This is a genomic window from Mucilaginibacter lappiensis (assembly GCF_900155965.1).
In the GTDB taxonomy this organism is placed as follows: domain Bacteria; phylum Bacteroidota; class Bacteroidia; order Sphingobacteriales; family Sphingobacteriaceae; genus Mucilaginibacter; species Mucilaginibacter lappiensis.
This window is the reverse complement of the sequence record NZ_FTMG01000004.1, coordinates 1-57671: the sequence shown is the minus strand read 5'-3', so window position 1 is coordinate 57671 and position 57671 is coordinate 1. Positions and strand designations below refer to the sequence as shown.

Below are 57671 nucleotides of genomic sequence, written 5' to 3'. Positions count from 1 at the left end.
CAGGTAAGGTATTATTTTTACTGAAGTTTCAAATCCACTTTTGGCACCTTCAATAAAAGCATCAAACACATTAACCTTTTTAATCAAACCGCCCAAAATAAACATTACGGGTATGCTAAACAGCAAAAAGTTACTGCCAATGTTTGATACAGCACTGATTTGCCCCTTGGTTAAGTAATGGGTAAAGCACCAAACCAACAGCGTTATGAAAGCCGTTAAGCCCCCCAGCCAGGTAATAATTACCCTATCGAGCAGGTTTATTTTCTGCTTAACAGCCACCACCAGCAAACCCACAACCGTGGCTACATAAGTGGCAATAATACAAGGGATAAATACATCGGTAGGATTGGCCGCATTTAATATGGCCCGCTGGGCTATAATGGTAACCGGTAATAATTGTAATCCGGAGGTATGTAACACCAGAAACATGATCTGGGCGTTGGAGGCTGATTCTTTATCCGGGTTTAACTCCTGTAGGCTACCCATGGCTTTTAAACCCAATGGGGTGGCCGCATTATCGAGCCCCAATAAATTGGCCGAAAAGTTCATGAGCATTTGCCCCGTTGCCGGATGATCACGTGGCACCTCGGGGAAAAGCCGGCTAAAGAAAGGTCCAACAATACGCGAAAGAAAATTAATAGCACCGGCCTTTTCGCCAATATTCAATATGCCCAGCCAGAAAGCCATGGCGCCAACCAAAGGCAAAGCGATATCCATTACCGATGATTTGGATGAGCTGAATATACCATCAACCAATAACTTAAATGCTTCTGCATCACCAAAAAATATCAGTTTGATAAAGGCAACTACAAAGGCGATCAAGAAAAAGGCTATCCAGATATAATTAAGAACCATCGGCTATGTTTAAGGCTTTGAAGTTAATGGTTTTGTTATTTAATATGAAATAACAATCTTTAAATACTATTTGATTAAGACAAAATGAACCACGTTGTACAAGAATTAAGCGATACTATTAATGAGTTTCAGGATATCCGGTCGCGGGCAATTGATTGGGAAACACGACCGGCACCCGATAAATGGTCAAAAAAAGAGATTCTAGGTCATTTGATCGATAGCGCGCAAATCAACTTGCAGCGGTTTATACGCTGTACTTATGAAGAAAACTTCAGGCTCACTTATGAACAGAACGCATGGGTAACGGTACAGCGTTATCAGGAAGCTGATATTAAAGACCTGATTAACCTTTGGACATTATTGAATAAACAAATTATCAGTGTACTAAAAAACTACCCTTTAGACAGGGTAGATGCCCGCTGCGACAATAGCAAACTAGAACCCAACCTGCAAACGGTGGCATGGCTGGCCAATGACTATCTGGAGCATTTAAAACATCACCAGGGGCAAATTTTATCATAACTGGATATTTATAAATTCAGGCAAATTTTTCGTATCTTTATATCCATAAAGCAGCCCGGTTTTTCTGATCAAAAGGAAAAACCGGGCTGTTTAGTTAAGAGAAAATAAGGCTCAAAAACCGAACGTTTGATATGTTATTATTTGATTATCAAATATTTAATACTTCTTAAATTTTTAAAAACACATCAAAACCATGTTAAAATTTGTTAAAAAGTGTTAAAATCGATGTTTTTTAAGTGATTTTCGATCAATTTTCATCCATTTTTGAGCATAAAAGTGTTAAAATTATAGGTTTAAAAAGTTTTTCACCGTAACAAAATTTAAAAGCATCACCTAAATCAGACCATACCATGAGCGGATATTCAGGAACACCACTGGCAAAAAAGCTGGGCATTAAACCGGGGTTCAGGATCAAGCTGATCAATGCACCAGATCATTACATGGAATTGTTTACCGACCTCCCAGTAGAGCTCTATTTTGATGATACACTGAGTCTGCAAAAGGATTTTATACATTTTTTTACCCTGAATAAGGATGAGCTATTGATCAGGTTACCGTTATTGAAAGGGCAAATTAAACCAGATGGTATGATATGGGTTTCATGGCCAAAAAAAGCATCCAAAGTGGTAACGGATGTAACCGAAGACCTGGTGAGGGGTACCGCCCTTAAAAGCGGGCTGGTTGATATTAAAATTTGCGCGGTAGATGAAACATGGTCGGGTTTAAAACTAGTGATACCTGTAAAAGACAGGCAACCATCAGTTTAAGATCATTTTTATAAAAAAACCATATAAAGCATCCCCAGCGTACTTTATTAAGCGGGTGTAAATACCTAACTTAGCCTTACAATATATTCAATATGCCTAATAAAATAGAACTTAAACGTGTACATGGTGATTTTGGGTTTGAAGCGGTTGACGCCTACGGCCATACCGTAAAAATGGATAGCAGCCCTGAGAGCGGTGGTGATAATTTTGGTGTTCGCCCCATGCAGATACTTTTAATGGGCCTTGCAGGCTGTTCGGCCATTGACGTGATCAGTATCCTGAAAAAACAACGCCAGGATGTAAAGGATTATAAAATGGTTGTTAACGGCGACCGGGAAGCAGGTAAAGAGCCTTCATTATGGAAGGATGTTGAAATTGAATTTCATTTATACGGTGATATTGACGAGGATAAAGCTGCCCGCGCGGTTGAACTGTCATTAACTAAATATTGCTCTGTGGCAGCCACCTTGGGTAAGGCAGGCGCAGATATTAAATCAAAAGTTTTTGTACATCCTGCTATATAAGTATAGCAGGATCAATTAATTTTTATGATAAGCAGGGATGTACCCATACAAACAATACATCTTTTTCCTATTCTGGATCAATTGCTTATCGAACTACTTAAATCTTTGTCGCCCGATGACTGGAACAAGCCTACTGTAGCCAAGCATTGGACGGTAAAGGATATCGCGGCTCATCTTTTGCATGGCAACGTGCGTACTATCTCCTCCAAACAATCATTCACTGGAGATACACCGCCGGTGATCAATAGTTACCGGGATCTGGTTAATTTTCTTAATGAGCAAAATGCGATCTGGGTAAAAGCCATGAAACAGGTAAGTCCCGATCTGCTTATAGAGTTACTTGAAACAACAGGCCCACAGTTCACAGGCGAATTAGCGGAGTTAGACCCTTTTGGCGTGGCTAAATATGCAGTGGCCTGGGCAGGAGAGGAACAGTCGGCCAATTGGTTTCATATGGCCAGGGAGTACACCGAAAAATGGCATCACCAGCAACAGATACGCGATGCAGTAAACAGGCCGGGTATTATGCACCGCGAACTCTTTTATCCTTGTATAGCTACTTTTATGTATGCTTTGCCGCATACTTATCACTTTGTACAGGCACCGGATAATACTTTAATTGAAGTAATCATAGAAAGCGAAGCTGGTGGCACCTGGCATCTTCAAAAAGGTGCGGATAAATGGGGCTTTGTAAATGAAAATAATAAATCTGCTGATAGTAAAGTAATCATCAAGCCAGATATTGCCTGGAAGCTTTTCACAAAGGCCATCACTCCGGAAATTGGGATTCAAAATTCCGTATTAGAAGGTAATCACGAATTCGGAGAAAAAGTATTTGACACCATTGCCGTGATGGCCTGATCATATCATATTTATTATTATATCACAATAAGTATTATATACATTCGTTATTCGTTTTAATAATAAATTAAAAAATACCCATACTAACGAAATTTCATCCAAATTTCATCTTCAACATTTTCTCCTTTTATAAACAATACATTGATAATTAGCTATTGTATAGATTAATATATACAAAAATAAGTTTTTTAATACAGACTGTACTGTTTTTAACTCATTAACTATATGGTACAAAAAATCAGTAACTCACAATTATAACCCGTTAAAACACGGGTTTCTCTTTTGTCCATTTACAACTCTTAAAACGGGTTCTATCAGTCATTTATACTTAAATTTTAGCCCTAAAATTTAAAAGATTAGTATAATTTTATCCTGCATGACTTCTCCCAAAAAAACCTGCTGGCATTAATGTTGCCTAAGGGGGGGTATGGTTTATTGAACAGTAAACCACTAATTAAACACAACGATATGAAATCAAATTTAAAAAAAACCACGCTGCTGCTAACAGGACTTATGGTAGGTGGTAAACTATTTGCCCAATCACCTGACACAACAGCTTCAAGTTACGATTATGTAAAGCCTTTTTCAGGTGGTGATAAATTACGCACCTGGTCTGTAGGTGTGCATGGTGGTTTATTAACTCCCTACACCATTTTTGGCACCAACGGCAGACAGGATTTTAAAAATCCAAAAGAACAAGTTGGATATGGTGCTTACATTAAAGACCAAATACTACCATCATTAGGTATCCAAGCCGATTTCCTAAGAGGTAAAGTAAAAGGTGATAACAGTCAGACAAGTGCTAATGGCACGGTTTACAGCCAGTACTCTACCAACATTAACTGGTCGGCAGCCCTGAGTGCTAACATTACATTGGCGAACATTAACTGGCGCCATGACAAACCATTTATTCAGCCTTATTTAACCGTAGGTGCTGGTACCATGAATTACACACCTAAAATCACTACCCCTGGTGGTCAGGAAACTAACTTCAAAACCGACGGAAAGGGTTCAATTAATGAAATCTTTATCCCGATAGGTCTTGGTTTGAAATTTGATATTGCACCAGGTGTAAATCTTGATTTAGGTTACCAGGTTAACTTTGTACAATCTGATAACTTTGATGGTTATAACTACGGATCAACCAATGACAGGTTCTCCTACGCACACATAGGTTTGGAATTTGCTTTAGGTAGTCCTAAAAAACCTCAGATGGCAACACACAACCCTGTATCATCAATGCGTAAGGAATACTTATGGGAAAATCAACAAACCAAAACCGCATTACAACAAGAAATTGATGCAGAAAAAGCTAAAAACGACCAGTTAAGAAATGATTTGAACACTACTAATGCTAACCTTGCCAAATTAACAACTGATAGTGATGGCGATGGAGTACTGGATATTAATGATAAATGTCCAAACACACCTTCTGGTACTCAGGTAGATGGTTCAGGTTGTCCATTAGCTAAACCGGTTATTGTTGTAACAGAAGAAGACAGAAAAGTGGTTAGGGATGCGATTAAAAACCTGGAATTCGATTTGGGTAAATCAACAATCCGTGAGCACTCATTGCCAAGCTTAGACAGAGTTGCTAACTTGCTGATCAACAGAAACTTCAGCTTAAAATTAGCTGGTCACACTGATAACACAGGTTCTAAAGATTTGAACATGAGATTATCAAAAGACCGTGCAGAATCAATCAAATCTTACTTAGTAAGCAAAGGTGCTAATGCATCACGTATTGAGGCTACAGGTTATGGTCAAACACAACCAATTGCATCTAACAAAACAGCTGCTGGCCGTCAGGCAAACCGCAGGGTTGAATTCACACTATATTAATAGTTGGATTTCAGTTTAGATATAATCTCTAAAACAGCAAAGCCGCTCAAATGAGCGGCTTTGCTGTTTTAGCTTTATATTTTGTTATACTCTCCTTTGGCTTAAGTTTTATTCTCCTTCAAAAAAATCTATCAGACCACCAAAATAACTGTTGTTCCAGCCATCAACCATATCATCAAAGTCGTTATCCGGAATGTTAGTATGCCGTAGTTCAACCGATGATCCTCCTTTATCAGGATGTAGTTTAATGGTTACTATGGAATTATCAGATTCGCCCTCAAAATACCATTGTTGTACTATTTTTTTCCCAGGCTCAAATTCCAGGTTTTTCCCGGTAATGCTACCATCCCACATAGAAAATTCGGAATCCGGTTCGGTCGACATCTCGGCCGTTTCACCTGTCCACAATTCTAAGGTAATAGGATTGGTTAAGGCCATATAAATCTCTTCGGGAGTGGCCGGTATGCTGTAATATTTTTTAAAATCTTTCACCTGCGCAATTTAGCAGAATTAATTTTAGCTTTTTAAATTAAACATTAACAGGGCCAATGGGCAATACAACCCTGCCATAAACCTCATTCAATACATTGGCTATACCGGTATATATAGCCGATGCACCGCAAATGATACCCTCGTACCCGGCCAAATGTTTTATACTGCTGTTACCAGTAGCATCGCCGGCAACAAGTAAAAAGAACAGTATGGTTAAGGATGCAAATACAAACTGTAGCGCACGGTTTAATTTCAACGTTCCAAAAAACAACAACAAAGTAAATACTCCCCAAACGCTTAAATAGGCACACATGGCACCTTCTGATGGTGCTGCGCCCCAACCTAGTTTAGGCATCACTATTAAACCAACTAACGACAGCCAGAAAAAACCATAAGAAGTAAAAGCCGTTAAACCAAAAGTGTTATTCTTTTTGGCTTCAATTACACCCGCAATTATCTGTGCTAATCCGCCATAAAATATACCCATGGCCAGTATCATGGTGTTCATTTCAAAAAAACCGGCATTGTGAATGTTTAATAATACGGTGGTCATGCCGAAGGCACAAAGACCAAGAGGAGCGGGGTTGGCAATGCCATCTTTAACAGTTACGGGTGTTGTAGGAATCATAATAGGTTAGATTTTTTAATTGGTTCACCGCAATCTAACAGATTTATAAATATTAAGCAAATTTTTGCAACTCAACGGGTACTTTTGTGTTAAGTATTTACCTATGCAAAAATTAGTATTGATACGCCATGGCGAAAGTGCCTGGAACCTGGAGAATCGCTTTACCGGCTGGGAAGACGTTGATTTATCTGAAAATGGTTATGAGCAGGCCAAAAATGCTGGCCGCATACTTAAAAAGAACGATTATAACTTTGATGTCGGCTTTACATCATACCTCAAACGATCTATTAAAACACTGCATTTGGTATTGGAAGAGTTAGACCACCTTTGGATACCCGTTGAAAAATCATGGCGACTAAACGAACGTTTTTATGGCGCGCTACAGGGCATGAATAAAGATGATGCCATAGCTAAATATGGATCGGAGCAGGTGCTAAAATGGCGGCGCGATCCTAATGAACATCCGCCGGCTGTTACACGTGATGATCCACGTTATCCAGGGCATGATCTTCGGTATAATGGCCTAACGGAACGTGAATTGCCGCTAACAGAAAACCTGGGAGAAACTATGGACCGTGTTTTACCCTTTTGGAACGAACGTATTGTAAAAGCAATGCGCCGTAATCAAAAGGTAGTGGTGGTTGCACATGGAAACAGCCTGCGCTCCCTAATTAAATATATTGACCATTTGAGCGATGAAGAGGTAAGCAACCTTGAAATACCTACCGCTACTCCCTGGGTATATGAACTTGATGAGGGTTTGAATCAGATAAGGCATTATTACCTGGATTAACATACTATATCTTTTGTATGTGAGGTATTTGTTTATATTCGTTGCACTATAAATAAACCTTATCCCACTTAAAAGATGAAAAAGTCTGATGTATATGAAATTACCATAAAAATTCTTGGTATTTATCTTTTTGTGGCAGATATCTCCAAATTACCCAGCTTACTAACTTTTTTGAGTGCACATGGTGGCAATATAAATGCAGAGCAACCTACAGAACAGATTAACGCCTTATGGATAGAAGGTCTGAGCTTTGTCTTATTACTCATACTGGCAATTTTTCTCATAGCTAAAACAAAATTCATTACACGCATAGTCACCAATTCGGCAGATTACCAGGAAAATGCAAAATTATTTGCCGACAGGAAGGTGATTTATGAAATGGCGCTCCTGATCATCGGTGGTTTACTGATTGTTAATACCCTGCCCGATCTGATCTACAGAATATATAATCTTACTAATGCTGCTGATCAGCAAAGTGTAATATCCTCCTGTTCAAGATTGTTTATAGGAATTATCACAGTTGCTTTCGGTAAACGCATAGCGGCTTACTTTGCTAAAGTCTAAATAAAAAGGCCCCGTTTCCGGAGCCTTTAATACTATTGTAGCAGATCAACTTATACAGCCTCGGCTGCCAGCTTTCTTTCTGCCGCCAAACTCACACCTGTAAGCTGATCAGCAAAAGCAATAAAAGCCTTGCTCTCAGAAATAAGATCCTGATTATCTATCAGATTTTGAAGATTCACTTTTCCGATAACAAATTTATAACTACCCGAGTAATAACGTTCTTGTATGTGTTCAAAATTCAAAGCTTCCACCAGGCTTTCGTCATCATACCTCAGGTAAACGTTCAGTTCAATATTGTTGGTAAAGTTAAGGTCGGTCTTTTCTTTAGCCTTTTTATACTCGTACTGATAGTTATAACGTAAGGCAGCAATGTCAGACAATACAGCCGATCCGGTAGGGTGGCCACCTGCGCCTTTACCAAAAAAGAATTGCTGATCGGCGAATGCCGCTTGCACGGTTACACCGTTGTATTCGTACTCTACGTTGTATAAAAACTCCGTTTCGTTTACAAATTTAGGCAGTACAAATAAGGCTACATGACGTTCATCCAGTTCTTTAGCTACAGGAACCAACTTTATTTTCAGATTTTTCTCGCGGGCATATTGCAAATCTTGAGCGCCGAGATTTTGTATACCGAAGTTAAACACCTCATCAGGTTGTACAATTACACCATAGGCATGAGCTGCGGCTATTACGAGCTTATATTTGGCATCAAACCCACCCACATCACTGGTAGGGTCGGTTTCTGCAAAACCAAGATCCTGCGCTTGCTTTAAGGCGCTATCATAATCAAGCCCCTCGATAAAACCTTTTGAAAGTATATAATTTGATGAACCATTAAAAATACCACTGATGGAATGCAGCAATTCATTATCATAATACTCTTCCAGATTACGGATGATCGGGATACTACCGCAAACTGCACCCTCATATAATAAAGATGTACCATGTTTATGCTGTAATTCGATCAATTCTTCCAGATGAAGGGCGATCATTTTCTTGCTGGCCGAAACCACATTTTTACCTGAACTTAATGCCCTTGATACAATTTCAAAGGCAGCTTCAGTGTCATTGATTAGCTCTACGATGGTATTAATCTCCGGGTTATTCAACAGTTCGTCTCGATCGGTAGTAAATAAATGTGCAGGCAAGGAACGTTCCTTATGCGGATCCTTGATGGCAAATTTTACAATTTCAATGTTTAAATTTTTAGTTTTAACGATATCATAAAGTCCTTGTCCAACAACTCCAAATCCAAATAATCCGATATTTAACTTTTTACTCATTATGCTGTACGTTGTAGTTCTATAATTTTTCCTTTTACATCAGTTTTGAAAAACGATGTGATAATATTTGTTAATGCTTCTGTTTCAATTAAAAATCCATCATGTCCATAAAACGAGTCTAACTTAGCAAAAGCTGATTTAGGAATATGCTGGAACAGGTATTGCTGTTCTTCGATCGGGAACAATACATCTGAGTGGATACCGATCACCAGCGTACGGGCTTTGATCTGGCTCAATGCTTTTTCAACTCCGTGACGTCCGCGCCCTACGTTATGCGAATCCATTGTTTTGGTTAAATACCAGTAACTGTAGGCATTAAACCGGTTCACCAGCTTTTGCCCCTGGTAACTTTGATAAGTCGAGGCGCGATAATCATCCGTTTTATCGTCACTCTCTTCTTGTTGGGTTATGGAATAAGTTTTATATCCTCGATAGGAGAGCAGGGCAATGCTTCTTGCGGCTTTAAGTCCTTTTTGACCACCGTCTGGCGTATTGGCATAAAAAGTGCGATCGGTAGTAATAGCCAAACGTTGCGACTCATTAAACGCGATCCCCCAGGGCGAATGACGCGCATTGGTAGCAATCAGTATCAGGTTTTTGATCCGTTCCGGCTCTATAATAGCCCACTCAACCGCTTGTTGCCCACCAAGTGAACCGCCTATAAGGATGTGGATATTATCTATCTGTAAATGATCAGCAAGCAATTGGTGAGCCTTTATGATATCCCTGATAGTAAATTGTGGAAACGCCTGGTAATAAGGCTGTCCGCTTACCGGGTTAATACTTAAAGGATTACTTGTACCATAAGGCGAACCCAAAATATTCGCGCACACAATAAAATGTTCTTCGGGATTAAAAAGGAAGCCGGTACCTACCAGACCTTTCCACCAGTCAAATACATCGGCATTGGCGGTAAGGGCATGACAGATCCATATCACGTTGTCTTTTGCCTTATTCAGCCTGCCATAGGTATGAAAACCAATTTCCAGATCCTGTATTTCCTGACCCGATTCGAATTCAAATGCTTCTGTGTACTTAAATATTTCTGTATTCATTATTTTATAAAAAATATTTACCCCCCTCTAAATCTCTCCCGGAAGGGGAGACTTTTTTTAAGCCCTCCCTTCCGGGGAGGGTTTGGGTGGAGCCTGTTATACTAACTCTGCAGCAAGCTGCTCTACTTTGGCAAATGCCTGTTCAAAATCGGCCTTGATATCATCAATATGCTCAATACCTACCGATACTCTTAATGACGTTGGTGTAACACCTGCTGATAATTGTTCTTCATCAGAAAGCTGCTGATGCGTTGTGGCTGATGGCTGAATAATTAATGTTTTGGCATCACCCAGGTTAGCCAGATGGCTTACCAGTTGCAAACTGTCAATAAAATGACTTGCCTGTTGTTTGTCGCCTTTAATCTCGAATGATAAGACTGCCCCAAAACCATTTTTTAAATATTTTTTTGCCAGCGCATGATATGGTGACGATTGCAAGCCAGGATAGCTAACTTTAGCTACCTGCGGATGCTGCTCCAGCCATTTGGCCAGTTCCAGTGCGTTATCTACATGGCGTTGTACCCGTAATGACAAAGTTTCCAAACCCTGAATGTTCAACCAGGAGTTAAATGGCGACTGTGAAGGGCCAAAATCACGCAGGCCTTCAACGCGAGCCCGTATAATAAACTGGATGTTGCCAAACGGACCATCAATACCAAATACATCTGCAAATACCAATCCGTGGTAACCTTCAGATGGTTCCGTAAACTGTGGAAATTTCCCGTTACCCCAGTTATAATTACCACCGTCAACAATAACACCTCCAATACTGGTACCATGGCCGCCTATCCATTTGGTGGTTGATTCTACCACGATATGGGCTCCATGTTCCAACGGACGGAACAAATATCCTGCAGCACCAAAAGTATTATCTACAATAAGTGGCAAATCATGCTTTTTAGCCAAAGCAGCTACTTTTTCAAAATCAGCAATCGCGAAACCTGGGTTACCAACGGTTTCCAGGTAAATGGCCTTAGTTTTATTATCTATTAAAGATTCAATATTTTCGGCACTATCATCTTTTGCAAAGCGAACATCTATGCCTAATCGCTTAAAGGCTACTTTGAATTGATTGTATGTACCCCCGTACAGGAAAGGGGAGGTAACAAAGTTATCGCCCGCCTGCAAGATATTGTTTAAGGCTATAAATTGTGCCGCCTGACCAGATGCTGTGGCCAAAGCCGCAACACCGCCCTCTAAAGCCGCTAAACGTTTTTCAAACACATCTGTAGTAGGATTCATTAAACGGGTGTAGATATTACCAAATTCCTTCAGCGCGAAGAGGTTGGCCCCGTGCTCCGCGTTTTTAAATACGTAGGATGTGGTTTGATAAAGTGGTACAGCCCGTGAACCTGTGGTTGGGTCAGCTTCCTGACCTGCATGTAATTGTAGAGTTTCGAATTTTAAATTGTTGGCAGACATAGTTGTAAGATTGAAATGTGTTTAATTAATTTTTTAACGATTTGATGGATTTTTAACTGGCTGGTAAATGCTCTTTACCAGTTGTTGCAACACGTGTATTTTTCGGGATCGGAAAAAGAGGACGTGTTAAGTCGATCAGCAGCAGCAACACATACAAATACTGCTAATATTTAAGCTAATATGTTGTATATTACCGTTTAAGGTGCTAAAAATGTTGTACTGATTAAATTTAATTAAACTTTTCATGGTTATAAATTTATATTCCCCGGGGTTATTTTCCGGGACAGGAATTGGCACCTTCTCCAATTTTGGAGGGTTGCCAGCGGGTCATTGAGCCTGATCTCTCGCCGCTTCTTTATAAATCAAAACCCGAACTATCGCGGAGAATTGATCAATGGTATCGCTACCAAATATTGTTGCAAATATAGGATGATATATATTGAAATTCCAAATTAAATTTTATTAAACAAGCTAAAGGCTAAAAGCGGAAAGCAAAAAGCCTGCTTATTTGATAAGCGGGTTATCGCTTTCAGTCTTAAGCTTTGTGTTTCTTGCTTAGGCCAGGGCTTGCTTTAAATCCGCTATCAGATCATCAATATGTTCTAATCCAACAGACACTCTCAATAGGTTACGTGGCGTTTTAGTATCCGGCCCTTCTACCGTTGCACGGTGCTCTATCAGGCTCTCAACACCTCCCAGGCTGGTGGCACGGGTAAATAAATTGAGTTTGTTAATGATGTTGTGGGTATCGTTTTCATCGCCCTTAACGATAAAGGATAACATACCACCAAAAGCCAGCATTTGTTCTTTAGCTATGGCATATTGCGGATGCGATGGCAAACCCGGGTATAGCACACGTTCTACCATAGGGTGTTGTTCTAAAAACTCTGCCAGCAATTGTGCGTTTTGAACATGACCTTTAACACGATAAGGTAGTGTTTTAATGCTGCGGGCCAGATAATAGCAGTCGGTTGGAGAGGGGATAGCACCGCCCATTTCCTGTACCTGGCGTATTTTTTGCCACCATTCGCTTTTTTCGGCAGTGATTAGCGCGCCCCCCATCAGATCACTATGGCCACCAAAATATTTTGTTGCGGAGTGCATCACCAGATCGGCACCCAAAGCAAGCGGTTGCTGACATATCGGAGTAGCAAAGGTATTATCGCAAACTACTTTAATCCCTCTGGTTTTTGCAACAGCTACAATCTTCTTAATATCAGTTATTTTAAGCAGTGGATTTGACGGTGTTTCTATCCAGATCAGTCCGGTTTCGGGCTTAATATATTGTTGCAATACATCAGTATTGTTTACATCAATAAAGTCAAAGGTTAAAATACCCACAAACAGGTTTTTAAGCTGGTTACGCAAACCATGATACATATCATCAGGCGCTATGATATGTGTACCGGTAGGCAGTGATTGGAATACAGACATACCAGCAGCGTTACCCGATGAAAAAGAAGCCGCATCAGCACCGCACTCTAATTGAGCTAATACATTTTCTAGTGACGCTCTATTGGGATTTGATGACCGGCTATAGATATGCCCGCCAGGGAAATCACCATCGATACCGCGTTCAAAAGTGGTAGATAATATAATAGGCTGTATAACAGCTTTTGATGACTCATCTTTTTTATTCCCGGCGTGGATAGCTATAGTTTCAATCTTCATTTGGCCAAATTAAATAAGATTATTTTTATAAGATGTAACGGAGGGAATAATTGTTCCGTAATATTTTAAAACCTGCATCATGAAAACGCTATTCTTATCTATTATCATTATTTTAATTGCAATAACCAGCTGCAAAAAAGATGGCATCGCCAATGAAAACGACTTTAACAAAAGCTATAACGCCTGGATAAGCTTTAAGAATAGATCGCATAGCTCGTATCAGTATACCACTAACTTTGGGTCTGTTTTCGGCTATGGTAGTGAAACAAAAATTGCAATAATTAATGGAACAATTGTTTCCAGGGATTTTACCGCTGTTCAACTACGTCGGGACGGCACTAATAAACAGGATACTGTTGCCCAGTGGCATGAGGAAAAATCGAGCTTAAATACCCATGTTAATCAAGGTGGGGAACTACTTACTTTAGATGATATTTATCAAAAAGCCAAAACCATTTGGCTAAAAGCCGATAAGAAATCCAATGATATTTATTTTGAAACAAAAAACAAGGGTATGATATCGAGTTGCGGCTTTGTCCCCAAAGGCTGCCAGGATGATTGTTTTAACGGTATAACCATAGGCGCAATAACCTCTGTGCAATTTTAGTGTCATTTACTTCCATCCACTTTGCAATGAATTATCTCATAAAGCATAGTTTTATGCTTTTTAGTACATTTGCGCAAAGTTTTTTTCATGGAAGCTGAAGGTAATTTACAGTTATTATTACAAAATCCGGATCTATCCGCTGATTTAAAGCACATTGCCGAAAAAGTTCTTAACAGCGAACGCATCACCTTTGATGAAGGCGTGATCTTGTATGAGCAGGGCGACCTGGGTTATCTGGGCGTTTTAGCCAATTACATCCGCGAAAAACGGCACGGGCTTAAAACCTATTTCAATCGTAATTTTCATATCGAGCCTACTAATTTGTGTGTTTATGACTGCAAATTTTGCTCATACTCTCGCTTGCTGAAACAAAAATCGGAAGGTTGGGAGTACACCATGGACGAGATGTTTAACATGGTGACCAAATATGATGGCGAACCGGTAACCGAAGTACATATAGTAGGTGGTGTTTTACCGCAATATGACGTACCCTTTTACCAGGAGCTTTTTAGCCGTATCCGCGCGCATCGCCCGGAGCTGCACATCAAGGCATTAACACCGGTTGAATATCATTATATATTTAAAAAAGCTAAAATTGACTATGCTACAGGTATGCGCCTGATGCATGAAGCTGGTTTACAGTCGATACCTGGTGGTGGTGCCGAGATTTTCCACCCAGAGGTACGTGACTTGATATCTAAAGATAAATGTACCGGCGACCAATGGCTGGCCATCCATGAAGAATGGCACAAATTGGGGAACCGTTCCAATGCTACCATGTTATACGGGCATATTGAAAAATTCTGGCACCGCGTTGATCATATGGAACGTTTGCGCCAACTGCAGGATAAAACCGGAGGTTTCCAAACCTTTATACCGCTAAAATTCCGTAACCAGGATAACCAGATGTCGCATGTGCCCGAGTCAACGGTGGTGGAGGATCTGCGTAATTATGCAGTGGCGCGTATTTACCTGGATAATTTTGATCATATTAAAGCTTATTGGGCCATGATCAGTCGTACTACCGCGCAACTATCCCTGAATTTTGGGGTTGATGATATTGATGGTACACTGGATGATACCACTAAAATATACTCCATGGCGGGTGCCGAAGAACAACACCCGGGCATGAGTACCAAACAGCTGGTAGAGCTGATAAAAAATGTAGGCCGGCAGCCAATTGAGCGTGACACATTATATAATGTGGTAACCGACTTTACTAACTTTGAATTCCCAGAAACTGAGCCCAAACCCCAGTATTACAAGTTACCGGTAATTAATTAGGTGAAAAGCTTAAAGCAGAAGGCTAAAAGCCTAAAGCAATAAAAAAACAAGCAAATAAAGCTTTAGGCCTTCGGCTTTTAGCTTTGGGCTTAAGACTGAATGATACAAAAAACCTTATATATAGTACGACACGGCCAAACAGAGCTTAACAGACTGGGAGTTGTGCAGGGTCGGGGAATGGATACCGATTTAAATGATGAAGGACGTAAGCAGGCTTCACAATTTTATGAAGCTTACAAAAGCATACCCTTTGATAAAATATACATATCGGCCCTAAAGCGTACTCAGCAAAGTATTCAGCCTTTTATTGATCTGGGTATTCCATATCAAAAATTATCAGGTTTAGACGAACTGGCCTGGGGAATACATGAGGGGCAACCTGCAACTGCGCAAAACAAAGCTGCCTTTTTACAAATTATGCGCGACTGGCTTGATGGCCGTTTAGACAGCAAGTTTGAAGGTGGCGAAAGCCCGAATGAGGTGGAAATACGCGAACGGGAAGCCCTTGACGTAATCATGAGCCATCCCGAAGAAAAAACCGTGTTGATATGTATGCACGGTCGCGCCATGCGCTTGTTGCTTTGTATCCTAAGCGGAAAATCCCTTACCGAAATGGATACTTTTCCGCACCAAAACCTGGTTTTATATAAAGTAATATATGACGGCGAAAAATTTGAGATCGTCGATTTTAATAACTCCGAACATTTAAAACAATCCTGAAAGAGAGCGTTTCTGTGAATAAAATAAGAATATCAGCTGTAAGCTATACCAACACCAAACCCTTTATATACGGCATCCAACATAGTGGCATTTTAGATAAAATTGAATTGAGCCTGGATATGCCCTCAGACTGCGCTCAAAAACTGATTGATGACGTGGTTGATATCGGCCTCATTCCTGTAGCAGCCACCTTGAATTTACCCCATTGGGAAATAGTATCTGAATACTGCATCGGCGCCGTTGGAGCGGTAAACTCCGTATTTATTTTTAGTAATTGCGATGTTAAGGACATCAAATACCTGCAACTTGATCCCCAATCACGGTCATCTAATAACTTGGCCCGGGTTTTATTAAAAAACTATTGGAAGGTGTATCCGGAATTGATTAAAGACGCCGACGACTACAGCGAATCAACAGAAGCCAACACCGCCTTTGTACAAATTGGCGACCGTACCTTTGGCAAAAAGAACAAATATAAATATGCCTACGATCTTGCCGAAGAATGGCAGAATTTTAAAGATCTTCCTTTTATGTTTGCAGGATGGATAGCTAATAAACCAATTCCACAAGATTTTATGAACGAGTTTAACGCGGCACTGAAATATGGTCTCGATCACCGGGCTGAACTTTTTGAGGAACTACCTATGCGGGACGATTTTGATATCCAGGACTACCTAATGCACAAGATAGATTTTGACCTTACTGACGGAAAAAAGAAAGCGCTTTATATGTTTTTAGATTATATAAAGGCATTGTAAGGAGCTACGGCCCTGTTTTTCCTATTGAAGAGACGCGTATTGGCGTCTCTTTTTGTTTACACATTTTTAACATTTTAAAACCTTATGGTATAAAATACATTGGTTATATTGAAACAATTAAATCTGTGAATCAATGAACCCATCATTAAAAGGACAAGCGGCCCTGGTTACCGGCGCCGATAGTGGTATTGGTAAAGGCGTGGCACTGGCACTGGCCGGTGCAGGTGCAAAGCTGGTCATCAACTACGCTCACAATCACGATGCTGCCGAGGCTACTGTTGCCGAAATAAAAGCAGCCGGCGGCGAAGCATTTGCCGTACAGGCCGATGTAAGCCACGAAGATCAGGTAAAAGCAATGTTTGCCCAGATGTACGCACAGTACGGCACTATTGATATACTGGTGAACAATGCCGGCTTACAAAAGGATTCCCGGTTTGTAGACATGACCCTGGATGACTGGAATACAGTGATCAGTATTAACCTTACCGGTCAGTTTTTATGCTCACGTGAAGCGGCAAGGGAATTTATACGCAGGGGTGTAGTTGAAGATCGGAGCAGGGCCGCCGGTAAGATCATTTGCATGAGCAGTGTACATGAAGTGATTCCCTGGGGAGGCCATGTTAATTATGCTGCAAGTAAGGGAGGCATCAGCATGTTTATGAAAAGTATAGCCCAGGAGTTGGCTCCGCATAAAATAAGGGTAGTAGGTATTGGGCCGGGTGCTATACAAACTCCTATTAATAAAAGTGCCTGGGATACACCCGAAGCATTGGATAAGTTACTCACCCTCATACCATATAACCGCATTGGTAAGCCCGATGATATTGGCAAACTGGCCACCTGGCTGGCATCTGACGAGGCTGATTATATAACCGGTACCACTATTTTTATGGATGGAGGCATGACTTTGTATCCGGGTTTCGCAGATAACGGTTAAATTAAGGTTAAAAAAATGTGAAAAATCGGTTTAGCTAACTGCAAACCGATTTTTTTATGCTTTTTTAAATTTACATATTGTAAATTATACACTAAGTACATTGTTAAAATTTAAATTTTTCATCATAAAAGTCATATAATTATAAAATATTCATAAAAGTTAAATTTTATTTGTCACATTGCTAATCTTAGCATACTTTTGTTATGGATTTAAAATTTAAACGAACATGAAAAAGATATTTATAACTACCGCAATTGCCGCTTTATTAAGTGTTAATGTATTTGCTGCCGATGGCGCTAAAAAAGTAGCCGATGGTGGAACTAATGTTTCATACATTGCCTTACATGGTTTTACAGTTGACTTTGCTGATGCAAAAGAAGTAAACTGGACAGTAACCAAAAATTGCCAGAAAGCTACCTTCACCATTGATGGTGTTAAGAAAACCGCTTTCTACAATCTTAACGGTGAGTTTTTAGGTGTAACTCAAAGAGTTGACGCTAAAGCTATCCCAGCAAAAACTTTAAAACAAATTGCTAAAGATTACAAGGGTTACGAAATAGGCGAGGTGATCGTTTACCAGGCTAATACTGACCTGAATGACAACATCGATCCAACTTCATACTTTGTTGATCTTAAAAACGATTCTCATGAAGTATTGGTAAGAATCACTCAACAAGCTAACCTGGAGTTTTTCCAACAAGTAAGATAATTCTAAAAGGTTTTTATAAAAAGCCATTCTGATGTTTCAGGATGGCTTTTTTATGTCACAAACTTGTTATTTTGCCATCCATTGTAACTATTAAGCAAACAAATTAGGGCTTTCTGTCTTTATTAATAAGTACAGTTTATTAATATAATTTGCAGATATGCCCAAGACCATCATTGTATCTAACCGGTTACCTATCAAAATTTCAAAAGCGGATGACGAGTATGTTTTATCGCCCAGTGAAGGAGGTTTAGCAACTGGTTTAGGTTCAATATATAAACAAGACAATAACGTTTGGATAGGCTGGCCCGGTATCGAAATCACCGAGCAGCAGGATAAAGACCATGTTTCCCAACAGTTAAAAGAACTTAGTCTCATACCCGTTTTCCTCGATCAGGAGGAGATCAACCAATATTATGAAGGATTTTCAAACGAGGTATTATGGCCCGTTTTTCATTATTATGCTTCTACATACGCCAATTACAAACAATCCAATTGGGATTATTATCAGGCTGTAAATCAAAAATTTAGAGACATCATATTAAGTATTGCCGAGCCCGGTGATATCATATGGATCCATGATTATCAGTTATTGCTTTTACCCGCTTTGGTAAGGAGTGAACTGCCGGATGTTTCCATTGGCTTTTTCCTGCATATCCCATTTCCATCGCATGAGATGTTCCGGTTGATACCCTGGAGATCTGAACTACTGGAAGGCATGTTAGGTGCAGATCTCATCGGCTTTCACACCTTTGATGATGTACGGCACTTTTTGGGAGCTACCTCCCGAATTTTGCCTGTGAATACCTCATCAAACATCATCACCATGGATGAGCGTTCTATCGTGGTGGAATCATTTCCAATGGGAATAGATGAGCAAAAGTATGCCACTTTGCCGCTACAGGACGATGTCAAAGAACAGATTGAACTGATAAAAAATAATTTTAAAGACACTAAACTCATCCTTTCTATCGATCGCCTTGATTATAGTAAGGGCATATTGCAACGCCTGCAGGCCTTTGAACTAATGCTGGAGCTTTGCCCCGAGTGTATTGAAAAAATAACCTTCTACATGATTGTGGTACCTTCAAGAGATACCGTTCCACAATACGCCCACCTGCGCGAAGAAATAGACAAAAGGGTAGGTAATATCAATTCCATATACCGTACCATGGATTGGACGCCCATCCATTATTATTATCGGTCGTTCCCTATTGAAACGCTTTCAGCATTGTATCATACAGCCGACGTATGCCTGGTAACCCCTATGCGCGATGGCATGAATCTGGTAAGCAAAGAGTATATTGCCAGCCGAACAAACAACGATGGTGTATTGATACTAAGCGAAATGGCAGGTTCTTCTAAAGAATTAATAGATGCCATCATCGTAAATCCTAATAATACCGGCGAAGTTTGCAGGGCTATATTAGAAGCTATTAGTATGCCGCTGGAAGAGCAGCAAAAACGCATGATACCCATGCGGCAGTTAGTCTCTAAATTTAACATCTCGCATTGGGTCAAAATTTTCTTTGATCGATTAAAAGAGGTTAAGCTGATGCAACGCTCGATGCAGGCAAGGCACGTAAGTTTTGCTACAGAGCAATCCATCATTAACCGGTATATCAAAACCAAAAAGCGGATCATCTTCTTGGACTATGATGGTACATTGGTAAGCTTCAAATCGAACATTGATCAGGCCAGCCCCGATGAAGAATTATATAACATCATTAACAAGCTTTCCGAAGACCCGGCCAACCAGGTAGTACTGATTAGCGGCCGCAAGCATGAAAACCTGGACGCCTGGTTTAAACACATGGATATATACCTGATTGCTGAACATGGTTCCTGGTTTAAAAGACCGGAAACCCACTGGCATAAAATAACGGGCTTGAGCGATCAATGGAAGCACGATATTTATCCTATCCTGGAAACCTATGTAGACCGCACTCCGGGCTCTTTTATCGAAGAAAAAACATATTCACTAGCCTGGCACTATCGCAAGGCACAAAATGGCTTAGGCGAGCTTAGAGCAAGCGAACTCATGAACAACTTGAAATACCTGGCCAGCGATAAAGGGTTACAACTTTTAGCAGGGGATAAGGTACTGGAAGTAAAGAATATGGACATCAACAAGGGCAAAGCTGCTTTAAGCCTAACCGAGGGCAAAGACTATGATTTTATTATTGCCTTTGGCGATGATTACACCGACGAAGATATATTTAAAGCCCTGCCCGAAGCGGCCATTACTATCAAGGTAGGCAGCAATTTATCGGCAGCTAAATTTTATCTCCGTAACCCAACAGAGGTACGTAAGTTACTCACCAGCTTTACTCAGCATACTACGGTTGAGGTTAATTGATTAGGTTGATTAGGTTGGAACTTTCACAGTTGACAAGTGTTTTATGCTTTATAAACACAATCAACTACTAACTCAATCAACCTAATCAACTAATTAATAATTACAAAAATACCGGTCTGTCTAATTTGATGGCGATACGATAGGCGGCATTCATCAAACCTACGTGACTATAGGCCTGCGGAAAATTGCCCCATTGACTGCCGTCCTGCTCATCAACATCCTCGCTGAATAACAGCAGGTGATTGGAATACTGCAGCAGATTGGCAAACTCTCGCTGCGCGTCATCCAGACGGCCAACGCTGGCCAATGCCTCCACATACCAAAAGGCACATATCAGAAAAGTGGTCTTAGGCTTTCCAAAATCATCCGTATATAAATACCTGTAAAATAATCCATTAGGTGTTCTCAACTCTTTTTCCAGTGCAAGTAAATGATCTTTTGCCTTTTGTGATTCAGGGTCAAGATAATTCATCATGATCAGTTGCAGCGTACTTGCATCCAAGTTAGAGCTGCCGGCCGAATTGGTATACACTTTTCTGATCGGGTCATAACAGCTTTCAATATGCGCAGCGGCCCGCTCTTTCAGCTCAATAGCTTTATCTATGAGTTCTTTATTATCGATAGTGCGAGCCATTTTTTCGGCAGCCGATGCTCCGGCCCACTGAAACAAATTGCTATAGCAATGAATATTTGCCATATTTCTGAACTCCCAGATCCCGGCGTCCTTTTCATCGATGGTACGGTCAATTTTATTCAGTAGCGACTCGATCCAACGGACAGAATCTTTCCGTTCCGAGAAAACAAAACGGTGATCAGTATACAGCGGGAGCAGGGAGATCATCACTTGCCCATAAATATCGTTTTGTATATGCTCATAAGCCTGGTTACCAATACGCACGGGCTGATTACCCATATACCCCTCCAGATCTGTCAAAATCTCCTCCACCAGGTTTCTTTTACCGGTTATGCCGTAAAGCGGCTGATAGCGCTCATCTTCAGAAAAAGAAATATCCGTAACATAGCTAAAATATTTCTCCATTTCCTCAAAATGCCCAATGTGGTTTAGCGCTGTGATTACATAATAGGTATCGCGCAGCCAGCAGTATCTGTAGTCCCAGTTACGACCGCTTCCCGGTGATTCGGGCAAACTGGTGGTACTTGCCGCTATAATGGCCCCAGTATCCTCAAATTGGTGTATTTTTAAAGCCAGTCCCGAACGGATCACGAATGGCTGGTAATATGTAGCGATAGATGAATGTTTGATCCAGGTACGCCAGTACTGAACAGTCTCGGCCAAAAAGCGGTCGGCTGTGGATATCAAAGCGGCCTCCAGTGGTTCTCCATAGGTTAAGGCCAGGTATTTAGTTTCATTCAATACAAAAGCCTGCTCATCAAATACATAACTAATGGGTATATTGGTGGTAAGTCGAATATTTTCCTCGCCACCCAGGTATTGTATATGGTTACTTCCCCGGTTAACGGTTAATTTTACTGCACCATATTCAGATACAGGTTCGCATTTCACAATAACCCTTGGTGAGCCTTCTATCGCTTCAATCTTCCTGATCAGCATTAAGGGTTTGTAATACCGCTGGTGTTGATAAAACCTTGGTGCAAAATCGGTAATACGGTATTTACCACCGCTTTTAGGGCTTATCTCTGTTATCAGTACATTAGTATTTTCCAGGTAATACTGTACCGAAGTATATTCACCTTCCGGGCGGATAGAAAACTCGCCGCCTTTGGCTTTATCCAGTAAACCTCCAAAGATAAATGTACTATCAAATTTGGGCCAGCAAAGCCAGTCCACATTAGTATTTTTATTAATATGGGCCAAAAAGGCGCAATTTCCAATTATTCCGGTATCGTAGGTATGTCTGCTCATGCAATTATGTGCTTAGTCAATAGGTTCAACAATATTTGCCGCGTAATGTTGAGGCAAAATTTCAAAGCCTGAAATTCAGCCTGATAAACAATTGATTTTAATTTTTGAGCCTTATTATAAAATTCAAACAACGAAGTAGGGGCGAGGGACTTTTTAAACCTCAATTTTAACACTTTTCTGATCAAAAATGGGACAAAAACGAATCAAAAACTGCTGAAAACTTATTCAAAACCATCTATTTTAACACTTTTTAACAAATTTTTGACGGGTTTTGAAAACTTTAAAAAGTATTAATTTACTGACATTCAAATAACTACATAATAAATGATCGGTTTTGGGTCTATTTTGTTCCTTTAACCAAACGGCCCCACTTACACTATTCAAAGTAAGCGGGGCCGTTGTTTGTTGTATATAAATATACAAAATATTTATGGGCTTTGCAATTGCTGGCTGGTGCATTTTCAGCTTATCTGGCGATGTCGAACCGCAACACATTATTGCTGGATTTGGAGTTTTTCAACACCCTTTATTAGGTATGGCATAAATCACATTGCCTGAAACAGATAAATTGAAGCCATAATTTCCTATAGCAGGAAGTAACAGTTTTTCCCATGTTTTGCCCATGTCCGATGACCGGAATACACCATCTGAGCGACCACATATTAAATATTTACCCACTTGTTTGATGGATGAAATATTCAATGGAGATTGAAGTAAACCTATTTTTTTCATTAATAAACTACTCCAGGAAGGCTGAAGTTCTTCACCTATTGCATTCCAGGTTTTTCCATTATCCAGTGAAATGTGTATGCTGTTTGTTTGGGTTATGGCGTTGTTTACTATAGCAGCAAACCCACCATCTATACGTTCTACAGCGATGCCAGCTCCCCCTTCACTAATCACACAATCCCAGTTTTCACCATCATCGGTCGATCTTAATATTCCCTGTGTGCTGGCAGCCAGGAGTACACCGTTTAACTCTACCATCTTCATTACCCAGCCGCTAACATGCACATATTCCCAGGTTTTGCCACTGTTAGTGGATTTAAAAAGGGCGTTGTTGGAGCCGATGAAAACTGTGCCTCCCGTAGTTTCAAAAACACTGCATACTTGTTTCTCTTTATAATTCTTGTACATCCAATCTACCGTTTTGTTAATGCGTACGGCTTGCTCCTGAAAATTGATGTACATGGGCAACCAATCACTCTTCCCGTTTATTTTTTGTAAAAACTGCCCCCTGAAATTATATGCAAATATTCCATTCCTGGCAGGGGCGATCTCACGCTGCCCATCAGGCACAACCTCTTTTGTCCAAAAGGAAGTTGTGGAATTTGGTTCATTGTGATAAACTCCATTTCCAGCACGTAAATAGAGCCCATGGTCATTTGCAAATAAACCCTGACTCCACACACCTGCTCTCCGCAAATTTTCGGGTAACCCTTCGCTAATGTCCTGCCATGTTTGTCCGCCATCGGCAGACCTCAAAACGATGGCTACAGGCGCTGATTTAGTTTTTTCTATTGCTTTTTTCACTGCTTTCTTTTCTTTCAGTACAAAAGAATTTAGTAGAAATAATACCACCAGGGTAGTCGGAACAAACACAAATAATCTTTTCATTTTTTTAATTTTCATTAGAGTAAATTGTTTTTTAAAGGATATGAAGCTATCATGAGCTGTTTTTACTCGTTCTGGTTTGTGAACCTTTAGCTCATGATGGTTTCATATCCTTTAAATTTGATTCAGCAAATCTACTTTGATGTTTTTCGGCCGGAGGAATTTGGATTGTAAATAAAATTGTAAACTTTGTAAATAAAATATTGACACTATGCACCTTAGCCAAAATCTCCTCTCCGGGAAACGCAAGTATCTACTCGCACTGATACCACTGGCGTTTATCTCTGTAATCTGCGTGGCTTTCAGTATCACCGGCAGTAACGATTTTGATATGGCAAGAAGAGAGATTTTGCTCCGCAGGATCGGACATGAGCTGCTCTTACAATCGGGCGACAATAAATCAAGGGTGCTTCCGGTAAAAAAGATCGCAGAAAATGAATACCAGATCAGGTTTGAAAATGATCTGACTTTTCAACCGGACTCTCTGGTGAATACTACCCAGCGTTTGTTGGCCAAAGACCCACTCGCAGGTGATTATGTTGTTAACGTTCTGAACTGTGGTAACTCCAGTGTAGCCTATGGATACGCTATATCCAAAAATAAAAAAGATGATATTGTACCATGCAAGGGCAGGAAGCAACCCAGAGCCTGTTACATGATCAACATTAAATTTAAACCGGCAGGCTTAATTACAGTAAAGAACGGATATCTCCTGGGCAGCCTGCCATTTTTAGCACTTGTTGGTTTCATTTTTTTGAGATCTGCTAAGCCCCGGAAAGCTTTACCTGAAGGTCAGTATACTGATATGTTAACTTTTGGCTCGGTGTTGTTCGATGCGAAGAACAGGAAGCTGATCATAAACGGAAAAACAATAGACTTGACCGGAACGGAAACCCGTGTACTGCGCATTTTCGCGTTATCTCCTAATGAGATCATAGAGCGAAGCCGGCTGCAAAAAGAGATATGGGAAGATGAAGGTGTTATTGTGGGGCGGAGTTTGGATATGTTCATATCAAAACTTAGAAAAAAACTGGAACTTGATCCGAATGTGAACATTGTTGTTATACGCGGCAAAGGATATAAGCTTGCAATCAACCCTTAAGAAGAATCTCCCTGCGCAAAATTGATCTTATTAAAATTCAATCTGGCATTACCTATCACCAACCTATAAATAGGCTCATCACATTATTCTGTAAATTTTCACCAGTTTACACTTTTTACATTTTGATTTATCAAACAATGTATAGTAACTTAGTAGTCATTTATTTTTATATAAAACAACATAGTCATGAGTTTACGATTAGGCGATAAAGCCCCCAATTTTCAGGCAAAAACATCAGCAGGTGATATTGATTTTTACGAATACCTTGGCGACAGCTGGGGCGTGCTCTTTTCGCATCCCGGCGATTATACACCGGTTTGTACCACCGAGCTGGGCAAAACCGCCGCGTTAAAAGATGAATTTGCCAAACGTAATGTAAAAGTATTGGCACTAAGCGTAGACTCGGTAGAATCGCACCACGGCTGGATAGGGGATATCAACGAAACACAAGGCGTAGAAGTAAACTTCCCGATTATTGCCGACGAGGATCGCAAAATTTCCGAAGCTTATGATATGATCCACCCCAATGCTTCTGTTAACGCCACGGTAAGGTCGTTATTCATTATCGGTCCGGACAAAGCGGTTAAGCTCATCATTACGTACCCGGCATCAACCGGTCGTAATTTCCAGGAGATACTACGCGTGATTGACTCCTTGCAATTAACCGCCAATTATGGTGTAGCAACACCGGCCGATTGGAAGGACGGAGAAGACGTAGTTGTGGTACCGGCCATCAAAACAGAGGACATCCCGGCCAAATTTCCAAAGGGTTATAAAGCTATAAAACCCTATTTAAGGATAACTCCACAACCAAACAAATAATTTTATTTGGTTTATTAATAATTTTATATATTTGGGAAAGGTGGATTTATCTATTCCTTCTGATTATTAAAACCATTTTATTTTCAGTTTGGCTTTAGTATTAATCTTATAAACGAATTTTTTTTAATACGAATTATAATTATGAAAACTGGAAAAGTAAAATGGTTTAACACACAAAAAGGTTATGGCTTCATCGTTACCGAAGACGGTAAAGATCTTTTTGTACACTTTAAAGACGTGCAAGGCGGCGTAAACGCCATTAAAGATAATGACGACGTAACTTACGAAGTGGAAGAAGGCAGAAAAGGACTACAGGCTGTAAACGTAAAAAAAGCATAGTTTAACCAAAATTCTTAAAAAAAGACCTCTGCATACACAGGGGTTTTTTTATGTTTAAATTTTTGATTTTATATAATTCTGCTACTTTAGCCGTTCAAATACCTATAAAAACTTATGACAACCGCTACAGCTACCTCTGCCAAGGCCACCAGGAACATGATATTCCTGGTTCTTGTTGCTTCACTTGGTTATTTCGTTGACATTTATGACCTGCTTGTTTTTTCAATTGTACGCATAAACAGTTTAAAGGATATTGGTTTAAGCGCCCAGGAAATTACAAGTAAAGGGCAATTTATTATCAATGTTCAAATGCTTGGTCTGTTGCTTGGTGGTATTCTGTGGGGCGTTATCGGGGATAAACTGGGGCGTATTAAAGTGCTCTTTGGTTCAATCCTATTATATTCCATAGCCAATTTTGCCAATGGACTTGTGCATGATGTAAACACCTATGCATTGGTGAGGTTTATAGCAGGCCTTGGTCTTGCAGGTGAGCTGGGAGCTGGTATTACGCTGGTAAGCGAAACTTTAAGTAAAGAAAAAAGAGGTTACGGCACTATGATAGTTGCTGTTATCGGCTTGTTTGGCGCTACTGCTGCCTATATGGTTGCTAAGTTTGGCTGGCGAAACGCCTACTTTGTGGGCGGAGGATTAGGTATTCTTTTACTGCTACTGAGAATAGGAACTTTTGAATCCGGAATGTTCAAGAACATAGAGCAAAGCAAGGTGACGAAAGGAAATTTCTTTATGCTTTTCACCAATTGGGGCAGGTTCAAAAAATACATTTTCTGTATACTGATAGGTGCACCGCTGTGGTATGTAGTAGGGGTACTGATCAGCTTCTCTGACCAGTTTGGAATAGCATTGGGCGCCAAAACAATTATAAAACCAGGTGATGGTATTTTTTATAGCTATATAGGCATAGCGGTTGGCGATATTTTCGCTGGTTTGCTGGCTCAGGTCACCAAATCAAGAAAATTAGCTATGGCGATTTTTCTGTTATTATCCCTGGTAAGTGTATACTTCTACCTGAGTGCTACAGGTATTACCCCCGCGCGTTTTGCATGGCTCAGCTTCTTTATGGGCTGCACTGTTGGTTATTGGGCTACTTTTGTTACCATTGCTTCTGAGCAGTTTGGCACCAACATCCGTTCAACTGTTACTACAACGGTACCCAACTTTGTTCGGGGCTCACTTATTCCAATAACGCTGGCATTTAACGCCTTTAAAGTAAATTATGGCGTTATCACAAGCGGGTATATCATGATGGGGATATTAACCCTGGTCGCCTTACTCTCATTAAGTCAGCTCAAAGAAACATTTGGCAAAGATCTGGATTATGTGGAAATAAGCTGATGTTGAGAAAAGTATCAAGTAGCTAGTATCAAGTATCACGACTTTTGAAAAGCATATTTATAAACTACCAGAAATCTTGATACTTGATACTAGCTACTTGATACTAAAAAAGTATTTTTACATCTTATGATTAGCAAAGAACAAATAGCTACCGATTACCAGCAAATACAGGACGAGATATGCGCGGCGCTGGAGTTAACCGACGGCAAGGCAAGGTTTGAAGAAGAAAAATGGGAACGTGAAGGCGGTGGCGGCGGGCGTACACGCATCATTCAAAACGGTAATATATTTGAAAAAGGCGGTGTGAATTTTTCTGCCGTGCATGGTCAGCTACCCGAAAATATGAAAAGAGCTCTGCAGGTAGAGTCTGACGATTTTTTTGCAACCGGTGTATCTATTGTGATCCATCCAAACCATCCTATGGTGCCCATCATCCACATGAATATCAGGTATTTTGAAATGCCATCGTCATTTGGAGGCGAACAGCAGCCAATAAGATGGTTTGGCGGCGGTATCGATCTTACACCTCATTACATTGTTGATGCTGATGCCCAATATTTCCACAGTGGCGTTAAAGCAGTTTGCGATACCTATTACCACGATTTTTATCACCGGTTTAAACTTTGGGCCGATGATTATTTTTATATCAAACACCGTAACGAAACCCGGGGTATAGGCGGCATATTCTATGACCGTTTAACCGCCAATGAGGAGTTGTCATGGGATAGCATCTTTGAGTTTTCAAAAGCATTGGGGCGGTCGTTCATACCCATTTATACCGAACTGGTTGATCGTAACAGAAACGCAGCCTTTACCGAAGAGCAGCAGCTATGGCAATACCAGCGCCGAAGTCGTTATACCGAATTTAACCTGGTATATGATGCCGGCACCAAATTTGGTCTGGAAACCAACGGACGTATCGAATCTATACTGATGAGTTTGCCGCCTACCGCTAAATGGCTCTATAACTATCAGCCAGTAGCAGGCAGTGAAGAAGAAAGAACACTATCTTTACTCAAAAAAGGTATTAACTGGGCCTAATAATTAGTATCAAGTAGCTAGTATCAAGTATCACGACTTCTAAACGTGATATTGAATATTGCAAAAAATCTTGATACTTGATACTAGCTACTTGATACTCCAAAATAGATACCATGAAAAAAGCGATCTTCCCTTTATTACTGACAACCCTGTTTTGCGCGTTCACTCCTAATAAAAGTCCGTTAAGAGGTATTTGGGAGTATAGGGGAGGGCTTTTCAATGGCAAACAGGATACTGTATCTACCAGCTATAAATTGCAGCGTACGTATGACGATCTGCATTATCAGGCCAAAGTAATTGAAAAAGGACAAAAAACTTTTATTTACGAAAAGGGCGATTACCGGTTACAATCCGATACTTGTTTTGAAACACAAATCTATTGTAACCAGCCATCCAAACTATTAGGCAAAACTGTAAAATACAGCTATAAAATTAGTAATGATACACTTAAATTACTGACTACCTTACCCAATGGTAACAAGATCGAAGACCATTGGGTTAAAGTAAAATGATATACCTCCTGTAACGTTAATAAATTAGCCTGTGTGCATAAAATCCATGTGCATATTATTGCCAAAAATGGCTCAATAACCAACTATTTTCTTAACTTCGCAGGTCGTTTAAAAAACACTTTTTAACGCGCAATTATAAGAGAAGATTCCACAAATTAATAAAAATGGCCGAAGGAACAGAAAACGATAATTCACACAAGGAAGACAGGATAATTTCGATAAATATTGACGAGGAAATGCGATCGGCTTACATTGATTATTCAATGTCGGTGATTGTTTCCAGGGCATTACCCGATGTCCGCGACGGATTAAAACCCGTACACAGACGTGTTTTATACGGCATGCTCGACCTGGGTTTAAATAATAACAAGCCCTATAAAAAATCTGCCCGTATTGTAGGGGAGGTGATGGGTAAGTATCACCCGCATGGTGATAAATCTGTATACGATACTATGGTACGTATGGCCCAGGAATGGAGCTTACGCTACCTGCTGGTGGAAGGCCAGGGTAATTACGGATCAATTGATGGTGACGAGCCTGCGGCTATGCGTTATACAGAGGCCCGCCTACAAAAGCTAGCTGAAGAGATGCTGGCCGATATCAATAAGGATACCATTGATTTTCAATTAAACTTTGACGACTCGCTACAGGAGCCAACTGTATTGCCATCCAAATTCCCCAACCTGCTGGTTAACGGAGCATCCGGTATCGCGGTAGGTATGGCTACTAATATGGCACCGCACAACCTGTCGGAAGTAATTGACGCTACCATAGCATTAATTGATAACCGCCAGATAGAGGTTGCTGAGTTAATGAAATATGTTAAAGGTCCGGATTTTCCTACAGGTGGTATCATCTATGGTTTTGAGGGACCGCGCGAAGCGCTGGAAACAGGTAGGGGCAGGGTAGTGATCCGCGCCAGGGCCGAAATTGAAACACATGGCAGCGATCGTGAACGCATTATAGTTACCGAAGTGCCTTACCAGGTAAACAAGGCTCTGATGATTGAGCGTACCGCCGACCTGGTGAATGATAAAAAGCTGGAAGGTATATCATCCATCCGGGACGAATCAAGTCGTGAAGGTATCCGTATAGTTTATGAAATTAAACGGGAAGCCAATGCAGCTATTGTATTGAATAACCTGTTCAAATATACCGCGCTGCAAACATCGTTCAGTGTAAACAACATCGCGCTGGTTAATGGCCGCCCGATGATGCTTAACCTGAGAGATCTGATTCACCATTTTGTGGAGCACAGGCACGAGGTTGTTGTACGCCGTACCAAATTTGAACTTTCCGAAGCAGAAAAACGGGCCCATATATTAGAAGGCTTATTGATTGCCCTGGATCACCTGGACGAAGTAATTCGCCTGATACGCGCATCTCAAACACCTGACGAAGCCAGAGAAGGCTTGATGAGCCAGTTTGGTTTATCTGACATACAGGCCCGTGCTATATTGGATATGACGCTGCGCCGGTTAACCGGACTGGAACGTGATAAGATCAAAGATGAGTACGCGGAGTTAATGAAGCTGATTGATTATTTAAGATCTATTTTAAATGACGAAGGCTTAAGGATGCAGATCATTAAAGATGAGCTGTTAGAAATAAAAGATAAATACGGGGATGAGCGCAGAACAGAAATGGTTCACTCATCGGCCGAAATGCAAACGGAAGACTTTATTGAGGATGAGGATGTGGTGATCACCATATCGCGCGAAGGTTATATTAAACGTACACCTTTAACCGAATATCGTCGTCAGGGCAGAGGTGGTAAAGGCTCTCTCGGCAGCAACAGCCGCGATGCCGATTTTATTGAGCACCTGTTAGTGGCATCAAACCACAACTATATGTTGTTCTTTACCGAGTCGGGGCAATGTTACTGGCTCCGGGTATTTGAAATTCCGGAAGGTACCCGTACCTCAAAAGGACGCGCTATCCAGAACATCATCAATATCCCTAAGGAAGAGAACATCAAGGCTTATATTAAACTCATCAGCCTTAAAGACCAGAACTACCTGGAGAATAACTTTATTATCATGTGTACCAAGAAAGGTACCATCAAAAAAACATCGCTGGAGGCCTACTCACGTCCGCGTGCCAATGGTATCAACGCCATCAACATTAACGAAGGTGATTCATTACTGGAAGCAACCTTAACTACAGGCACCAGCGAAATAGTAATGGCATTACAATCGGGTAGGGCCATCCGCTTTAATGAGTCGACTGTTAGACCGATGGGACGTACCGCTACCGGTGTTCGTGGTATATCATTGGACAGTGATAACGATGAAGTGGTAGGCATGATCAGTATTGATGATGCCGAAACAACGGTTCTGGTAGTATCTGAAAAAGGTTATGGCAAACGTACCGATATTGACGACTACAGGGTAACCAACCGCGGTGGTAAAGGTGTAAAAACTTTAAATATTACCGAAAAAACCGGAAACCTTGTGGCCATAAAAGGTGTTACAGATAAAGAAGATTTGATGATCATCAACAAATCGGGCATTATTATACGTATTGCGATTAGCGAGCTGAGAACCATGGGCCGTGCCACACAGGGTGTTAGATTGATTACTTTAAAAGGTAATGACGAGATAGCATCTGTTGCCAAAATTGAGCATGACGAGGATGAAGAAGCGGAACTGGATGAAAATGCAGTAAATGGTGCCGGCGATGGTGATGACGCAACTGATAACAGCGAAGAATCAACTACCGAAACTACTGAATAAACAATATGGGTTACCGTAAAATTATCCTGGCGGTTTTAATATCATTAATAACTACATCCTTTGCCTTTGCACAAAGCGAAGCGTTAAAGGTTGTAGTTAATAATCTGGCTTACTATAAGCAGAAAAATGATCTGAAATACCTGGCAGCGGCCAAAAAATCGGCAGATAGCCTCATCATTACCAAATCTGATACAGCCGATCTGGAAAAAAACACCTACCGGGCATTAGTTAATTCGAGCATTCTGTATATCGATTCGCTCAATAAACTAAACCAGCCTGAAAAATTATTGCCAGAGACTTCAACCTTGGTCGATAAACTTTCGTCGAATAAAAAGGAGTATAAATTTCAGGCAGAGATTGATTATGCTAAACGTTGTTTAGCGAATGTTTACATCCGTAAAGGGTTTGAGTTTACCAATAATTCAGATTTCACGAAGGCCAGGGAGGCATTTGACAATGCACGCAAATACGCCCCGAATTTTAAGCAGATCAATGATTACATCGCCTATTCAAATAATAAAGCCGGTAACCTGGTAGATGCAGCCAAGTACTACAGCAGGTTATTAGCAGTTGACAGCAACAGAGCTGAATATATAGAAACAGCGTCCAGCATCTATAAATCACTAGGCGATACATCCAAAGCTTTAGAGATACTTCAAAAAGGCAGGAAGGTATTGCCGAACGACCGTTTCCTGTTACTTGATGAGGCCAACATCTACAATAATCAGAAAAACTATAAGGCCCTGGAGCCCTTAATAGGCCCATTGCTTGACATTAATGCAAATAACGCCGATATTGCATTTGTAGCAGCCAATTGTTACGATCATTTGAATAAATTTGATAAAGCGGAGTCACTTTACCTGCGTACAATTGAATTAAATGGTTCTGCTTATGATCCCGTTTTTAATTTAGGTTTGCTTTATTTAAAACAAAGCGCCAACGCAAAGGGGGGGAGTGAAGACCAAGATGTAGGCCGTGCAGTACAGTGGCTTGAAAAAGCTAACGAAATATCCCCTAATAATGTACAGGGCTTAAAAGCACTACAACTGGTTTATGCAAAAACCGGTAATAAAGATCAACTAGATAAAATAAACAGTAAACTAAAACAGTTAACCAACTAAAATAAACTATGAAAATCAAACTTTTGATGGCGGGCCTCTTAGGCTTAGTTTCAGCAACAACGTTTGCACAAAAAGGTGAATTAAGCACTGCAAAAAGTGAATATGACAATTATGAAGGACTAAGAGGAGCAAAAGCTACTTTAGCCGTGGCTGTTAAAAGCCTTGGAACGGCCAAAACCTCTATTGACAAAGCAGCGGCTAACGAAAAAACATCAGCTTTACCGCAAACCTTTGCTTTAAAAGGAGCTATCTATGCAGCACTGGCTACTCAGGATACTGTTGCGGCCACCTCATTGCCATTATTTACAACTGCCGATGAGTCATTAAAAAAAGCCAAAGAACTGGATACCAAAGGCGAAAACAAACAAGTGATTGATAACGCTTATTTAAACCTGGCTCAATACCAGTTAACCAAAGGTGTTGCTGAATATGGTGCTCAAAAATACGACCAGGCTTATCATTCATTTGATTACTATCGTACCGTTTTACCGGAGGATACCAATGCTATTTACTATACAGGTTTAGCAGCAGCCAATTCCAAAAACTATCCGGCAGCAATAACTAATTACAACAAGCTGGTTACCACCAAATACTCCAAAAACGCGGGTGTTTATATGGATCTGTCTTCGCTTTATTTGGCTAATAAGGATACTACCAACGCGCTTAAATCTGTTAGCGAGGGTATAACCAAATATCCTTCAAATACAGATCTGCGTAAAAGAGAGATCGAAATAAGCCTGCAAACGGGAAAAGAAAAAGAAGTAATTCAAAAAATACAGGCTGCTTTAACTGCAGATCCTAAAAACAAAACCTTGTATTACTATGCAGGTTTAACTTACTCACAAACTGCCGAAGCTATTATTAAAGAGCAAGCCAAAGCTAAAGACGCCGCAGCCAAAAACACTTTGCAACAGCAAAAGGTTGAAAACTATGATAAAGCTGCTGAGATGTACAAAAAAGCTCTGGAAATAGATCCAAACTATTTTGAGGCCAACCTAAATTTAGGCTATGTAATTCTTAACCCGGCAATTGATGCTTACAATGCTGCAAATAAATTACCAGCCAACAAACAAAAAGAATATGATGCAGCTATAGCTAAAGCCAACGCACAATTTGATTTAGCTAAACCATATTTGGTAAAAGCAGCTGATCTGAATCCAAAATCTGTGGATGCTTTAACAAACCTGAGAACTTATTACTTAGGAAAAAAAGACAATGTTAATGCTGAAGCAACCAAGAAGAAAATTGACGCATTAAGCGGTCAATAAGATAGAATTAAAAAGAGGGGCTTTTTTAGAAAGCCTCTCTTTTTAATTCTATTACTTAACATAATGTTAATTATGTGAAAAATGTACAATAATTCTTTTACTCAAGAAGCTATTCCTTAATTATACTTTAAAATGTTTTAAATTGGTTCTGTTTAACAGGGAAAGAACATATGAGCCTTGAAAAAATTCAGCATATAATTAAATACATTGAAGAAAATTACAATCGAGATATTTCAATTCAAAAATTAGAACAGTTATCTAATTATTCATACAGGAATGTCCAACGTGTGTTTAAAAATATCTTCCATGAATCATTAGGGACTTTTCAAAAAAGACTGAAGCTTGAAAATGCTTATAAAAAATTAATCTATACCCGCGACCCGATTACCGACATTTCATATTCAGTTGGTTTCGATAGTCTGCAATCTTTTTCTAAATCATTTAAAAAACAGTTTAATGTTTCACCTATTAAGGCCAGAAAAGAAAGGAAAGTTATTTTCGAAAGTTTTATTAATAACTACCCTGAAAAAAATAAAAGTATAGATTATGAGATAGTCTTTTTAAAGAAAATCAAAGTGTTTTATATTGGCATCCAAACAAAAAACTACAATAATACCGAGATAGAGCTATTGTGGGATAAAATTGATACAGTTTTTGCAAAAAATACTACGTCGGCCTATTTTGGGATTATAGTTGATCAACCTTTAATTACGGATAAATTGAAATGCAGATATGAGGCCTGTATCGACAAAGACCCCGTAAATAAAGACTTTTCTTCAACCTACATTCTGGGTTGTAGATACGCTAAATATATTCATAAAGGTAGCTATAGTTTAATTGAAGATACATACAGACGTATTTATATAGACTGGCTTTTTAACTCTGCTTTGGAATTTGATAGTTCTCCAATTATAGAACATTATATAAAAAATGAAATTAGGGCAGAAAATGTGCATGATTATATTACAGAAATCCTTATCCCAATCAAAAAGAAATAGTTGTCAATTTTGGACAACATACTTACCCGGTTTATCCCTTTTTTTGTAAAAAAACACTGGTTTAAACTTAAAACGATGAACAAAATGCTATTCTTAATGATATCATTATTAACTATATTTTCTTCTTGTCAAAAGGCAGAAGAAAATATTCACCCAACAGATTCTTCTACAGTTATGTATACAATGCCCGAGGAATCGGCACCACATGAAGGTACCTGGCTTCAATGGCCACATCAGTATCAGTATGGTGTTACCTATCGCAACAGATTAGATGCCACCTGGGTGAAAATGACTTCGGCACTAGTAGAAAGCGAAAAAGTTCACATTATTGCTTACGATGAAGCAGAAAGGACCCGAATTATGGGCTTGCTCCTTAAAGCGGGCATCCCTCCCACTAATGTGAACTTTAAAATTTACCCAACTGATGATGTTTGGATAAGAGATAACGGGCCAATTTATGTAAGAGATAAAAAAGGGCAGCTAATTATAGAAGACTGGGGGTTTAATGGCTGGGGTAAAAAAGCAGACTATCAAAATTGTAATCTTATCCCTACAAAAATTGCTAATGATCAAAACATTTCAAAAATTGATTTAAACGCTGTTATGATAAATGAAGGCGGGGCTGTTGAAATTGATGGAAGTGGAACTTTATTGGCAACTAAAAGCGCTATCCTGAATAATAACAGAAATCCGGGTATGACGCAAGCGCAGGCGGAAGCTATTTTCACTAAATATCTGGGGGTAACCAAATTTATTTGGCTAAAAGGAAAAGCAGGTTTAGAAATTACCGACATGCATATAGATGGATTTGCACGATTTGCTAATGCAACAACCCTGGTAACAATGGATTATGATGATTTACTAGATTGGCAAGTTCCTGAAGAAGATATTAATACGCTTTATGCGGCCACTAATAAAAGTAGGGCTCCATATCATATAGTGAAACTTCCGTTAACTCAAAACAATGTAGAAACAGCTTATGGCAAAAAATTGTATTACAAAGGCTCCTATGTAAATTATTATATTGGAAATAAAAGGATTTTGGTTCCTAATTATAATGACCCTAATGATGCGGTGGCAAACAAAATCATACAAAGTCTGTACCCCAATAGAATTGTAGTTGGGATAGATGTGAGAAACTTATATGCCAATGGCGGGATGATACATTGTGTAACTCAGCAGCAACCTCAATAAAAGTTTGCTATGTGATAATTATGGCGCCTTCCAATAGTTATTCTGTTTATTGATATCAGCGTCATACGCAGTTCCTAAAGTAATTTCTTTAAGTCGCTTACTTGTGGAAAAGCTAAAAGCTTTTGTTTTGGCACCATTCATCCAGCAGGCGGCACTTGAATTGAGGTATTGTTTACTGCCATCGGCAAAATACACGGTCAAATGCACCGGGACAGCTTCGGTACCTACATTGCTCACAACCAGACTGCATATCTTATTTTTTAAGATGACTTTACTGATAGCCAAATCAGGGACTCCCTTTTCAAAGAACCAATTTTGCCAAAACCAGTCGAGATTTTTGCCAGATGTGGTGTTTATGCAATTAAAAAAGTCATAAGGTGTAGGATGTTTGCCCTTCCAACTATTGATGTAGACGCGCAGGGCTTTCAGAAATAATTCGTCACCCAGCATTTCTTTAACATAAAAATAAGCTAATGCCGGCTTCTGATCTTTATCCATAAACCTGGCACCACCCGCCAACTGGGGTGTCAGCGTCATCACGGGAACATCCTGTTCAATACCCGAGCTGGTATTAATATCAGTCATGTCATAATCAACCGGAATTGACGGATCTATCATAGGGTGCAGGTAAAACTCAGCCATAGTTGCCCAACCTTCATCCATAAATGAATACTTGGTTTCATTTGTACCCACATAAAACGGAAAGATAGTGTGGAATATCTCATGCGCGGTTAACTGAATAGCATCCTTTTTTCGTTCAAATGGATTATTATCAACCATCATGGGAAACTCCATTTCGTCGGGCCCATCAAATATGGTTTCGTGAGAATATGGATAAGGAATTTTAGGAAACTGATAGCTGATGGCCTGCACTGTTTTACGTGCATAATCAATAACGGGCCTATAAGTGGTGTCATGGGGATTGTATACGGCATCTACCCTTGTACGTCTTTGATTTTCAACATCAACTACCAAGCTTGATGATTGCCACACATAGTGATTGCTGATACCAAAAGCAAAATCGGTGACATTGTCAGCTTTAAAATGCCAGGTATTTTGTTGATTATCTTTAGTGATGTGCCCTGCCTTTAAATCCGCATCGGTAATAATATTCAGCACACTATCACTCTGTTCGGCTTTATTGATGAGTGCCGAAAACTTCGGCTGATATACCTCCTGCTGGTTTTTAAGCGAGCCTGTGGCCCAAACCTGGTAATTGCCCGGCACCGTTATTTCTACATCAAAATTACCATAATCGTTATAAAACTCTACCTGCCCGGTGTACGGAAACATGTTCCAACCATCAATATCATCATAAACGGCAACCCTTGGAAAAAAATAGGCCAGGAAGAATGCGCCCGAATCTATTTGCCCTGTACGTACAAATGAACCTTTGTTAAGGATGTAAGAATAAGCTATATCAAAGTGTGTTTTAGAACCTGGAAGTAGCTTTTTTGTGCGTACAAATAGGTTTGTCCCCCGGATAGTGTATTTTGTTGAGTCGGGCGATTGCCCATTTTGACTTAGTTTTTCAATCTTTACACCATTGGTAAGATCTTCTTTGGCAATTGCAATTGCTTTTGGTGCAATATCCTGAAACAAATTGGGGTATAACTTAAACAGTATAAATTGAAGCGTATCAGGGCTATTATTGGTATAATCTATCCCTACCCTACCTTTAAGCTCGCGGGTTATCGGGTTAAAATTAACTTTTATGACGTAATCAGCTTTATTCTGCCAATAAAATTTTCCGGGTATTCCAGTTTTATTGCGGGTCCCCTTTGCATATGCTTTTTGCACGTTGGTTGCAACAGGCAGCTGCTGAGCCGTAGCTATTGATACTATAAACAACATGCAAATAACCAATATTGGTAACTTAGTAATCATCTTTAATAAATATAACAAGGTGAATTTATAAGAATTATCAAACAACAAGTATTTAAAATCACTGTCATACTTAAAAAATGATGTACGTCACATAAATATCCCCCGTTGTTCAAATGTGATGTAGGTCACGCAGTCCCTTAAAATTTTCTATCGTACTTCGTTATATAATTAAAAAATCAAAAAAATGAAGACAACAGATAACCCCATTCATATGCCTTGGCTAGGCTTTGGCACCTTGATTCCCGATAAAGCCCTGACTATAAGCGCTACCAAAGATGCGTTGGAAGCCGGCTTTCGGCACTTTGATTCTGCAGAACGATATAAAAATGAGAGCGAAGTTGGCGAAGCGCTACAGGCTGGACTTGCCGCTGGAAACATAGCCCGCGAAGACATTTTTGTAACCACAAAATTGTGGAACACCAATCACCGGCCCGAGCGTGTAGAACCGGCATTCGAAGCGAGTTTAGAGAGACTCCAACTCGATTATTTGGATCTCTATCTTATTCACACGCCGTATGCATTTCAGCCGGGAGATGACCAGGACCCGAGAGATCAGGACGGTAATGTTATTTACGACCGTGAAATAACTTTGCTCGACACCTGGAGAGCGATGGAGCGTTTGGTAGACGGTGGTAAATGCCGGGCTATCGGACTGTCAGATATCACCTTGAAAGATCTGTTACCCCTTTACGAAGCGGCGAGAATTAAGCCAGCAGTGGTGCAGGTGGAATCACATCCGTATTTACCGGAAACAGAGCTTCTGGAATTTTGCCAGGAGAAAGGCATTGTGTTTTTAGCTTTTGCACCATTAGGTCACGGAATGAGGCCCGGGCTGCTTGAAGATCCGGTTATTGTAGACATTGCTTCACGGATTGGAAAAACACCGGCCCAGGTGCTATTGGCCTGGGCGCTGCAACGCGGCACTGCTTTGCTTACTACACCCAAAACTGCGGCCCGTGCCAAAGAGAATTTCGACATCTCTCCCCTGCCACAAGAGGCGTTTGATGAGATCAATAGTATTCAGACCAGGCAAAGGCTCAACAACGTAGTGAATACAGGTGTTCCCGGTTTCATTCCACAAGTTAATTTGAAGAGAAAAACTAAACACTAATGACCCATGGAAGAAGATCAAATACTTGAAGCGCTAAATGCGCATTGGCAGGCATCCGCTGTTGGCGATGCAAACGCCGAACATGATATTTATGACGACGATGCCATCTGTGATTATCCCCAATCGGGCGAGCGAATCCTCGGACGAAGCAATTTACAAGCCTTGCGAAGCCATCATCCGGGTAAACCATCGGGCTTCCAGGTTAAACGCATTATCGGACAAGGCGAGCTTTGGATCACAGAATACACTATCAATTACCAGGGGCAATTAGCATATACAGTGAGCATTATGGAGTTCCGTAACGGTAAAGTGGTGCACGAGACACAGTATTTCGCAGACGCTTTTGAGGCGCCCGTCTGGCGTAGTCAGTGGGTTCAGCAAATAACATAACGCTACATCAAGCAACTCCTTATTATTAATTAAATTTACCTAAACTATTTCTGTACGGCAACGTACGGTAACTGTAACATTTCCGTACAATCGATCATTTTTAAAAGATATAAATCATTAATAATCAACAGTTTTAAATAAAGGCACGTTATTGGCATGCCTAAAATATCGATACATTTTAAATCGGCCAGGCCATGCTAAAAACATATTTCAAACTTGCTTACAGGAATATCATCAGGGATAAAGCCTATTCTCTTATTAACATAACCGGTTTAGCGGTAGGCCTGGCATCAAGTATCCTAATTTTGCTTTGGGTACAAAATGAATTCAGCTACGATAAGTTCCACAAAAATGCCAACCAGATATACCGTATAAGCTGTAATCTGGTTGATTCTAAAACTGTAGGAACCCCGGCAGGTATGCCTGCCGGTTTGAAAGCAGAAATGCCGGTAGTTAAAAACACAGTTCGTATACAACCAAGCAACACTACCCTGCTGGAAACAGGCAACAAAAAATTTCAGGAAGAACGCGTGTTTTATGCCGACCCGAGTTTCATGGATGTGTTTTCGTATCCCTTGGTGAAGGGCGACCGGAACACAGCATTAAAACAAGTAGATGGCGCTTTAATATCACAGGAAATGGCCACAAAATACTTTGGCAAAGAAGATCCTATTGGCAAGGTAATACGAAAAGACAACAAAGAAAACGTAATTGTAACAGGCGTTTTGGCCAATATCCCTCCTAACTCCGATCTGCAATTTGATTTCATTCTTCCAATGACGTCCTTAGCCAGAACCAATAATGATTTGAAAAATAGTGTATGGAATAACTTTAATTTTTACGATTACGTTCAATTAGATAAAAATTTTGATCCGTCTGCTTCCAATTTATTAAGGTTGGAAAAACAAATTGATCAAATCTTTCGCAAACATGATTCGATGAAGGCCACATTCCAATTACAACCTTTAACCAAAATTCACCTGGCCCCTGAACAGCAGGGCGATTTGCCGGGACATGGGAATGCGCAATATGTAAACATCTTTTTTATTGTCGCTATTCTGATATTGGTAGTAGCTTGCATCAATTTTATGAACCTGGCTACAGCACGTTCGGCACGCAGGGCTAAAGAAATTGGCTTACGCAAAGTTGCAGGCGCTATACGAGGGCAGTTAATCATCCAGTTTTTAAGCGAGTCGGTATTTATTTCCTTTCTGTCCTTATTGTTTGCGCTTGGGATTGTTATTTTATTTCTGCCAATATTCAATGAACTGGCCAACAGAAAACTCGCCATCGATATATCGGATGCAAAACTTTGGATAAGTCTTTTGGGTATAGCTTTGCTAACCGGTCTCATCTCTGGCAGCTACCCCGCCCTTTTCCTTTCGGGTTTTAATCCGGTTAAAGTGCTCAAGGGGAATGTAAAATCAATGGGCGGCAATTTGCTCTTTCGCAATACTTTGGTCGTCATCCAATTTATGGTTTCCATTGTATTGCTCGTAGGCACCGTAGTTATCTACAATCAGCTTAAATTTATCAGAGACAGAAATCCCGGATTTGACAAAGCTAATCTCCTGTATGTACCGATGACCGGCGATATCTGGAAGAAACAACAAGCTTTTAAAAATGAATTAAAACAGAACCCGCTCACCAGTGATTTTGCCGTTATTACCGACCTGCCCACCAACCTGGGCGGCTGGACGGTTAGTGTAGACTGGGACGGCAAAGATCCCCGCTCGCAATTAAGTTTCCCGGTAATGGGTGTAGACGAGGATTTTACGCATACATTCCGGATGAAGTTAGCGGCGGGCCGAAGTTTTTCAAGAGCATTTAAGGCTGATTCAAATAATTACATGGTTAACGAAAAAATGCTGAGCGTTATGGGTTTAAATGCTAGTACAGCAATAGGTAAATCATTAACGCTTTGGGGTAATAAGGGTACCATCATTGGTGTGGTGAAAGACTTTAATTTTAAACCGGTTCAGCAGGCTATAGAACCTTTGGTAATGCCTTTTAATAAAATAGGTGGCTATGTGATGATAAGAACATTACCCGGTAAAACCAACGCAACCGTACAGGCGCTATCAAGCATAAGTCAGGAACTTAACCCAGCCTATCCTTTCAAATTTGACTTTCTTGACCAGGACCTATCTAATCTCTATAAGGGAGAACAACAGATGGGTAACATTTTTAATCTTTTTGCTGCTCTTGGTATTTTTATCTCCTGCCTGGGCTTATACGGCTTATCTGCCTTTATGGCCGAGCAGCGTACCAAGGAGATTGGCGTGCGCAAAGTATTGGGCGCATCTGTATTTAACCTGGTTTATTTATTGTCAGCCAGTATTACCAGGCTCATCTTTATCGCAATCTTTATCGCCATACCTCTTTCCTGGTACGCGGTAAACAGCTGGCTGGCAGGTTTTGCTTATCATATCCATGTGGGCTGGTTAGTATTTTTCATCGCATCCCTGGCAGCTTTAAGTATTGCGTGGCTTACGGTTAGTTATGAATCTATAAAAGCAGCCATTGTTAATCCTATAAAGAGCTTGAGAACAGAATGATCATCATATCATCTTTTTGATTTGACCAGCCATAAAGCTTGTACCCAAACCTAATAAAGCGATCAGGGCAAAAGACCAGCGCAAACTAGTTGCCTGGGCAATAAAGCCAATCAAAGGAGGCCCTATCAGAAAACCCAAAAAACCAACTGTTGATACTGCCGCAATAGCAATTCCGGGTGCCAGCGTTTTTGATTTACCTGCTATAGCCAACACCAATGGCACTACTGATGATACGCCTATGCCTACCATTAAGAAACCTATGGTTGCCGTATAGATATTAGGAAAGATAACCGCAAGCAACAAACCCGATGTGCTGATAACGCCGCTGAACTGCAAAATTTTGCTGACCCCATATTTTGTTACTAATCCATCGGCAGTAAACCTTCCCGCCGCCATAGTAGCCATAAAGGCTATACTACCTACAGTAGTGAGGGTTTCGGGTACGGTCACCACCTTCTGAAAATAAACCCCGCTCCAGTCAAACATCGTTCCTTCTGTTATGAGGCTGGCGAAAGCGATAAAACCCAATTTCAGGATATTATAATCGGGCTTGGCAAACAGGGGCTGCGATTCTGATGCTTCGTCCTCTGGCAGCAGGTTTTTATAGGAAACTATGACCATGATCCAGCATAATACACCAATGATTACATAATGCATCCAGAGTGGCCATTGCAGGTTTATAGCCAGCGTACCTATCGCCACACCGCTAAAACCGGCCAGACTCCACAAACCATGAAATGAAGCCATGATAGAGCGGCCGTATAAAGATTCGATGCCTACAGCCTGGGTATTCATAGCTACTTCAAAAACATTATTTAAAAACCCAAAGCAAAACAGCACGATAACCAATTGCCAGATATGGGTTATCAAACCAATCATACATAAAACCAACGGAAAGAGTATTCCCGCAGCTATCAGCACTCTGCGACTTTTATACTTGGTTACCATCCAGCCCGAAATGGGTAAGCTGGTAAGTAAACCTATGGGTAAAGCAAATAATACGCTTCCCAGTTCGGCATTGTTTAAGCTAAAAAACGATTTCAGGTCGTGGATTCGACAGGTCCAGCTGGAATAAGTTAAACCACAAATAAAGAAAAATATACAGGTAGCGATGCGATGCGAGCGCTTGATATCAACAGACGGAGTGGATAATGATGACAACATATATTTATTTAAAAACCCAAAGGGCGGTATCAAAATAACCTGTCCGGAGTGTTTAATTATTCCGGACAGGTATCATAAATTAATTATTAAGCGGGTACAGTCTGGTTCCAGAGATGTTGATGGATTTCCTCATAATCATTGAGCTTGACAATATCACTGATCTCAGCCAGTTTTTTATTGTTGATACCAATGAAACGGATACCCAGTTGCTTTGTGGCTTCATAATCCCAACGACCATCACCCACATAAACAATATCGCTCATAGGTACCTCCAGGTTATGCAGGTCGTTCATCTGCCTGATGGTATTGCCAATAATATCACGTCTGGCTTTGGCATCCTGGGCGAAGGAAGCTGCAACACAGCCTTCCATATTTATACCGGCACAACGTAGCTTGAATAAAGCAGATTCGCGCCAGCCACCGGTGGCTAAACCAATGCTTACCCCCTCCTGTCCGCAAAGCGTATTAATGATTGCGGCAGCTTTGGGTATTTCTTTCATACAATGCTTTTCCTGCATGTAAGCCTCATACAGCAATTTACAAAAATGACTGATAAACTCGTCCCGTTCCATTTCGGTAAAGCTACGCTGATGCTGCTCCTGGAATAACTGATCAATAATACCAGAATCTGTCGTATTTACATAATGACCGTAATTGGTTTCAAAGCCTTTAAAACCAAATACATCTTCTAAAGCTTGTGTAAAACAACGGTCGTCAACTTCTGTAGTATCGGTTAGTGTTCCGTCGATATCAAATATAATATATCTCATGATTTGATTTGAATAGGGTATTATTAAAAAATTGTTAAATAGTGATTACCGATTTTAAGCTCGAAATGTTATTACTGCGTTCACGCGTGCCGACATTTACACCTAAGTGTTCAATGGCCAGCTTAAAATCGTCCAGGTTATAATCGTTCGTGATGATCTTTTCCAGGCCCATTCGTCCGCCATTGATCATATCAACCGCGTGCTTAAAGGTATCCATCGAGTCAATTGATCCAATAATAGAAATACTGCGATCGGCTATTTCCCGCGGATTAATAGTCTGCTGATTATTACGCAAGCCCATCATGGATATTTTACCACCATCGGCGATGGCCTGCATCGATTTTTCGAGCAAAGAACCAGTAGTATCGATGATCAGGTCGTACTGATTTTTTTGTGGGATAAAGGCCGGTTCTATCTTCCAATGTTTAGATAAAACGTTGTTTTCTTCTATCAGCTTGATCCTTTGACGCGATGCTTCATAGATGACGCCTTCCTGTACACCATGCTGTGTAAGGGCCATGTAAAACAACAAACCAATAGGACCGCCGCCCAATATCGCCGTACGCATAAAGGGTGTTACCGCCAGTTTTTTTACAGCGGTGAGTACACAGCTCAGTGGTTCAGACATGGCGCCCTGTTCAAACGGAATATTGTCATTGAGCGGATAAATAAAATGTTTGGTAGTTTTAAAATACTTGGTAAAAGTACCATCGATAGATACACCTGCTTCGGTGCTTGATTTATGCAGGCAATGGTTGCGCTGCCCTCTGCGACAATTTTCGCAATAACCACAAAAATAGGTTGGGTCAATGATCACCCGCTGCCCCACTTCGCAGCTTTCAACCCCACTACCTTTGGCTACAATAACACCTGCCGATTCATGGCCGATGATCACGTTGGGTTTTGCCATGTATTCGCCCGAGATGATACTGAGGTCTGTACCACAAATACCAGTAGCCTTAATTTCTACAATCACCTCATCAGGCAATGTAATTTCCGGTTCTGCTTTGTCCTGTATATCAATATCCCAGGCTCCGCTATACACAATTGCTTTCATTTTTTATATCTGACTAAAAATTTTATTTAAACGGGAATAGATCTCTTCAATATCATCAACAGTGGCGGTAAGCGCCGGGCGCACTTTAACTACATTGCCAAAACCATAGCGGGAGCCCCTTAAAATGAGACTGTGATCTTCAAAAGCGATATCAATGATCTTGTTGGTTAAAGCCGGATCGGGAGCGCCATCTTTATCGATGATCTCCAGTCCCCACATATAACCTATACCACGTACATCGCCTATGATGCGTGGGTAATTCTCTTTAAGCTTGTTCAGTAATTCGCCGAGAACGATTCCGGAGCTGCGTACGTTTTCCAGGAAACCCTCTCTGGATACCACTTCCATTGTTTTTTGTGATGCAGTTAGCGACAAGAGATTACCGCCCGAGGTATAAGAATGTTCGAATTTTTCCAGTACCGCGTACTCTGGTTTATACAGGATAGCAGCAGCCGGGATACCAATACCGCCCAGGCCTTTTGCCAGCGTGATGATATCGGGCTTAATGTCATAATGCTCACTGGCAAACATATAACCCGTACGGCCGATACCCGTCTGCACCTCATCTGCGATGAGGGTGATATCCAGCTCATCGCAGATTTGTCTTACTTTTTCAAAGTATCCATCCGGAGGTACGATATTGCCGCCGTTACCCAGTATAGGCTCCATCACCATGGCCGATACACTGCCCGAACTGCCGTATTCTACATAGTCATAAATGGCCTCTGCACATAAAAAACCGCATTGACCCGGCCCTTTAGCAGAAAACGGACAGCGATAGCAATATGGCGCAGGCACAATGGCGTTTTTGGTAGAAATAGTATTGGAAAAAGATTTTCGCCTGAATGCATTACCTGAAATATTGGTGGTATACAACGTTTGCCCGTGATGAGAAAGCGACAGGCTAACTACCTCGTTTTTACCGTTAAATTTATTGGCGATCTTCACTGCGCCCTCATTGGCGGTTGAACCGATAATATCGCGCATCCAGCCATCGGTAATATGCTCCGGCGCCTCATCCAAAATGCAATCCAGTACCTGTTGCGCAAGTTCGGCGGTAAATGCCGATGATACATGGATCAGATTTTCAACCTGTTGTTTAAGCACCTCCACCAATTCGGGGTGACTGTAGCCCAGTGAGAGGTTAAATGTTCCTGAAGCCCCGTCGATGTACTCTTCATTTTCAGGGGTGTAGAGGCGAATGCCGCTACCTTTAGTAAAAGTGACGTTGTTGGACATGTTTTTAAGTTAGAAATGGTTAATATTTGGTTTGTATAAATTTTTATTAATTATTTATTAGACAATAAAATTCCATATGGCTAATTTTCAGCACCATAAACAAATAAATTAGAATATATTATCCTATAATAACTTAATAAAACGTTTTATTAGGTAAATAATAAGCGCAATGTATGATATTTTTATATAACAACAAGTGGTTTTGTATTTCTTTTAGATTAATAAATAATGAACTTTACTTTCTCATGAAGAAATTTTATTGATGCAAATAAAAACATATCTATAAATTGTTAAAATACAGCCAATTCAATAGTAGTATAAGCAGTAGTGCTGTATGTATATACATACAGCACTACTGCTTATAGGTATTATAATATCATTTATTAAAGCCTAACTTGATTTATAAAGAGAGAGAAGTATTACGCTCCGGAGACAGATTATTAAAACCAGGTACAAAAAAGAGGGGTTTCGTCAGCAAGACGAAACCCCTCTTTTTGTACTTAGTGCAATATATTAATTGATCTTTTCAAATCGCCACTGTTGGGCACCTCCTCCATTATCTGTATAGATTTCTACATTGTTATTGGCATCTGTTCCGCTGGTAACATCCAGGCATAGCGTTGGTGCACAGGCCGGCTGTAATTTATAATAGCCCGAGCCAACACTCACAATTTTCCATTGCTGCGCACTGGAACCGCTGTCCGTAGAAATATCCACATTGGCCCCTGACGCACTGCTACCACCTGTCACATCAAGCACTTTTCCAGAAGTATGTTGTGGAGCAAGCTTGTAATATCCGTTACCAATACTGGTTATCTGCCAGCGTTGATTACTGGTGTTTCCATCGGTATAAACCGCCACGTTGGTGCCATCGGCTGTTCCGCTGCTGGTTACATCCAGGTTGCGGCCGGGTGCGCAGGCCGCTTTCAATTCATATATACCATCAGTTAGTGCGGTTGTCTGATCAAAATTAAAGCCGATCACCGGTACATTATTGCTGAAGGTATACAAATAGCCTACCGTAGTCCGGTTTCCGTTACTCATAATTAATGATACAAATAATTCATAGTCACCCGTAGTTTTTTGAAGCTCCGAAATAGGCATGGTCACCATAAATGAGTTTCCTGTTGGATTTACCGACCAGGCTACTGCATCATAATTATTGTTTGGCTCGCCATAGGTAGGTCCCGGGTCCTGGTAAACATTAACCGCAGTTATAACGTCTGTTGTAGTAAAAGTGCCGGAAACTATAAAATTGCCATTACTTACACTTCCGTTCAAAGAGGTCAATGACGCTGATGATGTATTATAAAATGTTTTTACGGTTTTAGAAAACACCTGGCAATTATTTAAAATAGCAGAGCCGGCACGATTTATAAATGTAGGTGCCGAACCCAGTGTATAATTTCCAGACCCCATTAAGTTGGTACCTAAAGTTGTATGCTCGGTATTGGTTTCGTGCGAATGCGGCAGGTTTAAGCCATGACCAAGCTCGTGCATCATACCGCCAAACCATTTGGTGAGCAGGTTGCCATCGGTTGTGGCCTGCCCCATATACTGGATATCAAATTTGGCATAATCCAATGCATAGCAAAATCGGCCGGTCCCGTAAAAGGGTACGTCGGCAGCATTAATATCTGGTACGGGCATAATAACTAAATAATGATCACTGGCCTTAAGCGTAGGGTTAGCCGTAAAATAACTGTTGATTTCCTGCTCAACCGTGCCTTTATTGTTATAAGTATAAGAACTTGCCGGACTTTGCCCGTTAATAACAACAATACGAACAGATGAGGTATCGGCTGTTTTCACAAACATACCGAACGTGGTGTTATAACCGTTACGGATCATGTTTGACCGGTAAAACTCTTGCCCCCAGCGTAATAATTTACTTAAACGGGTTTGATAATCGGTAATGGCAGTCCGGTCTGAGGGTACAAAATAGACCACATTGAGGCTGTAGGCGTTTTCTGAGGTGTAGTCGCCGCTTACTACTTTGGTTTGGGGGTTTGATTTCTTTGCCCCGTTGACCGAAGTACCTACCAGGTCTTTTTTACAGGAGCATACAAATGCAGTCCCGCATAACAATACAATTGTTGCGAGTTTGTTTAACATCATTTTCATAGTGATTTTGGTAATTTAATTGGTTTGTTAATATTTAATATATGTTATTCATAGAAAAAACGATTCTACAAACCAATAGACACCTTAAATATACATCACCATGAATAAGCTATGATGCTTAAAAAAATCAGCATAAGCGAAAACAAAACAATGTTTTCGAATTACGATACAACGAATTAATATTCAACTATTTATTGGCTTACAACAACAAGATAATATTAAATGTTAGGGAAACATTTGTTTTTGTAACACAAACGTTTGTGTTAAATCATTTGATTGCGCAGGAAAGCAAGTTGAGTCTTATTAAATTAGTCATTAATAATCACCATATATCTTAATTTTAATCTAAAATAGTTCACAATAACAACAACTTGTACAACATAAACCTACACATATGGCATTATCAGCAAAAAATAGCACACAAACGTTTGTTATTCATAAATAACACATCATATTATAATAGCTTACTGGCTTATCAGCTTTATCACCCGGTCAACTTCGGTTAAATAATTGCCTGTTCCTTTGGTTGGGTAGCTGTTTTGCTGCCAGGCCCAATTTTTTTCGAAAGTAAAATAGTCCACCGTTGTTGCGGATTGTCCTTTAAGCCGGTTATTCAGCTCCTGAAAAAACATTTCCCAGCGAGGCAGGTAAAAACTATCCAGCATTCCACCCCACTCTTTATTGGCGTATTCATGCAAATCAGTATTCGGATTATAATCCGGGCCCCAGTAGGTTATTTGTACTCTGGCATTCCATTCACAAAGTTTTTTATCTTCCGGGGTAATACCATAGGTCTTGGCTTGCTCCAGCCATGGCCCCAGCATAAAATTGGGCTCCGTATTTAATAATTCATTTTGCAGGCGGATCATCTGCAGGAACAGGTCTCTCCATTTTTGATAAGTTTTAACATCTTTTGCTTTATAAGCCTTCATGCAATTGGCATAAATTACCCTGCCCTGGTTTGACATCACTTGTCTCGCCAGATCTACCATATCAATTTTATAGGTAGCAGAGTTTTGAAACTGAGTAGCAGCTTTGCGGAAAAGCATTAATGCCTGCACCGGTTTTTGAGCGTCGTATTGTATTGAATCAGAACCCCAGGTTGATGTATTGGTTACATTTTCTGAAGGCCGGGCACAAAATATAGCTTCGGCTCCTTTGGAATCAGGTACACTATATAAAGAGCTGAGCAATAATTGCCAGCCCTCATCAACATCTTTATTGTAAGCCCCGTAGCGATAGCTGATATATTTTTTGATCACATTTTCCATATCAGTTCCAGGTTCCGACCAGGCTGTTTGCAGGGCCAGATCAAAAGCAACGGGATTGGCGGTGATTGATTCCGGGATAATGCCAATACCTTTCATCCACTTACCTTGAGCAGATGCGTATGCCCTGTGCGGCTCACTCACTAATCGTTTCAGATCGCCGATCATGGTGATCTTACCACCCCAGTCGTTCACCGAAGCCCATACGTAAGGTGTACCCTCAAAGGCGTTTCTGCTTTCCCATTCGTTAAACTCCTCTCCTTTTAAATCCAGGATCAGCACATTTTCTTTTTTAAGCCCGGCAAGCAGTTCCTTACGAGGATTGTCTTGCCAACCCTGCAAAACCCAGGTACTATTAGGGTAATACTGCTGCATGATCTTCTGTATATCACCCGCTGCAACCGGAACATCAATACCCGTTGCTTTACCGCCTTCGTGAAACAAATCGCCGCCAAAATAGTGAATGTCATTACCATACAGAGCTTTCATTTCGCTATAATACTGACGGGCCATTTTGATGAACAAGCTATCCGATGGGGCTAAAAACGCCGGGCGCTGAAAGCCACCCGCCCATTTACCTTGCCGTATAATTTTGGCTTTGGGATATTTAACAGCCAGGTTATCGGGCACCAAACCTGTGAATGCCTGCAACACGGGTTGGATACCCAGTTCTTTCATCCGCTTTAGTATTTTTTGCTGCAGAAGAACCCATTTATTAATCATACCATCGCTCACCGGACCTCCCCAGCCCTCCATATTACCCATCAGCCACCAGGCATTAAAGCCTGGGCCAGGGATATAGGCACGCACTTCCTTATCTGTGTAGCCTAGATTGGTCAGCATTTTTTGCCACACCTTTTCGGTACCTATAGGTGCCAGCATCGTGTTTACGCCGTTGAGAGCCATCCAATCCAACTCACTTTCCCAATCCTTCCAGTTATAAAAACTATAGGTATAATTATAGGTGCAATAATTTAAAGCATACCGGATTTGAAAAGGCGTATTTACGCTGACGGTATCAGGAACAGCAGGCAGTTTTGCTATGGATTTGAGATTATCGCCATAATGAGAAAGCGACATATGGCCATAATATTTCAGGTAATAATTTACCGCATAAGCAGCAGCAGATACCGTATTCGCTTCGATAAGCAGCGAAGAACCATGCTGATAAAGCCGGAACGCATCGCCCTTATCCTTTATGGCTATCTTCCGGAATTGTATCTTCCCTTTTAAAAAAGGAAACTCCCTGCTTATCAGTTGCTGAACCTGGCTATATTCCTGGGCCCGGACCTGGCAATATGCCAAACAGGCTATCATCAGTATCAATATCTTCTTCATGATAGTATGAAGATATCATCCTGAAGGGTAAATGGCACGTATTTCGACTATAATTCTTCACACAAACGTTTGCTATTCATTAGTTTAAATAGCCCGGATAAACAAAAGGGAGCAGCTCTATGTAAAATAGAACCCTCCCCTCTCTATCAAAACACCCTTGTTATTAACTAAAAAGTTCTTCTTAAAACTTCAGGAGCACTTTGCCAAAAGGCCTCTCCTCCATTAAGTAACGCTGCGCTTCGGCAACATCGGCAATATCAAATACTTTGGCCACAAGGGGTTTTATTTTCCTTTCGGCCAACAATGGCAGCAATTGATTCCATATTTGTTTCTGTTCTTCAGCGTTAAACCATCCGGAAAGGCTTTGCCCTTTCATTTGTATGCCCTTCCATACAAAATCAGTTACGTTGGCGGTAAATTGTGTACCTGCCGAGTAGCCAATGGTAACCAGCATACCATTGCGGGCCAGGGAATGAAGCGCTTCCCCGGTCAAATTTCCGCCGATGCTGTCAATCACCAGGTCTACCCCTTTCCCTTCGGTTATTCTTAATACACCCTCGCTGATGGTTTCTTTAGAAAGATCAATAACGTTTTCAATACCTGCTGATTTTGCCGCCTCTGCTTTTTGAGTTGATCCTGCCGTGGCGATAACCAAAGGTGAGCCATAAGCCAACGATAATTGAATAGCGGCATTACCAACAGCGCCACCCGCTCCTAATGCCAATACACTTTTGCTGTTGGTAAAATCGCCTTTATTTAAACTGGCTTGTGCCGAGAAAAAGGCTACCGGAAATGTGGCAGCTTCTCCATCAGATACATGATCCGGTGTTTTGATCACTTCTTGCGGATATAAAGCGAGGTATTCCTGCCAGGTTCCGTCGCTGATGATGCCCCTGATCAAGCCATCGGTTGTAAAGGGCGAAATTATAACCCTTGCTCCTTCCGGAAATTCACTATTGCCTTTTACAACTACCCCGGCGGCTTCATTTCCCAAAACCATGGGTGGCTTTTTAGCCTGCGGTATCAATCCTTTTCTGATGATATTATCAACCGGGTTAACCGCGGCTATATTGACTTTAACCAATAACTGCCCCTCTTTTAGTTCCGGTATATCCAGGTCAACTACTTTCAGGGTATCATATGCTCCGTATTCTTTAAATTGAATGGCTTTCATGTTAGTTTTTATTATTCAAATGATCAACTGGTCATTTGTAAAAGTAAAAATATACCGATTGGTATTATTTATTATAATTGTATTGTCACAGTTTTAAATAAATACACCCCTGCTTTACTAAATAAAGAATTTCGATTTTGTCAGCACCATTCCATCTTTTGTTTGTAATGATATATGCCAACGAAACATTGGGTACTTTTAATCATCAATTCAACTATAGAAAAAACATGGATCTTCAACTCAAAAACAAAGTAGCCTTAGTAACCGGTTCAACTGCCGGTATTGGTTATGCCATAGCTAAATCATTAGCTGCCGAAGGTGTAAAAGTATATGTGAACGGCCGTACCGATGAGCGTGTTAAAAGTGCGGTAGACCAGATTAAAAAAGAAACCGGCAACAGCGATATTCATGGCCTAAGCGGCGATATGGCCAACAAGAGCGATATCGACCGAATCATCAGTAGCCTGCCCCAGGTTGATATATTGATCAATAACGTGGCTATTTTTGAACCCAAAGCATTTAAAGATATTACCGACGAAGACTGGCTTAAATTTTATGAAGTGAACGTACTGAGCGGTGTAAGGTTTTCCAGGGCTTATTTTGATAAGATGCTGCAAAAAAACTGGGGAAGGATCATTTTCATCTCCAGCGAATCGGCCATACAGATACCTGAAGAAATGATCCATTACGGCATGACCAAAACCGCACAGGTAGCCATAGCACGTGGCTTGGCCGAATTAACCAAAGGCACTAATGTAACCGTAAATTCCATTTTACCCGGCCCTACCCGTTCTGAAGGTGTTGGCGGCTTTATTGACAAACTTGCCACTGAGAAAAACCTGACCGCCGGTCAAATGGAGACTGAGTTTTTTAAAAGTATGCGGGGTACATCGATCATTCAGCGCTTTACCGAGACTGATGAGATAGCCAACCTGGTTACTTATATCGCAAGCCCGCTGTCATCAGCAACCAACGGGGCTTTGCTAAGAGCCGATGGCGGCGTTATCAAAAGCGCATTCTAAATAAATACGCCCCGGATGAATTGCTCATCCGGGGCCTATTTATCAAGCTATTTTAATGAACCGGCTTTTTAGTGGTGTCTTTTTTAGCAGTATCTGGCTTTGCGGAGGTATCTTTCTTGGCCGTATCAGTAGCAGCCGGGGTTGCTGTTTTTGAGGTGTCGGTGCTGGTGCTATCAGAGCCTCCGGCTTTTTTCTCAGAACTGCAACCTGTTGCTATTGCACCCATCATGGTCGCGACAAGTGCCAGACTTAAAATTTGCTTTTTCATAGTTATCTGTATTTGAATGAATTGTCCATTTTATTTCGAACCTATTATTAACCATACAGCAACCATATTGTTTAAGTTAAAAAGGCATCCGGCATCTAAGATGCTATCCAAACCGCTAATTTTACATAACAAATGCTATTAATTTCTTATAAATTTCAGATATTTAAGGGCTATGGTAGTATCTGAACGAATGTTAAAGTGGGCGATGCGTTTCTACCCTCCCCTTTTATTTCAGCGTATCTGGGTGGTGAAATTTGATAAAGGATTTAAAGGCGTTCAGGTAAAGATCGTTAAGAGCGTCCTGAATAAAAACTATAACAATGCTATTTTCGGTGGCACCATTTTTTCGGCGGCTGATCCGTTTTACCCGGTGTTATTTCACCAGTTGCTTATTCAAAAGGGGTATAAATTAAAGGTGTGGTCAAAATCATCGTCCATACATTATTTAAAACCGGGCGCGTCTGATCTTTATTTTACCATAGCTTTAACTGATGCAGAAATTGAACATGCCGAAATGATACTAAACACAGAAGGCAAATACATGGTACACCACCCCATTGAGATTTATAATAAGGATGGCGAAATGTGTGTATCAGTAACGATTGAGGTGTATTTGCGTAATTTAAATTTTACAAGTACTAATTTATAATTCAATTTTAATGGCTACTTATATGAACGATGAGGTCTTTATAAAAAAAGGCTTCCTGATATCTACCGATAAAAGTTTACTTAACGTTGATCTGATCTATAATTACCTGAACGACGACTCCTACTGGGCCCAGGGTATCCGCCGCGACGTGCTGGAAAAAGGTATTGCCAATTCTATGTGCTTTGGTGTGTATCAGCAGGATGTTCAGGCCGGCTTTGCACGGGTAGTTACCGATAATGCCACTTTTGGCTACTTGTGCGATGTTTTTATTTTACCGGATTTCCGCCAAAAAGGCCTATCTAAATGGCTGGTGCAAACTATTGTTAAACACCCCGATCTGCAGGGATTAAGAAGATGGTCGTTAGCCACTGCCGACGCACATGGCCTGTATAGCCAATTTGGATTTGTACAGGTAGCCCGCCCGGAAGTGTGGATGGAAATACATACCCCCTATATTAAACCTCAATAGTCAGTTTAACAGACAGGATAACAGCGCTAACATGAACCATATCAAAAAATTGATATTTGAGGGCGAAGGTGTAACACTCGACTTTAAAAAAACAATTACTAGCTGCGAAAAAATTGCCCGTACCATGGTGTCCTTTGCCAATAACAAGGGCGGTAAACTATTGATAGGCGTTGCCGATGATGGTACTATTAAAGGCGTAAAATCTGAAGATGAAGAACGCTATATGATCACCAAAGCGGCTCACTTTTTTGCACGCCCGGCTTTGGAGCCCATATTTGATGAGGTTTATGTAGATGATAAACTGGTATTAGTTGTTGATACCCCAGCCAGTGACCTGAAACCACACTATGCCCTGGCCGAAGACGGTAAATGGTGGGCATACGTAAGGGTAAAAGATAAAAGTGTACTGGCCAGTAAAATTGTACTGGAAGTGCTCAAACGATCGTCAAGTGATGAAGGTGTTTTGATTGAATATTCTGAAAATGAAAAGTCGTTACTGCAATATTTGGAGTTACACACGCGCATTACCATTAAGGAATGTGCCGAACTGTTAAAAATTGGCAGACGACGGGCGCAGCGTATCTTGGTTGATCTGATATTATCGGGTCTTATCCGCATCAATACCACCGAAAAAGAAGAGTTTTATACCGTAAGCTGAGGCGCTTAAAGTGAAAAGCTGAGGTAGAAAACTACAAGTATTGCCTGCTGCTGACGCAGAAGGTGAAAGATTTATAGTAAGTTTGCTAATAATCAGCAATGCAGCTTTGGGCTTTCTGCCTTAAGCTTTCTGCTCTCCTGTACCTAAAGTAATGAAAAGCATTTTCCTGAAATACAAACCTTATTATGGCGAAAGCCTTAAACTGGCTATTCCCGTAGTGATATCACAGCTGGGGCATACACTGGTTCAAATGTCCGATTCTATTATTGTGGGCCATTTCGCCGGCACAATTTCCCTTGCTGCCGTAGCGCTGGTAAATAGTCTTTTCATGACCCCGCTGGTTATCGGCCTGGGTATCTCTTATGGTTTAACACCCCTTGTTGCGCAAAATAATGGTCGTAAAAATTTTAAAGAATGCGGACTGCTGCTTTCCAATAGTTTATTCTTAAACATGATTAGCGGTATCCTGTTATTCGCTGCTATCTATTTTGGAACGATGTTGCTCATTGGTCATTTGGATCAATCGCCGCAGGTAGTGACCGAGGCTAAACCTTATTTATTCCTGCTCAGTTTATCGCTCATCCCGCTGCTGGTATTTGCCACCTTTAAGCAATTTGCCGAAGGCCTTGGTTTTACCAAGCAGGCTATGCTCATCTCTATATGGGGCAATCTGCTCAATATATGCCTCGGGGTAATTTTTGTAAAAGGCTTGTTGGGCGTGCATCCAATGGGCATTAAAGGCGTTGGTTACAGTACTCTGATAGACCGTTGTGTAATGGCGATAGTGATGGCCATCTATGTTTTAAGGTCGCCTATATTTAAGCAGTACCTGAAAAGCTTTGCCATCAGAAATATCGACCGTATCCGGGGTATCCAGATCATGAAGATCGGCGCACCGGTAGCTTTGCAATACACTTTTGAAGTGAGCGCTTTTGGCGGGGCAGCTATTTTGGTAGGCGTTATCGGGCTCGATCAGCAGGCCGCGCATCAGGTTGCTATTAGTTTGGCCGCCATGACCTACATGATGGCCAGCGGTATATCTGCCGGGGCAGCTATCAAATCCGGCAATTATTTTGGCGCAGGCCATCATCAAAACCTCCGGATGTCGGCTATCTCCAATTACCACATCGTACTGGCGTTTATGGCTACTACCGCGCTGATATTTACTTTTGGCAGGCATCTGCTACCCTGGATAATTACTTCCGATCAGGCCGTAATTAATATTGCAGCACAGTTACTTATCATAGCAGCATTCTTCCAGTTATTTGATGGCGCGCAGGTGGTTGGCCTGGGTATCCTCCGCGGCATGGGCGATGTAAACATTCCTACCATTTTTACTTTTTTGGCGTATTGGGTAGTAGGCTTACCGGTAGGTTACCTCTTAGGCATCAAGCTTAATTTGGGGGTTAATGGGGTTTGGTATGGCTTAACTTTAGGACTGGCAACGGCCTCGGTACTGCTATTCCTCCGCTTTAACATCATCAGCAAAAAGCACCGCCGGGATAATACCATACCGATACTGGCGAAGGATTAAACATTACCCCTATTTTGTCATCCTGAGTTTTAAAATCCGGGGGCCTTTAAGGGTTCAATGACATTATCTTTGCAAAGCCGTGCAGTGTGGCCGTCTAAGTTATAGTGCATTTTTGCCTGTCCCTGAGTATGGTTCTGAAGCAATGAGTCTAAGGGTATGGTACAACACTAACTGTGTTTGTCCGATGGGTAGCCTGTCTTTTTCTTTACACTCCTTCGGGCACGGCTTATTAACGATAAGTCAACAGGATGGAAAAGATGCATCATCATGCAGCCGGTATAGATATCGGCTCGCGTAAGGTATTTGTAGGATTGGAAAACAGTCCGGTACGCTGGTTTGAGACCTTTACCAGTG

Annotated in this window: 51 protein-coding genes and 1 riboswitch (1 of these 52 running past the window's edge); of the genes, 33 read left to right on the top strand and 18 right to left on the bottom strand. The window is 40.8% G+C overall.

The annotated features are described in order from the left end of the window. Positions 1-855, bottom strand: partial view of a nucleoside recognition domain-containing protein gene (locus tag BW976_RS09850; RefSeq protein ID WP_076372947.1) — the 5' portion only. It extends 384 nt beyond the left edge of the window; the window shows 855 of its 1239 coding nt (coding positions 1-855); the start codon lies at positions 853-855; the stop codon falls past the left edge of the window. 84 nt (positions 856-939) lie between these two features. On the opposite strand from BW976_RS09850, the gene BW976_RS09845 reads away from it, so the two are divergent. From BW976_RS09845 to BW976_RS09825, 5 genes are all read left to right on the top strand, one after another. Next, entirely contained in the window at positions 940-1377 is a 438-nt protein-coding gene (locus BW976_RS09845) for a DinB family protein (protein ID WP_076372945.1), read from the top strand. Positions 1378-1727: 350 nt separating this feature from the next. After that, positions 1728-2144 (top strand): DUF3052 family protein, encoded by a 417-nt coding sequence (locus BW976_RS09840; RefSeq protein WP_076372943.1) that lies wholly within the window; start codon positions 1728-1730, stop codon positions 2142-2144. Positions 2145-2236: 92 nt separating this feature from the next. Next, positions 2237-2668, top strand: a complete 432-nt coding sequence (locus BW976_RS09835; protein WP_076372941.1) for an OsmC family protein — start codon at positions 2237-2239, stop codon at positions 2666-2668. A gap of 24 nt (positions 2669-2692) precedes the next feature. Continuing rightward, a complete protein-coding gene (locus BW976_RS09830; RefSeq protein ID WP_076372939.1) occupies positions 2693-3529 on the top strand; it encodes a maleylpyruvate isomerase N-terminal domain-containing protein in 837 nt (278 codons plus the stop codon). Positions 3530-3997: 468 nt separating this feature from the next. Further along, complete coding sequence (locus tag BW976_RS09825) at positions 3998-5371, top strand: OmpA family protein (RefSeq protein WP_076372937.1); 1374 nt, start codon at positions 3998-4000, stop codon at positions 5369-5371. Between the two features lie 108 nt (positions 5372-5479). Here the strand turns inward: BW976_RS09825 and BW976_RS09820 are convergent, their stop codons facing one another. Both BW976_RS09820 and BW976_RS09815 read right to left on the bottom strand, forming a co-directional pair. After that, positions 5480-5863: an SRPBCC domain-containing protein gene (locus BW976_RS09820; protein ID WP_076372935.1), complete on the bottom strand. Its 384-nt coding sequence runs from the start codon at positions 5861-5863 to the stop codon at positions 5480-5482. 37 nt (positions 5864-5900) lie between these two features. Continuing rightward, complete coding sequence (locus BW976_RS09815) at positions 5901-6491, bottom strand: acetate uptake transporter (protein WP_076372933.1); 591 nt, start codon at positions 6489-6491, stop codon at positions 5901-5903. A gap of 103 nt (positions 6492-6594) precedes the next feature. Between BW976_RS09815 and gpmA the strand changes: the two genes are divergently transcribed. Both gpmA and BW976_RS09805 read left to right on the top strand, forming a co-directional pair. Then, entirely contained in the window at positions 6595-7284 is a 690-nt protein-coding gene (gpmA, locus tag BW976_RS09810; protein ID WP_076372931.1) for a 2,3-diphosphoglycerate-dependent phosphoglycerate mutase, read from the top strand. Between the two features lie 75 nt (positions 7285-7359). Then, on the top strand, positions 7360-7848 hold the full coding sequence (locus tag BW976_RS09805) for a hypothetical protein (protein WP_076372929.1): 489 nt from the start codon (positions 7360-7362) through the stop codon (positions 7846-7848). 50 nt (positions 7849-7898) lie between these two features. Here BW976_RS09805 and BW976_RS09800 read toward each other — a convergent pair whose 3' ends face one another. From BW976_RS09800 to BW976_RS09785, 4 genes are all read right to left on the bottom strand, one after another. Then, positions 7899-9134: a homoserine dehydrogenase gene (locus BW976_RS09800; RefSeq protein WP_076372927.1), complete on the bottom strand. Its 1236-nt coding sequence runs from the start codon at positions 9132-9134 to the stop codon at positions 7899-7901. After that, positions 9134-10189 (bottom strand): homoserine O-acetyltransferase family protein, encoded by a 1056-nt coding sequence (locus BW976_RS09795; RefSeq protein WP_076372925.1) that lies wholly within the window; start codon positions 10187-10189, stop codon positions 9134-9136. Before BW976_RS09795 ends, BW976_RS09800 begins: the two co-directional genes overlap by 1 nt. 96 nt (positions 10190-10285) lie before the next feature. Continuing rightward, on the bottom strand, positions 10286-11611 hold the full coding sequence (locus BW976_RS09790) for an O-acetylhomoserine aminocarboxypropyltransferase/cysteine synthase family protein (protein ID WP_076372923.1): 1326 nt from the start codon (positions 11609-11611) through the stop codon (positions 10286-10288). A gap of 253 nt (positions 11612-11864) precedes the next feature. Continuing rightward, positions 11865-11975: riboswitch (SAM riboswitch) on the bottom strand. 191 nt (positions 11976-12166) lie between these two features. Further along, entirely contained in the window at positions 12167-13282 is a 1116-nt protein-coding gene (locus BW976_RS09785; protein ID WP_076372921.1) for a trans-sulfuration enzyme family protein, read from the bottom strand. Positions 13283-13361: 79 nt separating this feature from the next. On the opposite strand from BW976_RS09785, the gene BW976_RS09780 reads away from it, so the two are divergent. The 7 genes from BW976_RS09780 (at position 13362) to BW976_RS09750 (ending at position 20653) form a co-directional block, all read left to right on the top strand. After that, positions 13362-13889 carry a hypothetical protein gene (locus tag BW976_RS09780; protein ID WP_076372919.1) on the top strand — a complete coding sequence of 176 codons (528 nt, stop codon included), beginning with the start codon at positions 13362-13364 and terminating at the stop codon, positions 13887-13889. Positions 13890-13976: 87 nt separating this feature from the next. After that, positions 13977-15173 carry an aminofutalosine synthase MqnE gene (gene mqnE / locus BW976_RS09775; protein ID WP_076372917.1) on the top strand — a complete coding sequence of 399 codons (1197 nt, stop codon included), beginning with the start codon at positions 13977-13979 and terminating at the stop codon, positions 15171-15173. Positions 15174-15272: 99 nt separating this feature from the next. After that, positions 15273-15893 (top strand): histidine phosphatase family protein, encoded by a 621-nt coding sequence (locus BW976_RS09770; RefSeq protein WP_084192145.1) that lies wholly within the window; start codon positions 15273-15275, stop codon positions 15891-15893. A 14-nt stretch (positions 15894-15907) separates the two neighbouring features. Then, entirely contained in the window at positions 15908-16651 is a 744-nt protein-coding gene (locus BW976_RS09765) for a menaquinone biosynthetic enzyme MqnA/MqnD family protein (protein ID WP_076372916.1), read from the top strand. A gap of 133 nt (positions 16652-16784) precedes the next feature. Further along, positions 16785-17588, top strand: coding sequence for an SDR family oxidoreductase (locus tag BW976_RS09760; RefSeq protein WP_076372914.1), 804 nt, complete (start codon positions 16785-16787; stop codon positions 17586-17588). Between the two features lie 226 nt (positions 17589-17814). Then, a complete protein-coding gene (locus BW976_RS09755; RefSeq protein ID WP_076372912.1) occupies positions 17815-18297 on the top strand; it encodes a hypothetical protein in 483 nt (160 codons plus the stop codon). Between the two features lie 157 nt (positions 18298-18454). Beyond that, on the top strand, positions 18455-20653 hold the full coding sequence (locus BW976_RS09750) for a bifunctional alpha,alpha-trehalose-phosphate synthase (UDP-forming)/trehalose-phosphatase (protein WP_076372910.1): 2199 nt from the start codon (positions 18455-18457) through the stop codon (positions 20651-20653). Between the two features lie 100 nt (positions 20654-20753). Here the strand turns inward: BW976_RS09750 and BW976_RS09745 are convergent, their stop codons facing one another. Continuing rightward, positions 20754-22538, bottom strand: coding sequence for a glycoside hydrolase family 15 protein (locus BW976_RS09745; protein WP_076372908.1), 1785 nt, complete (start codon positions 22536-22538; stop codon positions 20754-20756). A gap of 516 nt (positions 22539-23054) precedes the next feature. Further along, positions 23055-24155, bottom strand: coding sequence for a sialidase family protein (locus tag BW976_RS09735; RefSeq protein WP_245834676.1), 1101 nt, complete (start codon positions 24153-24155; stop codon positions 23055-23057). A gap of 208 nt (positions 24156-24363) precedes the next feature. On the opposite strand from BW976_RS09735, the gene BW976_RS09730 reads away from it, so the two are divergent. The 11 genes from BW976_RS09730 (at position 24364) to BW976_RS09680 (ending at position 36637) form a co-directional block, all read left to right on the top strand. Beyond that, a complete protein-coding gene (locus BW976_RS09730) occupies positions 24364-25254 on the top strand; it encodes a winged helix-turn-helix domain-containing protein (RefSeq protein WP_076372902.1) in 891 nt (296 codons plus the stop codon). A gap of 186 nt (positions 25255-25440) precedes the next feature. Next, positions 25441-26076, top strand: a complete 636-nt coding sequence (locus BW976_RS09725) for a peroxiredoxin (RefSeq protein WP_076372900.1) — start codon at positions 25441-25443, stop codon at positions 26074-26076. 141 nt (positions 26077-26217) lie between these two features. Then, positions 26218-26415 carry a cold-shock protein gene (locus BW976_RS09720; RefSeq protein WP_076372898.1) on the top strand — a complete coding sequence of 66 codons (198 nt, stop codon included), beginning with the start codon at positions 26218-26220 and terminating at the stop codon, positions 26413-26415. Between the two features lie 114 nt (positions 26416-26529). Next, a complete protein-coding gene (locus BW976_RS09715) occupies positions 26530-27768 on the top strand; it encodes an MFS transporter (RefSeq protein ID WP_076372896.1) in 1239 nt (412 codons plus the stop codon). Between the two features lie 126 nt (positions 27769-27894). Then, the gene (gene hemF / locus BW976_RS09710) at positions 27895-28809 is read left to right on the top strand and encodes an oxygen-dependent coproporphyrinogen oxidase (protein WP_076372894.1); all 915 of its coding nucleotides are present in this window, start codon (positions 27895-27897) and stop codon (positions 28807-28809) included. A 113-nt stretch (positions 28810-28922) separates the two neighbouring features. Continuing rightward, positions 28923-29321 (top strand): hypothetical protein, encoded by a 399-nt coding sequence (locus BW976_RS09705; protein ID WP_076372892.1) that lies wholly within the window; start codon positions 28923-28925, stop codon positions 29319-29321. A gap of 164 nt (positions 29322-29485) precedes the next feature. Further along, positions 29486-32056: a DNA gyrase subunit A gene (gene gyrA / locus BW976_RS09700; protein WP_076372890.1), complete on the top strand. Its 2571-nt coding sequence runs from the start codon at positions 29486-29488 to the stop codon at positions 32054-32056. A gap of 5 nt (positions 32057-32061) precedes the next feature. After that, complete coding sequence (locus BW976_RS09695; RefSeq protein ID WP_076372888.1) at positions 32062-33177, top strand: tetratricopeptide repeat protein; 1116 nt, start codon at positions 32062-32064, stop codon at positions 33175-33177. An 8-nt stretch (positions 33178-33185) separates the two neighbouring features. Continuing rightward, positions 33186-34445 (top strand): tetratricopeptide repeat protein, encoded by a 1260-nt coding sequence (locus BW976_RS09690; protein ID WP_076372886.1) that lies wholly within the window; start codon positions 33186-33188, stop codon positions 34443-34445. Between the two features lie 170 nt (positions 34446-34615). Then, positions 34616-35443, top strand: coding sequence for an AraC family transcriptional regulator (locus BW976_RS09685; protein WP_076372884.1), 828 nt, complete (start codon positions 34616-34618; stop codon positions 35441-35443). A 75-nt stretch (positions 35444-35518) separates the two neighbouring features. Then, complete coding sequence (locus BW976_RS09680) at positions 35519-36637, top strand: agmatine deiminase family protein (protein ID WP_076373359.1); 1119 nt, start codon at positions 35519-35521, stop codon at positions 36635-36637. Between the two features lie 18 nt (positions 36638-36655). Here BW976_RS09680 and BW976_RS09675 read toward each other — a convergent pair whose 3' ends face one another. Then, positions 36656-38524, bottom strand: a complete 1869-nt coding sequence (locus BW976_RS09675) for a M1 family metallopeptidase (protein WP_076373358.1) — start codon at positions 38522-38524, stop codon at positions 36656-36658. Between the two features lie 184 nt (positions 38525-38708). Here BW976_RS09675 and BW976_RS09670 point away from each other — a divergent pair, with 184 nt between their 5' ends. From BW976_RS09670 to BW976_RS09660, 3 genes are all read left to right on the top strand, one after another. After that, complete coding sequence (locus BW976_RS09670; RefSeq protein ID WP_076372882.1) at positions 38709-39635, top strand: aldo/keto reductase; 927 nt, start codon at positions 38709-38711, stop codon at positions 39633-39635. Between the two features lie 6 nt (positions 39636-39641). Next, a complete protein-coding gene (locus BW976_RS09665; protein WP_076372880.1) occupies positions 39642-40025 on the top strand; it encodes a nuclear transport factor 2-like protein in 384 nt (127 codons plus the stop codon). A 194-nt stretch (positions 40026-40219) separates the two neighbouring features. Further along, on the top strand, positions 40220-42583 hold the full coding sequence (locus BW976_RS09660) for an ABC transporter permease (RefSeq protein ID WP_076372878.1): 2364 nt from the start codon (positions 40220-40222) through the stop codon (positions 42581-42583). Between the two features lie 3 nt (positions 42584-42586). Here BW976_RS09660 and BW976_RS09655 read toward each other — a convergent pair whose 3' ends face one another. The 7 genes from BW976_RS09655 to BW976_RS09625 all read right to left on the bottom strand — a co-directional run bounded on the left by BW976_RS09655 (position 42587) and on the right by BW976_RS09625 (position 52717). Continuing rightward, on the bottom strand, positions 42587-43747 hold the full coding sequence (locus BW976_RS09655) for an MFS transporter (RefSeq protein ID WP_076372876.1): 1161 nt from the start codon (positions 43745-43747) through the stop codon (positions 42587-42589). A gap of 86 nt (positions 43748-43833) precedes the next feature. Beyond that, a complete protein-coding gene (locus tag BW976_RS09650) occupies positions 43834-44517 on the bottom strand; it encodes an HAD family hydrolase (protein ID WP_076372874.1) in 684 nt (227 codons plus the stop codon). Between the two features lie 34 nt (positions 44518-44551). Continuing rightward, positions 44552-45574: a zinc-dependent alcohol dehydrogenase gene (locus BW976_RS09645; RefSeq protein ID WP_076372872.1), complete on the bottom strand. Its 1023-nt coding sequence runs from the start codon at positions 45572-45574 to the stop codon at positions 44552-44554. 3 nt (positions 45575-45577) lie between these two features. Next, positions 45578-46813 carry an aspartate aminotransferase family protein gene (locus BW976_RS09640; RefSeq protein WP_076372870.1) on the bottom strand — a complete coding sequence of 412 codons (1236 nt, stop codon included), beginning with the start codon at positions 46811-46813 and terminating at the stop codon, positions 45578-45580. Positions 46814-47326: 513 nt separating this feature from the next. Further along, positions 47327-48937, bottom strand: a complete 1611-nt coding sequence (locus BW976_RS09635; protein ID WP_076372868.1) for an RICIN domain-containing protein — start codon at positions 48935-48937, stop codon at positions 47327-47329. A 464-nt stretch (positions 48938-49401) separates the two neighbouring features. Continuing rightward, a complete protein-coding gene (locus BW976_RS09630) occupies positions 49402-51543 on the bottom strand; it encodes an alpha-N-acetylglucosaminidase (protein WP_076372866.1) in 2142 nt (713 codons plus the stop codon). A 181-nt stretch (positions 51544-51724) separates the two neighbouring features. After that, complete coding sequence (locus BW976_RS09625; protein WP_076372864.1) at positions 51725-52717, bottom strand: quinone oxidoreductase family protein; 993 nt, start codon at positions 52715-52717, stop codon at positions 51725-51727. A 227-nt stretch (positions 52718-52944) separates the two neighbouring features. Here BW976_RS09625 and BW976_RS09620 point away from each other — a divergent pair, with 227 nt between their 5' ends. Next, positions 52945-53739, top strand: a complete 795-nt coding sequence (locus BW976_RS09620; protein WP_076373357.1) for an SDR family NAD(P)-dependent oxidoreductase — start codon at positions 52945-52947, stop codon at positions 53737-53739. Between the two features lie 52 nt (positions 53740-53791). Here the strand turns inward: BW976_RS09620 and BW976_RS29040 are convergent, their stop codons facing one another. Further along, positions 53792-54007 (bottom strand): hypothetical protein, encoded by a 216-nt coding sequence (locus tag BW976_RS29040; protein WP_139332268.1) that lies wholly within the window; start codon positions 54005-54007, stop codon positions 53792-53794. Between the two features lie 190 nt (positions 54008-54197). Between BW976_RS29040 and BW976_RS09615 the strand changes: the two genes are divergently transcribed. From BW976_RS09615 to BW976_RS09600, 4 genes are all read left to right on the top strand, one after another. Continuing rightward, a complete protein-coding gene (locus BW976_RS09615; protein WP_317042929.1) occupies positions 54198-54656 on the top strand; it encodes a PaaI family thioesterase in 459 nt (152 codons plus the stop codon). Positions 54657-54666: 10 nt separating this feature from the next. After that, complete coding sequence (locus tag BW976_RS09610; protein ID WP_245834674.1) at positions 54667-55125, top strand: GNAT family N-acetyltransferase; 459 nt, start codon at positions 54667-54669, stop codon at positions 55123-55125. A gap of 31 nt (positions 55126-55156) precedes the next feature. Next, complete coding sequence (locus tag BW976_RS09605; RefSeq protein WP_076372860.1) at positions 55157-55783, top strand: RNA-binding domain-containing protein; 627 nt, start codon at positions 55157-55159, stop codon at positions 55781-55783. A 151-nt stretch (positions 55784-55934) separates the two neighbouring features. After that, entirely contained in the window at positions 55935-57317 is a 1383-nt protein-coding gene (locus tag BW976_RS09600; protein WP_076372858.1) for an MATE family efflux transporter, read from the top strand. Positions 57318-57671 lie beyond the last annotated feature (354 nt).

Coding starts and splice junctions, on each gene's coding strand:
- BW976_RS09845 (WP_076372945.1), top strand. CDS start 940: ATGAACCACGTTGTACAAGAATTAAGCGATACTATTAATGAGTTTCAG.
- BW976_RS09840 (WP_076372943.1), top strand. CDS start 1,728: ATGAGCGGATATTCAGGAACACCACTGGCAAAAAAGCTGGGCATTAAA.
- BW976_RS09835 (WP_076372941.1), top strand. CDS start 2,237: ATGCCTAATAAAATAGAACTTAAACGTGTACATGGTGATTTTGGGTTT.
- BW976_RS09830 (WP_076372939.1), top strand. CDS start 2,693: ATGATAAGCAGGGATGTACCCATACAAACAATACATCTTTTTCCTATT.
- BW976_RS09825 (WP_076372937.1), top strand. CDS start 3,998: ATGAAATCAAATTTAAAAAAAACCACGCTGCTGCTAACAGGACTTATG.
- BW976_RS09815 (WP_076372933.1), bottom strand. CDS start 6,491: ATGATTCCTACAACACCCGTAACTGTTAAAGATGGCATTGCCAACCCC.
- gpmA (WP_076372931.1), top strand. CDS start 6,595: ATGCAAAAATTAGTATTGATACGCCATGGCGAAAGTGCCTGGAACCTG.
- BW976_RS09805 (WP_076372929.1), top strand. CDS start 7,360: ATGAAAAAGTCTGATGTATATGAAATTACCATAAAAATTCTTGGTATT.
- BW976_RS09800 (WP_076372927.1), bottom strand. CDS start 9,134: ATGAGTAAAAAGTTAAATATCGGATTATTTGGATTTGGAGTTGTTGGA.
- BW976_RS09795 (WP_076372925.1), bottom strand. CDS start 10,189: ATGAATACAGAAATATTTAAGTACACAGAAGCATTTGAATTCGAATCG.
- BW976_RS09790 (WP_076372923.1), bottom strand. CDS start 11,611: ATGTCTGCCAACAATTTAAAATTCGAAACTCTACAATTACATGCAGGT.
- BW976_RS09785 (WP_076372921.1), bottom strand. CDS start 13,282: ATGAAGATTGAAACTATAGCTATCCACGCCGGGAATAAAAAAGATGAG.
- BW976_RS09780 (WP_076372919.1), top strand. CDS start 13,362: ATGAAAACGCTATTCTTATCTATTATCATTATTTTAATTGCAATAACC.
- mqnE (WP_076372917.1), top strand. CDS start 13,977: ATGGAAGCTGAAGGTAATTTACAGTTATTATTACAAAATCCGGATCTA.
- BW976_RS09770 (WP_084192145.1), top strand. CDS start 15,273: ATGATACAAAAAACCTTATATATAGTACGACACGGCCAAACAGAGCTT.
- BW976_RS09760 (WP_076372914.1), top strand. CDS start 16,785: ATGAACCCATCATTAAAAGGACAAGCGGCCCTGGTTACCGGCGCCGAT.
- BW976_RS09755 (WP_076372912.1), top strand. CDS start 17,815: ATGAAAAAGATATTTATAACTACCGCAATTGCCGCTTTATTAAGTGTT.
- BW976_RS09750 (WP_076372910.1), top strand. CDS start 18,455: ATGCCCAAGACCATCATTGTATCTAACCGGTTACCTATCAAAATTTCA.
- BW976_RS09745 (WP_076372908.1), bottom strand. CDS start 22,538: ATGAGCAGACATACCTACGATACCGGAATAATTGGAAATTGCGCCTTT.
- BW976_RS09735 (WP_245834676.1), bottom strand. CDS start 24,155: ATGAAAAGATTATTTGTGTTTGTTCCGACTACCCTGGTGGTATTATTT.
- BW976_RS09730 (WP_076372902.1), top strand. CDS start 24,364: ATGCACCTTAGCCAAAATCTCCTCTCCGGGAAACGCAAGTATCTACTC.
- BW976_RS09725 (WP_076372900.1), top strand. CDS start 25,441: ATGAGTTTACGATTAGGCGATAAAGCCCCCAATTTTCAGGCAAAAACA.
- BW976_RS09720 (WP_076372898.1), top strand. CDS start 26,218: ATGAAAACTGGAAAAGTAAAATGGTTTAACACACAAAAAGGTTATGGC.
- BW976_RS09715 (WP_076372896.1), top strand. CDS start 26,530: ATGACAACCGCTACAGCTACCTCTGCCAAGGCCACCAGGAACATGATA.
- hemF (WP_076372894.1), top strand. CDS start 27,895: ATGATTAGCAAAGAACAAATAGCTACCGATTACCAGCAAATACAGGAC.
- BW976_RS09705 (WP_076372892.1), top strand. CDS start 28,923: ATGAAAAAAGCGATCTTCCCTTTATTACTGACAACCCTGTTTTGCGCG.
- gyrA (WP_076372890.1), top strand. CDS start 29,486: ATGGCCGAAGGAACAGAAAACGATAATTCACACAAGGAAGACAGGATA.
- BW976_RS09695 (WP_076372888.1), top strand. CDS start 32,062: ATGGGTTACCGTAAAATTATCCTGGCGGTTTTAATATCATTAATAACT.
- BW976_RS09690 (WP_076372886.1), top strand. CDS start 33,186: ATGAAAATCAAACTTTTGATGGCGGGCCTCTTAGGCTTAGTTTCAGCA.
- BW976_RS09685 (WP_076372884.1), top strand. CDS start 34,616: ATGAGCCTTGAAAAAATTCAGCATATAATTAAATACATTGAAGAAAAT.
- BW976_RS09680 (WP_076373359.1), top strand. CDS start 35,519: ATGAACAAAATGCTATTCTTAATGATATCATTATTAACTATATTTTCT.
- BW976_RS09675 (WP_076373358.1), bottom strand. CDS start 38,524: ATGATTACTAAGTTACCAATATTGGTTATTTGCATGTTGTTTATAGTA.
- BW976_RS09670 (WP_076372882.1), top strand. CDS start 38,709: ATGAAGACAACAGATAACCCCATTCATATGCCTTGGCTAGGCTTTGGC.
- BW976_RS09665 (WP_076372880.1), top strand. CDS start 39,642: ATGGAAGAAGATCAAATACTTGAAGCGCTAAATGCGCATTGGCAGGCA.
- BW976_RS09660 (WP_076372878.1), top strand. CDS start 40,220: ATGCTAAAAACATATTTCAAACTTGCTTACAGGAATATCATCAGGGAT.
- BW976_RS09655 (WP_076372876.1), bottom strand. CDS start 43,747: ATGTTGTCATCATTATCCACTCCGTCTGTTGATATCAAGCGCTCGCAT.
- BW976_RS09650 (WP_076372874.1), bottom strand. CDS start 44,517: ATGAGATATATTATATTTGATATCGACGGAACACTAACCGATACTACA.
- BW976_RS09645 (WP_076372872.1), bottom strand. CDS start 45,574: ATGAAAGCAATTGTGTATAGCGGAGCCTGGGATATTGATATACAGGAC.
- BW976_RS09640 (WP_076372870.1), bottom strand. CDS start 46,813: ATGTCCAACAACGTCACTTTTACTAAAGGTAGCGGCATTCGCCTCTAC.
- BW976_RS09635 (WP_076372868.1), bottom strand. CDS start 48,937: ATGAAAATGATGTTAAACAAACTCGCAACAATTGTATTGTTATGCGGG.
- BW976_RS09630 (WP_076372866.1), bottom strand. CDS start 51,543: ATGAAGAAGATATTGATACTGATGATAGCCTGTTTGGCATATTGCCAG.
- BW976_RS09625 (WP_076372864.1), bottom strand. CDS start 52,717: ATGAAAGCCATTCAATTTAAAGAATACGGAGCATATGATACCCTGAAA.
- BW976_RS09620 (WP_076373357.1), top strand. CDS start 52,945: ATGGATCTTCAACTCAAAAACAAAGTAGCCTTAGTAACCGGTTCAACT.
- BW976_RS29040 (WP_139332268.1), bottom strand. CDS start 54,007: ATGAAAAAGCAAATTTTAAGTCTGGCACTTGTCGCGACCATGATGGGT.
- BW976_RS09615 (WP_317042929.1), top strand. CDS start 54,198: ATGTTAAAGTGGGCGATGCGTTTCTACCCTCCCCTTTTATTTCAGCGT.
- BW976_RS09610 (WP_245834674.1), top strand. CDS start 54,667: ATGGCTACTTATATGAACGATGAGGTCTTTATAAAAAAAGGCTTCCTG.
- BW976_RS09605 (WP_076372860.1), top strand. CDS start 55,157: ATGAACCATATCAAAAAATTGATATTTGAGGGCGAAGGTGTAACACTC.
- BW976_RS09600 (WP_076372858.1), top strand. CDS start 55,935: ATGAAAAGCATTTTCCTGAAATACAAACCTTATTATGGCGAAAGCCTT.